Consider the following 57,671-nt stretch of genomic DNA (forward strand, 5'->3'; position numbering starts at 1 on the left):
TGCCTCGACAGCGGCTTGCAACACTTGCCATTGCTCAAGCAAAGTTCCAGGAACAACCACAGCAAGCACTTGACCTGATCCATAGCGGCGTCCTTGTCGGTACAATCGCGTTTCACTTTCATGGGTGAGTACGTGTTGCTTACCAACAATCTCGATCAATTTTTTAATCGTCTGTTGTGTATCTACATGAAGTTGCATCGTTCTAATCCTGTAAACGAAGCCTTATTTCCATCTCAGGCCACAAGGCATTCTTGGCGATAGCATGATTATCTTTGTCTTTATGCTTGTACATCCAAATCAGGTAAGCCTGATATTAAAGCGCTACGCCCACTCGGATGATCTGTGACTGAACTGCGGAATGCTTTCAGTCGAATTCAGGAAACTCCATGCATTGCGAAGGAGTCTCCTTAGCTTCTGTCTGCTTATTGAGCTAATTCACGATCTAAACGCACCAAACAATCCGATGAAATATCGGCAATGGTTTTCGCGCCAGTTAAGGTCATGGCAACACGCATTTCTTTATCAATTAATTCCAAGAGATTTGAAACGCCAGCACCGCCCGCAGCACCTAAGGCATAAACAAAGGCACGACCAAGCATACAAGTATCTGCACCCATCGCCAGCATACGTACTACATCCAGACCATTACGAATACCTGAATCCACTAAGATTTTCAGGTCGCCTTTGACTGCATCCGCAATTGGTGGCAAGGCACGTGCCGAAGATAAAACACCATCCAACTGACGACCACCGTGGTTCGACACCACAATTCCATCCGCACCAAAACGGACCGCATCTTTGGCATCTTCAGGATCTAAAATCCCTTTAATCACCATTGGCCCGTCCCAGAAATCACGGATCCACTCTAAATCTTTCCACGAGATCGATGGATCAAAGTTCGCACCTAACCAGCCAATATAGTCTTCTAGACCTGTAGGCTTGCCCAAGTATTTAGAAATATTACCCAAATCGTGCGGACGTCCCATCAAGCCCACATTCCATGCCCAATGGGGATGCATGCAAGACTGTAAATAACGGCGCATTGCCGCATTTGGACCACTCATGCCTGAATGTGCATCACGGTAACGTGCACCAGGCACAGGCATATCGACCGTGAACACCAAGGTTGAACAGCCCGCTGCTTTGGCACGCTCTAAAGCATTGCGCATAAAACCACGGTCACGCAGCACATATAACTGAAACCACATTGGGCGGCTAATGGCAGGCGTCACTTCTTCAATTGGACAAACAGATACGGTCGATAGTGTAAAAGGAATGCCTTTTTTATCCGCTGCGACAGCGGCCTGAACCTCACCACGACGTGCATACATCCCTGTTAAACCGACAGGAGATAAGGCCACTGGCATTGACAAGGTTTCATCAAACAGTTTGGTTTCCAAACTCAACTCTGACATATCGTTCAGAACACGTTGTCTTAACGCAATTTTAGAAAGGTCTTCTACATTTCGCTTCAGGGTATATTCTGCATATGCCCCACCATCAATGTAGTGGAAAAGAAATGGCGGTAAACGACGTCGCGCAGCTTCGCGATAATCATTTGCAGAAGAAATAATCATAGTTATATCCTGTTTAAACGGCTCGAACGTTGTCGACGAGCTTCTTCCTCATCAATCGAACGTACTTGCTGAACTACAAATTCTATATGTCCACACACAGCCTTTCGCGCTGCTTCAGGGTCTTTGCGTTCAATCGCATCAATTACTTGTGAATGCTGTTCATGCAATTGGTCAAAACGGTGGGCTTCTGAATAGACTTTGCGTCGTCCTAGCACCACGTTAAATTGCAATAAATCAAACAGTCCACGCATAACCTGAATCAGCACCAAATTATGAGAAGCTTCGGCAATTGCCAGATGGAAATTGGCATCGGCACGTGCCGCCTGCTCATCATCACCCAAAGACTGAAAGTGGGTAATTTGGTCATAACAATAACGGATGTACTGAATGTCTTCGGGAGTGGCGCGTAAAGCGGCATGCCATGCCGTGCCTCCCTCAAGAATCATTCGCGCTTCCTGCACATCAAAACGATACGCAGGATCTGCATCAATCAGCTCACTCAGTGGTTGCACAATCAAATTTTGCGACCATGAGCTGGGTAATTGCTGCAAATAAGTTCCCGCTCCAACTTTGCTGACCAGCATGCCCTGACTGGTCAATTGCTGAATCGCCTCACGCAAAGAGGAGCGAGATACACCGAGTTGTTCACACAACTTTCTTTCCGCAGGTAAACGGTCTCCGACTTTCATTTGTTGAATTTCAATCAAATGACGTAAACTTTGTAAAACTCTGTCAGAGACTTTCATACCGCGGTCCTTCAATCTACGGGTGTTATGGAATCATCCATGGGAACACATATGCTTGTAAGGTAATAATAATACCGATCATTACCGTAAAAGTGATACTGTGTTTCACTGTAAAACGGAACAAATCAGATTCTTTACCCACCAAGCCTACTGCCGCACAGGCAATCGCGATAGATTGAGGTGAAATCATTTTACCTGTCACACCACCACTGGTGTTTGCCGCAACCAACAGCACTTCTGGCACACCAATTTGCTGTGCAGTCGTCGCTTGCAAGGCACTGAACAAAGCATTTGCCGAGGTATCTGAACCGGTCAAGAACACTCCAATCCAGCCCAAGAATGGCGAGAAGAAGGTAAATGCGTGACCCGTATGCGCCAAAGCCAATGCTAAGGTTGCAGACATACCTGAGTAGTTCGCAATAAAGGCAAATGCCAACACCATACCAATCGAATAAATTGGCGTTTTTAACTCGTTCAGTGTTTCACCAAAAGTTGTCACGGCATCACGTGGCTTCATTTTTAAATAAACGATGGTGATCATCGCAGCAATGAAAATTGCTGTACCCGTTGCAGATAACCAATCGAATTTAAAAATTGCATCATAGTCTTTGATTTCAGGGACAACCGGTGGCATCTTCTGCACCATCTGATGCAAAAATGGCACTTTGATCGAAATCACAAGGTCATGTAATGCACCATCTTTGGCAAACAAGTCCTTAAATGGCTTGATACTCCAAATCGTCACCATCACGGTTAAGATCATGAATGGAGACCATGCTTTCGCAATTTGACCGATTGAATACTTCTTCTGTTGATCTGCATCCAAGCTTTTCGCATCGATATGCATATCTTCAGCTTTGAAACGGAAAATATGTTTCGGTTTCCAGTATTTCAATAAAATAGTCAAGCTGACTAAAGAGGCAATCGCAGCAGTAATGTCGGGTAACTCTGGACCCACATAGTTAGAGGTCAAGAATTGTGCAATCGCAAATGAACCACCACCCACAAGTACTGCTGGCCATGTTTCTTTCACACCGCGCCAACCATCCATAATGGCCATAATCCAGAACAACACGATTGGAACCATAAATGGTAACTGACGACCAACCATCTGGCTGATTTCATGCGTGTCTACACCCGACACCTGACCGGCCACAATAATTGGAATACCCATCGCACCAAAGGCAACAGGTGCAGTGTTCACAATCAAACACAATCCCGCAGCGTACAAAGGTTTAAAACCAAGCCCCACCAGCAAAGCGGCAGTAATGGCAACTGGTGCACCAAAGCCTGCGGCACCCTCAAGGAAGGTACCGAATGCAAAACCGACCAATAACATTTGCAAACGTTGATCTTCGGTAATTGACAAAATGGAAGAGCGGATAATGTCAAATTGACCTGTTTTCACTGAAATTTTATACAGGAAAACTGCACCGATAATGATCCATGCAATTGGCCATAAACCGTAAAAGAAACCATAAACCAAAGAAGCAAATGCCATTAACGTCGGCATGTCATAGGCAAAAAGAGAAACTAACAGCGCTAATACAACGGTAATTGTTCCCGCTACACTGCCCTTCATACGAAAGACGGCAAGTGCTAAAAAGAAAAAAATAATTGGAATTAATGCAATTAAGCTGGAAATCCAGATATTGCCCATTGGGTCATAAACTTGTTGCCAATGTTGAAGCATTGTCATCTCCTTGAAATGCTTGCTAGAACCTTAATTTGGTCGGATCAGTCGCTGATTAAAAAACCAAATTGGTCTGACCAATAAACCTAAAATGTAAAAAAATAGAGCAGATCGCACCAATATAGTAATTTCAAACCGAAAAGAGATCAATAAAAAAGCATAATAAATATATTGGTCAGACCAATTTAAACTATCCAGACCAATCGAACAGCCCATTGCTTAAAACCAATAAGTTTAATCAAGATATCTGTTTTTATTTGCTTTTTTGTTTTTTATAAAAATACAACGCTCATTTATTAGACTTTAGTCTGATAGATGCGTTTGTTGTCGTTTTAAGCAGGCTTTGCAGCAGCTTAATGATTTATATGTAAATTAAAGCCTTAAAAAAGACGGTTTGAGCAAATCAAATCACGTATAGCAAAAGCAGCATCGATCAGAAAATTTATGGTTTTTTTAATTTTGACTTTGTTTTGCGAAAACAAGCGTCTAGAAAAGTGCTACAATCGCAAAAATATGTATTCTTTCAGGCCACCCATTCTCGGTGCCTATATTTATATCGTTAGGATTAACAATGACTGATAATGCAACTATCTTGCAGAATGTCCCAGTTGGCAAAAAAGTTGGTATTGCCTTTTCTGGTGGTCTAGATACTTCAGCTGCTTTATTGTGGATGAAACAAAAAGGCGCAGAGCCTTATGCATATACGGCAAACTTAGGTCAGCCTGATGAAGATGACTACGATGCCATTCCGAAAAAAGCCGAAGCGTATGGTGCAGTTAAAGCACGTTTAGTGGACTGCCGTTTACAGCTTGCGCTTGAAGGTATTGCAGCGATTCAGTGTGGTGCATTCCATATCAGCACTGGCGGTATGCCATATTTCAACACGACGCCATTGGGTCGTGCAGTCACAGGTACCATGCTTGTAACTGCCATGAAAGAAGATGACGTAAACATCTGGGGTGATGGTTCAACGTATAAAGGAAACGACATTGAACGTTTCTACCGTTACGGTTTGTTAACCAACCCTGCACTTAAAATTTACAAACCATGGTTAGACCAAACTTTTATTGATGAATTAGGCGGCCGTGCAGAAATGTCACAGTTCCTCATCGACAATGGTTTTGACTACAAAATGTCGAAAGAGAAAGCTTACTCAACTGACTCAAACATGTTGGGTGCAACTCACGAAGCAAAAGATCTTGAATACCTCAATGCAGGTATCAAAATTGTAGATCCAATCATGGGCGTTGCATTCTGGAAAGATGACGTAAAAATTGATGCTGAAGAAGTTTCTATTACCTTTGAAGAAGGCTTCCCAGTTGCAATTAACGGTCAACGTTTTGAAAATCCAGTTGACTTCATTCTTGAAGCGAACCGTATCGGTGGTCGTCATGGTCTAGGGATGTCTGACCAGATCGAAAACCGTATTATCGAAGCGAAATCTCGTGGTATCTATGAAGCACCGGGTATGGCGTTACTACATATCGCTTACGAGCGTTTAGTAACAGGTATTCATAACGAAGACACGATTGAACAATACCGCATCAACGGTTTACGTTTAGGTCGTTTATTGTACCAAGGTCGTTGGTTCGATTCTCAAGCACTTATGCTCCGTGAAACTGCACAACGTTGGGTTGCTAAAGCGATTACTGGTACTGTGACTTTAGAATTACGTCGTGGTAATGACTACACCATCATGAACACTGAATCTCCAAACCTCACTTATGAAGCTGAGCGTTTAACCATGGAGAAAGGTGATTCAATGTTTACCCCAATGGATCGTATTGGTCAGTTAACGATGCGTAATCTCGACATTACTGATACTCGTGCAAAACTTGGCATTTATACAAATTCTGGTTTGTTGTCGATTGGTGCTGGTTCTGCCGTTCCACAATTAAAAGACAAAAACTAAGTTTTCAGCTCTTGAAAACTGAAAGAAAAAACCGCCACCTCTTGGCGGTTTTTTCTTTTATCCGCTTTAATTTTGTATCAGCATCATTCGTATACAAAATAAGCTAGACATTAAGATGTGTTATTTTTCCCGAGTCACTACTCACAGAAAAACAATAAAAATGCGGTCTATATTTACCTGAATTAAGCCATTTATCTGTAATTCGACTTAGCATTGCAAGCTGATATAGATTATCATCTGTTTTATTTTTTAGTCCGAAATCGCCTTGAATACGATTACTCTTTTGCAGCCAGATGATTGGCATGCCCACTTACGTGATGGCCTTGCACTGAAACGCACTGTTCCAGATTTAGCAAATCAATTTAAGCGTGCGATTTGTATGCCAAATCTTGTTCCACCCGTCAAAACCGTGGAAGAAGCGCTGGCGTACCGCGAGCGAATTATGGCGCATGTGCCTGAAGGCAATCCTTTCGATCCTCGTATGGTGTTGTACTTTACTGACACGACACCAGCCAGCGAAGTCAAAAAAATTAAAGATTCAGAATTCGTAAATGCCATCAAACTTTATCCGGCCGGTGCAACCACCAACTCGGATAACGGGGTTAGTGATATTCGTAAAGTCTACGCGGTCATTGAGCAACTTGAAGAACATCAAGTGCCATTATTACTGCACGGTGAAGTCACTCACAATCATGTCGACATTTTTGATCGTGAAAAACGCTTCATCGATGAAGTTTTATCTCCGCTTTTAAAGCAATTCCCGAAATTAAAACTAGTGCTTGAACACATTACCACCAGCGAAGCGGCACATTTTGTGTTGGAACAAGATCGCAATGTTGCGGCAACCATTACCCCACAACACTTATTGTTTAACCGCAATGACATGTTGGTCGGTGGTATTAAACCGCATTTTTATTGCTTGCCAATTCTGAAGCGTCAAACCCATCAACAAACTTTGTTGGAAGTGGCGACCAGTGGTAATCCTAAGTTCTTCTTGGGAACAGACAGTGCTCCGCACTCGAAAAATGCCAAAGAAAATGCGTGTGGTTGCGCAGGTTGCTATAGCGCACCTACTGCCATTGAATTGTATGCGCAAGCCTTTGACCAAGTCGGCAAAATTGAACGTCTTGAAGGCTTTGCGAGCCATTTTGGCGCAGATTTCTATGGTTTACCTCGTAATACTGAAACCATTACTTTGGTAAAAGAAGATCAGGTTATTCCTGAAAGTTTTGATTATTTAGATGGTGACAAGATTATCCCGCTCTATGCAGGAAAAACCATCCAATGGAGAAAAGTGTGACAGATGAAACTCTACCAGTAATTGGTCAGCGTTTCCGCGGATTTTTACCTGTCGTGGTCGATGTCGAAACTGCAGGTTTTAATTGCCAAACTGACGCGCTGCTAGAAATAGCAGCGATTCCAATTATTTATGATGCGGATGGTAAGTTTGTACCAGGCGTTGCTCATCATGCACACATCAACCCGTTTGAAGGTGCCAACCTAGACCGTCGCTCACTGGATTTTATTGGGATTGACCCATTTAACCCAATGCGCGTCGCAATGGCTGAAGATGAAAAATCTGCCCTGAAACGTATTTTTAAAGCGGTGAACGAGGTTCGTCGCCAGCAGAATTGTACTCATGCCATTTTGGTCGGACATAATGCCCATTTTGATTTAGGTTTTGTGCAAGCCGCCATTGCGCGCACAGGCACCAAAAATCAAAATCCATTTCATAGCTTTTCTGTCTTTGATACGGTGACTTTAAGTGCCATCACTTTTGGTCAAACCGTACTGGCAAAATCCTGTATTCAAGCAGGCATTGAGTTTGATGGTAAAGAAGCACATTCGGCTTTGTATGACACACAAAAGACCGCAGAGCTGTTTTGCTATATTTTGAACAAACTCACTCCACACCTACTTGACACTTTGATGGCGGATCAATAAGATACCGCCATCTTCTAAACGTCCCTATCGTCTAGAGGCCTAGGACATCGCCCTTTCACGGCGGTAACCGGGGTTCGAATCCCCGTAGGGACGCCATCTTCTTGCAATCGCAAAACTTTTCTTAAGCTATCCATTCTTCATTCTATTAGCTAGAATTGGTTATACTTAGACCTTTGTTTTTACCTGAATCGCCTCATGCTAAAGAAAATTTTACTGGTCTTACTTATTCTTTCCCCAACGGCCATTTATCTGTATATCGTCAGCAAGAATGATCAACCATCAACACCAGATGTTGCTCAACCCAAGGCCGCACACGATCCTTATCAAACCCCTGAACATTAAAATGCTGTCATTAGGATCTTTGATCATAACTTTAGCAATAAATGCCTTTTTAGCTCAGCAGCAATAAGATTTTCAGTCAGCATCCTTCTCTTTTAAATCCCGAATTTAGATGATCCCATGACCATCTTCTCAGCTGAATAAAATATATCCCCATGGCTTAAGCGCAATGATCTCCATCCTTAAAATTCAAACTGATCATTGTGCTGCATGTAAAGATTTCAGCGCTTTATTTCAAATATTGGCCTAATGCCAATCCACTGCTCCACTCTAGGCTTTAAACAGAACCTGTAAAAAGCCACGATCAAGATGGTTTTACGTAAAAAATTGCACCATTTTCACTAAATTAGACATTTTTTACACAAACAAACCAATTTTTCAGAAATATTGTAATATCATGTTTGACAGTCACAGGAAAAATCCTTAATATACGCATCACCTCGCAACGTCCCTATCGTCTAGAGGCCTAGGACATCGCCCTTTCACGGCGGTAACCGGGGTTCGAATCCCCGTAGGGACGCCATTTTCTCCAAAGCTCTGCATTTTTCATGTCGACTTCTTCCATGACTAAGCAGAGTGTTTGGTACTTATCAAACCCAACGATTTCAGCCATTTGCATGATCTGAATAACGTTGGGTTTTTTTCTGCCTGCTTTCCAATCTGAGATATTAGAGGGTGTAACCTCTAATGCCCAAGACAGTTTTTCATAAGTCCCTAGTCTTTCTTTGCAGCGTTCAATTAGCTCTTTTAGCATTTGTATACCTCTTGTTATTCCCGAAAAATGGAAGTACATTCTTTCCCAAATTATAGAAGTTTTTTTTGGCTGCAACTTCCCAAATTTGGGAAGTTTCAACAAAAAGATAACAAGGGGCTGCTATGTATAATCAAAATTTATTTAGGAATTTAAGAAAGTCATTTCTCATTTCTTCTTTTGAGGGTACATCGGGATATCTAGCAATTAATTGCTTCCCATCTGTACTAACACGTACAGATTTTGCTTCATTTGTTATTCGTATAAAAACTAATTCTTTTGGGGTTCCTCGTAGTTTGGTCAATTCTCTAATTACCACTTTGCCCTCTTTCTTAATTACTTCATATCCTAAAAATTCTTTTTTAGCTCGGTCAAACAACAAGTTTAGTTCTGATGCTCGTCCATTTTTATCTGAGATTAACTTTAGTTTTGGTTTATCAGGCTTTCTTAAACTCTTCGATATTAAAAATACGATTATTAAGACCAAGCTTATTGCTAATAGATTTTCCACTTTCTCATCTCAAGTTCGTTTTGGAGAATTTTAATGTCAAATCATCAATTAGTCTTCAAAACTAAAGCTGATTTTGTTCAGGCTGCTTTTGAACAGGTCGCTAAAATCGTCTCTGATCATGCTGAACCATGTCTAGAAGCATTATCCCCTGCTATCGCTGCTGAAAAATGTTTATCGCATTTAGCTCTTGTTGCTTATGACTGGTCTTATGACGCTTCGACTATTGATGCCTATGTAGATATTTATAAAAAAGCCAATCAAGAATTAATAGAAGCATTTGGGGAGCATTAATAATGAACTCTTATAACCACAAACCTTATGCTTTAAAACCATCTTTTATTTTCACTGATTCTTATTGGTTGTCTTTATCAACTTGTGACTGGTTTTGGTCAGATGATTTTCTTGGGGAATAACAATGAATAATTTATTAAACCTCATTCACAATTTTGATAATTCTTCTTTAAGTGTTGTTGAAGTATTTGAGCAACAAAAATCTATCTTTGAAGAAATCCATTGTTCAACTGCTTTCGGTGATTTATCACCAGTAGATGGTCAAACATTAAAAAACATGCTCGATGGCATTGTTAAAAACAAACTTGCTGCTTTTGAAGCCTTGGCAACTCAAAAAATCCAAAAACCTGCTGAAACTTCTATTCAAGAAATCTTTGTACAAAAAATAGGCTTTCCTGCGCAAAACACGGCAGTAAGCACCCCTTTTTATAATATAGGGGTAGCGGATACGCAAAAGGCATCTGAGTCATGTGGTTTTGGCGATATGTGGGAAGGATATGTAAGTGAGTTCACGAATGAACCAAAAACCCTTGCTAATCTAGAATCGGAAGCTTATGCATTTCCAAGACACTTGGACAATTACCAATTAATTTCTACTCCACAAGGTGTTGTCCCTGTTTTACGTGCTTTGCCAATTGAAAATCAGGTAGTCGGGATTGACTGGGTAACCTTTAGCTTCTGCCAATCGACTTTAGGTGATAAATATGTCGGTCTCAAACCTGAACAAGTCGAGGAAGCTGTAGGCGATGCTATTGAAACATGGCTGGATCAACTTCTTTTTGAAATCTTCGGTTTCGGCATTGCCAAGAAACGTGAAAAAGGCATGCACTTCAACAAATACGGTTACGATCTACAAGATAACCTCGGCATTATCCTTTATGGACATAATAACAAGCGTATAACGGTTCAAATCAACGGTACTGGCTGTGCTCTAGCTCGCAAGGGCTGGAATGAGGTCTTATTCAAATGGCTAAGTACAGAATCACGTAACCCTAAAATTAACCGTGTTGACCTTGCTCTAGATGATTTTGAATCTGAATGGGTATCTGTAGACAAAGCCAATGATTGGGATACACAAGACTTGTTTTGGTGTGGTGGTCGTCCTTCTGAAGTCAACCATTTAGGTGACTGGAAGCGTATCAATGGCAAAGGTCGAACTCTAACCATTGGCAAACGTGAAAGCTCTAAATTCCTTCGCTTTTATGAACGTGGAAAAAAGGAAGGCGATGCTTTAAGCCTTTGGACACGTGCTGAACTCGAATTAAAGTCTACAGACCGCTATTTGCCTTTAGATGTCTTGATCTCTCCAAGTACCTATTTTAAGGGTGCTTACCCTGCTTTAGAGATGCTTTGTAATCAACTTAATGATTTTACAATGCCTGAAAAATGCCAGCTCATTGAAAAACAGGCAAATATTAACGTAGACAAAGCTTTAGACATTCTTAAAGTCCAGTTTGGTAAATATATCCGCCAGTTCCGTAAATTTATCAATGATGACGTTTTACTTAATCTGATTTCATCTGATAAGGACGTTGTCCCTAAACGCCTTAATTTCTCACATGCTGCGGTCATGCAAGCATTGCGAATTGATCAACCGATCAAAAATAACACTCTAATTGAAACGCCTTTATTTGAAGGTGTTCCATTCCTTACATCTTCACAAGACTTTTATGAGGGATTAACTCATGCAATTTAAATCAGTAATGGTCGTTCTAGGTGCTAAATCTTCTAAGGGCGATTACAACGGTAAACCTTACGACTCTACAACTATTTTTTATAAAGCTGACCTCCAAGAGGGCGACAACTTTGTAGGCGAGGTTGGTGAATCAATCAAGTGGGGTACATCTGACAATTTTAAGAAAATTAAAGATTGCCAGTTCCCGCTTGTCGCTGACGTTCTTCTTGAGCAGGTTTCAAACGGTAATAACTCAACATTGTTGATTAAGGAATTAGTCCCTCAGCCTGCCGAACAAAAACCTTCACCTAACCAACCTGCAAAATCTGCTTAGGCTATTTAGATATGAAAATTTATTCGATGGGTAACAATGAAAAAATGTGTCCAACCTGCGGATCATATTTTCATTATCAATATTTACCGTTTCACCAATCACATTGTAACGGATAAGGATTTTTATATATGGCATATGTCTGTTCACAACTTCAAAACATAGATGGTGTTCAGACTTGTGTCCTATGGGTCGAACAAGTTGCTTTCACTGACATGTTCGCCATCACTGCGGCACAAGCTGCACAAATCGGAATGACTGCATCACTGGTGATAGTGGTTGCAGCCGTTTTCAACAAACTAGGTCAAATAGGGGAAAAATCTCATGACTGAACAACAAAAATTAGGCTTGGTTCTAGTACAAAAAAAACCTAATCGCCTTCAAACCTTCCTTAACCGTGGTGCTGTTGTTGCAACTGTAGCGACTGCAACTGGTATGGCTCGTGCTGACTATGACGTTACAGCCATCGTTACCAACTTGGGGCTTGCTGTTACTGCTGCTGCAACAATTGGCGTGACTTGGCTTGGTTTTACTGCTGGCATTGCAATTTGGCGCAACCTTCGAGCTGCTGCAAAGTAACAAAAAGGGGGTTCGCCCCCTTTCTAATTTTTTGGGGGTCTTATGGAAGAAGCATCGATTGTTAACTGGCTCATTGTCTTTGTTCTTATTCTTATGACTTCGAGGCTCACAAAATGATAAAAATTCTAACTATTTTACTTTGCTTCAATATTCTTCTTGCGCCTACTTATGCCTTCGCTTCTGCTGCTGAAAAATGGGATATCATTTCAAACACTTTTGACCCTGCTTCTCAGAAAGTTACGATTGAAGCTAGAAAAATCACTCAAGATGCTGCTAACTCAGGACGCTACAAAGTTAATGTAGCTGTAGCCAGTGAGACGTTGGGAGCAACTTTAAAGCGTATGCTTTGGATCGGTGCTGCCACTGCTGCTGTAACTTCTTTAATCGAGGGTGTTGGCTGGGTTATTGATGTAGGCTCACAAGTAATTAAAAAACCTGCTGAACCAACGAACAAAACTGCTCCTTATATATACCAAGTTGGTTCTGCTTCAATTGCTTACTCAATAGCTAACGCATGTAAAAATTACATGACTTACATGCAGACTCAAAGTAATAATTTTGGTTGGGGACGTACTTATCAGTCTTATACTCTTTCTGTTGGTTCGGGTAATGTTCCTTTTTATTGTGCTTTAACCTTTAAATATTCAGATGGTACTGTATATACAGATAATCCTATTGAGGGTTCTAAACGTGTAAACCCTGATTACAACCCAAGTGAACCAATCACCTACACACCTATTTCTGATTCTGATGTAGGTAATCTATTTTTAGGTACTAGCTCAGAATCAAATGCTCCAAAATCCCCAGTTTCTTCTGTTATTACCGATGCTTATGACCCTAATAATCCTGCATCTGATGCTCCTGCACCTAAACAATCTAATGATGCTTTAGATTCTGCAAATCCTGAACCTGAAACAGACCCAAAAGGCGATACATCAGAAAAACCTAATGTAGATACAGACGGTGATGGTGTTCCTGATGAATACTCAGCTTCTTCTCCATCTGCAGGACTAGAATTTACATTTCCAAAAGCTTGTGAATGGTTTCCTGCTGCATGTGATTTCTTTGGTGTTCAAAAGCAATTCAATAAAGACTTTAAAGAAAACCAAAATAAGCAGCTTGAACAAGATAAAACTTTCTTTGATAAGGCTTCTGAATTTTTTGATTCTTTTTCTTTTGATTCAGACTTACCTGAAAATGAATCACCTGAAATAGCTGATTTACCCATACCTGAACTAAAAGAAGATGCAGTTTCATGGCCTGCTCAATGCCCCAATGACGTTCAAGTACCAATCAACATGCAAGGCGTTTCTTCAACAATTACCTTCTCTTGGTCTCCTTGGTGTCAGCTCCTCTCCATCATTAAGCCTGCAATCGTTGCTTCTGCTTATATCGGTGCTGCATTCATTGTCTTGGGGTTAAGAACATGAAAGCACTCTTATTCGGTCTTACAAGTTGGCTTCTTTCCAACTTTGCAAAAAAGGTTTTATTGGGTGCAGGTGTAACCCTTATTACTGGTGCTGTTATCAATGTCATTTTGACGGCTTACATCAATAAGGCTCTTAACGCTACCAATCAAATAGATCAAACCTATTTAGGTCTTTTATCTATCTCAGGTCTTGATCATGCAATTTCTATCATCATTGGCGCTTTAGTCGCTAGAGCAACCTTACTTGCTGCAAATATATCTTTTACAAAATCTACATAGGGGCGCGCGCTACTGCGCACCGCGTGGCACCTCGCTACGTGTAGCGCGGGGCGCGCGCCAATAAGGTGAAAATATGCTTACTCTTATTACTGCGAAGCCTGGTTCTTTTAAATCCGCTAAAGCTGCAACTCTTGCAATTAAATATTTAAAAGAAGGTCGTCCTGTTTATACCAACATTGACCAATTTGAATACGAAGGTGCTATGCCATTGCCTGATAATTCAGATTGGAGAAATACCCCCGATGGTTCTGTTGTTATCTACGATGAAGCACAACAATTCGAATTCCTACAATATAAAGGTCGTGAAAAACTCTCTTCTGATGGTCGTGTAAAAGAATTAGAAACACACCGTCATACTGGTCATGACATTATTCTCGTCACTCAATCCCCATCATTCTTACATAACCATGTTCTAAGCCTTGTCGGCTCTCACTATCACTTACATCGTGCTTATGGTCGTGGCTTTGCTGATGTTTTCTTGTGGCGTTATGCCGTCACTATGCCAGACTCTACTGGTGCTAAAAATAAAGCTGAATCACATGAAAAATTCAAACCTGATACCAAAATTTTCGATCAATATAAATCCACAACTTTAGATACTCATAAGCTTAAAATTCCGCCTTTATATTTCAAACTGGGTGGTTTTGTTGCTGCTGTTGTTCTTCTTGTTGGCTATATGGTATTTGGTTCTGATAACCCTTATTTATCCGCTTCTAAAATTAAAGAAAATGCCGATACTGCATCAGGAAAAAAACCGCCTGAAACTACTTTGGTAGGCTCTCAAGCTGCCAGTGTAACCACTGCTTTTGATCCCAATATTGAATGCCGCAAAGGTGCTAATGTAGATCGCCCTGAATGTGTTGAATGGTTCAACAACCTCTCTAAGTCTGGAGGATCTGCTCAATCTGTTGGCTCTGTCCCTGAATCCACTCTAGTTGCTTACAATCCCAATGAGCCTTTCAAAACCGATGAAATACAAGATCAGATTCAATATGAAGTCACTTCAAAACCTGTTTTATCAGGATGCATGACCAATCGTGATGGTTCTTATACTGCATACACACAACAAGGTACAAAACTAAAAGTATCTCAATCTGATTGTAAAAAAATCATGGCTGGAGATAGACCTTTCAATTACTTCGCTGAACAGAAACAAGCTCCAGTAACCACGGTTCAAAATCTACAACAACAAAACCAAAACACTCAATTCTCTGACTCTATTACTACTGAACAACTCGCTAAATATGAACAGGCTAAAAAAGAGGGCTTAATCTAATGGCTACACTAACTTTACAAGATACTGCTGCACTTGAATCTTTGTTATTTACTGTTTTTGCTGTTGGTGTTTTTACTGGTGCTATCTGCACTGGTCTTTTAAAAAGACTCTCTACAATTTTTTTCAATGAAGTTGAACGACCTAAACGCATCAAAACTCAACAAGGCTTTTTATATCGTTATCAAGGCATCTATATCACTAAAGAAAGCCGTGATACTCAAGTCTTAGCTGCTCGTGAAAAACTCATGAATCAATACCGCATGAATCCTATTAAAAGACGCCAAACTTTACATTTGTTCTTTTGGTTTTTGGCTCTTTTTGCTTTCACTATTTTTCTGTTTATTTACACTGATTCTTTTACTCCGCTTCATTTACGGAAATAAATAGAGGGCACGGAGTGTGCCCGAACTGACGCAATAAGATTTTCAAACCTTCTTCTCCTTGATTACAAGCTCCCGTTTGACTACAAGCGGTATATACAGAGCGTCCCGAATGGGCGCGAACTGATCATATATAGTGAAAATTCACTTAAAAACCCGTAGGTGGATTTTATGGATGTACAAGAAATTTTGCATTTCTATATAAAAAATGGTCTTTATAATTCAAAGCATACATACGATGACAAGATGAAATATCTTGAATGGTTTTATTCACATCAACAAATCACAATCGATGTTATTACAGATTACTGTACACATCGCTCACTGCAGGGAGTGAAGAACTCAACCATCAACAGAGAAATTAATCTAATGAGGGCTGCTTTTAATTACTATCTTACTTACAACCATACAGCCAATTTTAAAAATCCATTTAACAGATTCAAGCTCTTTGAATCTGATTACATGCCTAGATTTTTAAACTCAACCGAATGCAGAAAATTACTTACAGCAACTCTAGATTTCGATAACACCATGCTTTATGACTTTGTCACACTCGCATTAAATACAGGTTGTCGCTCTTCTGAATTAACGACACTTACATGGAATAATGTAAGCCTAGATGATCGATACATTATTATCAGAAATTCATTATCAAAGAATAAAAAGACGGTTTATAAACCGATTAATACAGTCTGTGTGGCTGCATTAATCAGATTAAAATCTCATCGACATTATGTTTTTTATAATCCCAATACAGATAAAAATATCAGAAGTTTCAGAAGAGGATTTGAAAATGCAGTGAAAAGGGCTGACTTAGGTCATGTACGTATTCACGATCTCCGTCACACATTTGCCAGTTTCTTAGTTAAGAATGGTGTCCCCCTCTATCATGTGTCTACTTTGCTTGGTCATTCTGATATTCGCATTACACAACGTTACGCACATTTAGCTCCTGAACATTTGCACGATGTTCTAAAAAGGCTCCCTGTTTTACAATAAATTTACAAAACTTTACAATAATTTCCGCCATGAAATATGACAGTTGGGACATCGCCCTTTCACGGCGGTAACCGGGGTTCGAATCCCCGTAGGGACGCCATATATCGTTGCATACGATCATTCAAAACGCACAATTCACTATTATTCGATTGCAGATTTGTAGTTTTTCACTACAATAGCGCGCTTCTATATTCTATTTTTCTCTCTCATATGCAGTCATCTCACTCTCCGAATGATGCTATGCATCAGGGCAATTCTGCGCCTTTAAAACGCGCTATGAGTACTCGACATCTGGTTATGATTTCACTTGGCGGTGCAATCGGTACTGGTCTATTTTTAGGGTCGGGTGAAGTCATTGCACAAACGGGGCCTGTAGGTGCCATCATCGCTTATATTTTAGGTGGATTAATTGCCTATATGGTGATGTTATGCTTGGGAGAACTTGCGGTACACATGCCTGTATCGGGTTCTTTCGGCGCTTATGCACACAAATTTATAGGTCCAGGGACAGGCTATACAATTACATGGCTATATTGGCTCACATGGACCGCAACGCTGGGGACTGAATTTACCGCTGCTGCATTACTGATGCAGGAATGGTTCCCACATATTTCGGTCTGGATCTGGACACTGATCTTTGCAGCCATCATTTTTGGGCTAAATATGAGCTCGACCCGGATGTTTGCTGAATCTGAGTTCTGGCTTTCTCTGGTCAAGGTTGTCACTGTAATTACCTTTATTCTGCTGGGGCTGTTGGCAATTTTTGGCGTGTTGCCATTCCAAGGTTATAGCTCTGCCCCACTCTTTAGCAACCTGACCGCTGAAGGTTGGTTCCCGCAAGGTTTCTTCCCGATTTTTGCAACCATGCTAATTGTCAATTTTGCCTTTTCAGGTACTGAGTTGATTGGCGTTGCCGCGGGTGAAACCGAAGATCCTGCCAAAAATGTACCGAAAGCGATTAATGCGGCAATCTGGCGTTTGTTGATCTTCTTTGTCGGCACCATTGTGGTGATTAGTGCGCTATTGCCGCATGAAATGGCGGGCTTAGGCGGACATGGCGTCAGTAGCAGTCCATTTGTAACCGTATTTACCTATATTGGTATTCCACATGCCGAAGATATCATTCGCTTTGTGATTATTACGGCATTACTCTCAGCCGCAAACTCTGGTTTGTATGCAGCATCCCGTATGATGTGGGCTTTATCCGACAAGAAGCAATTACCTGCCGTATTTTCCAAGGTGAATCACAAAGGTATTCCAACCGTGGCAATTATTGTGACGATGTTTGGTGCCGTACCGGGCTTACTGTCAGAACAATTTGCGCCAGAAACCATCTTCAAGAACTTGCTGGGCGTTGCCGCATTTACGATGGTCGTGGTGTGGATGAGCATTTGTTTAAGTCAGTTTAACTTCCGCCGCCAATGGTACAAACAAGGACATACCGCAAAAGAATTAGGCTTTGCAGCACCGCTATTCCCTATTGTCCCTATTTTAGGCTTTATCTTCTGTTTTATTACCGGTATTAGTATGGCAGCAGACCCTGAAATGTGGGCTGGCTTTATTGGCTGTTTAATTTTTATTGCACTGTGCTATATCAGTTATTATGCGCTTTATCATAAAAAAGCACCGCTAGAATAAGTTTTTCAAAAAGAGCGACTACGGTTGCTCTTTTTTTTGCAAGTGGATTTCCAATACCGCATCATTTGACTGCATAAGGCCTTGTACTGGCATTTTTCACCCTAAAATGAATACTTTTTCAACACACTTTTATTTTTTGTTTTAATTTTAAACAGACACACTATTTTTTCAGTTTTATTGCAGAAAAACGTTTGACACTCCCCCGTATTCACCCTAATATACGCCCACCTCTGAAACGTCCCTATCGTCTAGAGGCCTAGGACATCGCCCTTTCACGGCGGTAACCGGGGTTCGAATCCCCGTAGGGACGCCATTTAATAGATGGTTTAGTTTTCAGAAGTACCTGCCTCATTAAGTCCCTATCGTCTAGAGGCCTAGGACATCGCCCTTTCACGGCGGTAACCGGGGTTCGAATCCCCGTAGGGACGCCATATTCAGAGATGTTTATCTCTTAAAAAAACCTGAGCAAAACGACTCAGGTTTTTTTATGCCTATATTTTGAGTTATGCTCGCTTTGAGCAAAATAAAAAACATATGCAATACAAGGCAATTGAAACAACAAAATGTAGATTCAGCTTTATCATACGCCCAATTCACGTTCGCAACGGATTGTCTGGCTTTTAGAAGAATTCGGTCTCGATTATGACATTTTGGTTTACCACACACTGGACGATGCCCATATCCGTCAATTACAACAAGCACATCCTTTTGCAAAATTTCCAACCGTCAAAATAACAAAACTTGAGCAATCTGTGTTCTTGTATGAAACCAGTGCTATTGCCGAATGGTTCAGTACTCACCAGCAACGTTTAGGTGCAATGAATTTAGACGGTTCTGCCTTAGTAGACTACTGCTATTGGAAAAACTTCGCTGAAGCCACATTTATGCCAAATTTGGCATTAAAGCAGATCTTTTCCCAATTGGCGATCCGAACCCCTTGGCTTATCCGTTTTATTCCACGAGCCATGCAATATGGATTTAATCAAGGCTATTTAAATCCCCTACTGCAACAACAAATGCAAATGATCAATCAGCATCTCAGCACACAACTGTGGGTGGCAGGCTCTCAATTGACGATTGCAGATATCTTGCTCTGGTTTCCATTACACGCTTGCACCTATCTCAATAAGCGTTATATGCACTACCCTGCTATCAATGCCTATTTACAACAGATTGAAGACAGACCCGCCTTTCAACGCGCTTTGTCAAAAGGTCAATGGTCTGCCTCAATCTTCAAACAGTATTGGGCCGAAGCCAACTAATATTATGCGCTTTTACGCGAGTTGATTTGCCCTTGAATCACGGCTTTTAAATTCCCCTTCACATACTGGAAGAATACTTTGAGTGGAGAAAGCTTCGGATTTGGCCGTTTACCTTGAGCAATCGATTTAAATTGTGCTGCATACCAAATAATTTCCATAATGGCCATTTTATCGACCATTGGAATGCCAGTTTTTATCTTATCCACGGCATAACGTACATCTTGCCCCACCAGTAAACGGTCTGCTAGATCGGTTTCCACCGCAAATGGTCGTGCGATGCCAATAAAATCACATGCACCACTGTCAAGTGCAGCATTCATGCCTTGAACCGTGCGGAATCCCCCAGTCACCATAAGATGGCAACTCACCTGCTGACGAATCTGCTCGGCAAAATCGAGGAAATAGGCTTCTCGCGCAATAGTACTGGCTTTACGCTTTTCTTGCTTTACCCCCGCCATGGCAGGTGCCTCATAGGTTCCCCCTGAAATTTCGATCAAGTCAATTCCAACAGCATCGATGGCTTTAAATACGGTAATCACATCTTCTTCACTAATTCCGCCACGTTGAAAATCGGCAGAATTGAGTTTGACGGAAATAATGAAATCCGCCGAAGTTGCCGCACGAACGGCTTGATAAATCTCCAAGAGAAAGCGCATGCGGTTTTCAATACTGCCGCCCCATTGATCCTGACGCTGATTGGTCAAAGGTGAAAGAAACTGACTAATTAAATAACCATGTGCACCATGCAACTGTACGCCTTCAAATCCAGCTTTTTCACAGATCTGAGCCGCACGCGCGAAGCGCTGAATAATCTCTAAAATTTCATCTTCACGCAGTTCCCGTGGGGTAGCAAACGTCGTTGCGAGCATAGGACTAAAGGGTACCGCCGAAGGGGCTACCGTTTCTTGATTTAATCCTTTCGGGCATTGGCGTCCAGGATGCGATAGCTGCACCAACTGCACCATGCCATATTGTTTACCCAGATTAGCCCATTGAGTCAGCGCGGCAAGATCACGTTCCGACTCTAACACCACAACACCGGGTTCATTTTTGGCACGGAAATCCACCATCACATTGCCCGTAATGGCACAGCCCAATCCCCCTTTAGCCCATGCTTCATATAAACCCAGATGTAAATGATTTGGTCGACCGGCATAATCTGCAAGAGCCTCGCTCATCGCGCCTTTGATAATACGGTTTTTAAAAGTGGTATTGCGAATCTTTAAAGGCTCTGCAAGTTGACTCATTCTGGCTTCCTCATTGTTTTATTTAGATGATTTACTCTAAATGGTTTCAACATCAGGTCAAGACCTTTTTGACAATTTATTATGTCAAGTTAATCCACTCACACCACCCGACTTGCCTGAATCAGTTCTCGAGTGTAATCGGTTTGTGGATGATTAAATAAATCATCTGTGGCTTGCAGCTCCACCACCTGCGCATCTTTAAGCACCAAGACTTTTTGACTGATGGCACGAATCACATGTAAGTCGTGACTGATAAATAAATAACTGAGTTGATAGTGTTGCTGTAAGCGCCGTAAGAGCTGCACAATCGCGCGTTGAGTGGTGCGATCTAAGGATGAAGTCGGTTCATCCAAAATCAGCAATTGTGGCTGTAACACTAAAGCACGTGCCAATGCGACCCGTTGTCGTTGCCCGCCAGATAACTCATGCGGGTAACGCTGTAAATAACTGTCGTCTAGTTCGACATCGAGCAAAGCCAGAGAGACTTTCTGCTGGATTATGCTGGCAGAAGCATTTGCTAAACTTAATCCTTCCGCAATAATCTGTTCCACATTTAAGCGCGGATTTAAACTGCTCCACGGATCTTGAAACACAATTTGGAAATGTGAACGTAAAGCGCGTAACTGTTTTTCACTCAAGGCATTTAAATTCTGCTGCTGAAACAGAATTTTTCCGTGACTCTGGATCAAACGTGCAATCGCCAAAGCCAGTGAACTTTTACCCGATCCACTTTCTCCCACAATGCCCAAACACTCGCCTTGTTGTAATTGTAGATGGGCAATTTCAACCGCAGTCTGTTGTCCAGTTACACGATTCAACCAGCCTTGCTTGATGGGATACTGTACCCGTAATTGTTCCAATTGCAGTACTGGAGTCGACATGACTGGCTGCAATGCTTGACCAAAATCATGATTGATTAATTCACGGGTATAGGGTGTTGCAGGGTGCTGAAAAACCTGCTCGGTCGTTCCTTGCTGCTCCACTCGCCCCTGATTCAGGACAATTACCTCATCGGCATAATGTCGCACCAGATTCAAATCATGGCTAATCAGTATCAGTGCCATATGCCGTTGTTGTTGTAGCCATTTCAACAAGTCTAGAATCTGTAATTGCAAAGTGACATCTAATGCCGTGGTGGGTTCATCGGCAATCAAAATCTCAGGGTCGAGGGCTAATGCAGCCGCAATCATGATGCGCTGTCTTTGCCCGCCCGACAGTTGATGTGGATAACGCTTTAAAAGTGCTTCAGCCTCGGTTAAACCAACATCTTGCAACAGTTGCAATACTTTGTTCCGAACTTCACCTTTACTGAGCCCCTGAAGGCCTAAGCTCTCTCCAACCAGATGTTCAACTTGATGCAAAGGATTCAGTGCCGTCATCGGGTCTTGGAAAATCATGGCGATTTTACGTCCACGAATCGGTTGTAACTGCTGATCTGTCAGTTGTAGTAGATCCGTTCCGATATAGCGTGCTGTTCCGCTGATCTGCAAATGCGCTGACAGCAAGCCCAAAAGTGCCAAACAGCTAATCGATTTACCCGAACCACTCTCTCCCACCAAAGCCAATGTCTGAGCTTGGCATAATTCAAACGACACATCTTGCAGCAGTAAATTTTGCTTATGTCGGATGTGCAGTTGTTCAACCTTTAAAATCACCCGTTGGGGCTGCTTATCGTCTTGGGTCAAATGCATCACGTGCCGCCTCCCCAATATAGATTAATAATGACAACACGATTGCCAAGGTAAAGAAACCCGATGAAGCCAACCACGGAGCATTCAAGTTATTTTTCCCCTGTAGCAGAATCTCCCCTAAAGATGCGGAGTCTGCGGTCAAACCCAAGCCGAGGAAATCTAAGGCTGCAAGTGCGGTAATATTGGCTGTTAAGATGAATGGCAATTGCGACAGACTGGAACTGATGACATTCGGCAAAATATGTCGAAATATAATGCGTGCGTCCGATACACCCAAAGCCCGCGCTGCCCGGACATAGTCTAAATGACGAGCGCGTAAAAATTCGGTCCGTACCAAATTTACCAAGGTCGGCCATGAAAAAAACAGCATGATCAACAATAGCCAATAAACATTAGGACTGAAAATACTCACCAGAATCATGACCATGAACAGCATGGGTAATCCACCCCACACTTCTAGAATGCGCTGTCCAATCAAGTCCACCCAGCCCCCATAATAGCCTTGGATGGCTCCGATCAGGATACCCAACACTGAAGACAGCAGGGTCAAAGCAAATCCAAACAATAAGGAAACCCGCAAGGCATACAGAATCCTCGCCAACACGTCTCGTCCTTGATCATCTGTGCCTAACCAGTTTTCTGCGCTTGGTGGTGAGGGTACAGGAACCGCCAAATCAAGATTTGGGGTTTGCGCAGCATAAGGAATGACAGGCCAAATCACCCAACCATGCGCACTGATTAACTGTTGTACCACTGGGTCTTTATAATCAGCTTCGGTTTCAAAGACCCCGCCAAAAGTCGTTTCAGGATAGGTTTTAAAAACAGGAAAATACAGTTCATGCTGATACTTCACCAACAATGGTTTTTCATTGGCAATCAAATTGGCTGCTAAAGCCACAGTAAAAATTAAACTAAATAAAATAAAACAGCAAAAGCCTAAACGGTTTTGTCGAAAACGTCGCAGACGTGCCTGAACCATCGGTGACATTAGGATTTCTCCCGAGATTCAAAGTCAATTCTAGGATCAATCCACTGATACAACACATCGCAAATCAAACGCAGAATCAATCCCAACAACGTAAAAATAAATAAGGTGCCAAAAATCACAGGATAATCGCGCTGGATAATCGCTTCAAAGCCCAACAATCCCAAGCCATCCAGATTAAACACAATTTCTATAAATAAATTACCGACAAAGAAAATACTCAGCAGAGCTTCTGGTAAACCCGCCACCACCACCAAAATGGCGTTGCGAAATATATGCCCATACTGCACACGAGATAGCGATAAACCTTTGGCACGTGCTGCTAGCACATAAGGCTTATGTAATTCCTCTAAAAATGAATATTTACTTAAATAAGTTAAACTGGCGAAACCACCCAAAACAATCGCCAGCAAGGGCAAACTCAAATGCCAGAAATAATCTTGAATTTGAGCCCAAAGACTGAGCTGCTGAAAATTTTCCGAAACCAAACCTTGCAAGGGAAACCACTGAAAATAGCTACCACCCGCAAAAAAAACAATCAATAAAATCGCAAAAACAAAGGCTGGAACAGCATAACCCACAGCCAAAAGTAGCGAGGTGGTTTTATCAAACAGCAAACCATGTTGCTTGGCTTTCTGCATCCCTAGGGGAATTGCAATGGCATAAATCAGCAACCCACTCCACAAGCCTAAAGACAAGGATACTGGCATTTTTTCCCACAGCAATTCGGTTACAGCCTTATCCTTAAAAAAGCTGTTGCCAAAATCCAGCTGCAGATAGTTTTTAATCATCAGCCAAAAGCGGACATAAGCCGGTTGATCAAAGCCATACTGTACTTGAATGCTGCGAATCATGTCTTCGCTGAGCCCTTTAGCCCCCTGATAATAAGCACTATTAGGCGCAATGCCCATCTTGAGCGCTTGTTGCTGTTGAAAAAATTCAGCTTGTTGAATGGCGCGTTCGACTGGTCCACCAGGAGCAATCTGTATCACCGCAAAATTAATCAGCAGAATCAGAAACAAGGTTGGAATAATCAGCAATAACCTTTTTAGAATATAAGCACCCAAGCTGTTTTCCTTATCTTGTTTTGACTGGATATGCATCCCAAATAACCGAGGACAACATCAATGACTTTAACTATTGGCGAAGATACTGACCGACTTTTTTGGCTTGCACCGGATCACTCCACCAATAATCCAGCCCCAAAGATAATTTGGGTTTCACGGCTGGTTGCTGGTACATATTCCAGTAGGCATACCAATTGTCATTTTTACCATAAGTTAGGATTTGATAATAACCTGCTCGCAGCAATCGATCCAACACCCGCGTACGCAGCACCAACTGCTCTCGATTGGGCGCTTGAATGACCTGTTGCACAGCAGCATCAATCGCAGCATTTTGAATACCCGAATAATTATAATTGCCCAGTTCACGTGCAGCACTACTACTCCACATTTGCGCCTGCTCACTGCCTGGCGAAAGTGATTGCGGCATTTCCATCGTGGTCACATCAAACTGATAACGGCGCATACGTTCCATATATTGCGATACGTCCACTTGGTGCAAGGTCACGTTCATGCCCAACTTTTTCAAGTTCCGTATCCACGGCATTAAGGTACGTTGCGCGCCTTCTTTATCCGTTAAAATTTCAAATTGAACTGGCTTGCCATTTCGAGCATATAACTGCCCTTGGTGATAAAAATAACCGGCTTTTAGCAAAATGTTGCGCGCTTGCAAAAGATTGGGACGATTAAATCCACCTGCATCGGATACAGGATATTGCCAGTTGGCCAAGACCCCTTGTCGCTGAAGCGGATGTAGCTGCGTTAAATAAGGCCGTAACAGCTTTAACTCGGCTACACTGGGTTGTCCTGTTGCAGCCAACTCACTATTTTGAAAATGACTTTGCAGACGCTGGTACTGCCCATAAAACAAAGCCTTATTTAACCATTCAAAATCATAGGCATAACTTAGTGCCTGACGAAAATAAATGTCATTTAAAGGGGCTTTACGCGTATTGAGAACCAAACTTTGCGTGACCACAGGCCGTGCTAAGCGATGCCTATATTTTTTAACTATGCCTGCCTGAACAGCAGGAAACTGATAGGCTGTAACCCAATTTTGGGTTTTCTTTTCTTCATGCAAGGTGTATTGCCCAGACTTAAATCCCTCAAATGCTATATCAGCATTGCGGTAATACACGTATTGAATCCGATCAAAATTATAACGGCCACGATTGATCATTAAATCTTTGGCCCAATATCGGGGATTACGCTTGTAAGTAATACTGCGCCCCGCATCAATACGTTCAATTAGATAGGGTCCAGAACCTAAAATCGGCTGCATGGTGATCCGCGTGAAATCTTTATTGCGCCAATCCTGTTGGGAATAAATGGGCAAACTGGCCACAATCAGCGGCATTTCTTTATTTTTTGCAGATTTAAAACTAAATTTGACCTGAAATTTGGACAGCACTTCCGTCTTAGCCAAATTAGAAAGATACATTTGGAGGCCCAAATTCGCTTTGTTCTGGTAAGCATCGAAACTGAATTTAACATCTTCTGCCGTGACAGCTGTGCCATTACTAAAGCGCGCTTTAGGGTTTAAATGAAAAATTATGAATTGCGGCTTGTTCGGATCAAAACTGACTTTATCTGCCAATAAAGGATACATCACCCCAGGTTCATCCAGAGAATTATCCATTAAAGTATCAAATAAATAATTCACACCATCGGTCGCACTGCCTTTACCATTCATAGTGTTGAGATTATCAAAAGTACCATTTGCCGCCATGCTGATATAGCCGCCTTTCGGGGCATGAGCATTGGCATACGGCATGACCTTTAACCCCGCATATTTGGGCTGGCTATGCACTGCAATATAAGGGGTGGTGTGTAAAGCCGACCACCCCTGCTGCATGACCATGCAACTGCCACTGTAGAGTAATAGCGTGGCAATTTTTTGGATGGTCGACTTTCCTAGATTCATACCAGAACCGTGACTTAAAGGTTCGGAACTTTAATCACATCTCCAATTTTTAACTGAGCCGTAGGTTTTAAATCATTCATCTCAGCCAATTCGCTGGCTTCGACGCCATAACGTGCAGCTAAACGAATCAGGTTATCTCCCGATCTCACCTTATATTCCTTCACTGTTTTGGGAATCAATAAGCTTTGACCCACCTGTAAGCCTGTGCGTGGGCTGATGTCATTTAAACTGGCCAACTCGCTGACAGAAATTCCGACACGGCTTGCGATCAGATTCAAAGACTCGCCTGATTTAACCGTATATTTTTCCGTGTCCTTGCTGCTGGCTGCCGTCTTTTTCGGGGTAGTATCCACCTTGGCACTTGCCTTGCTCGGTAAATCACCCTCGATTTTTAAACGTTGACCAACGCGTACACCAGCATTGCTAGAGAGCTCATTCAGTGCCGCCAAATAACTCAGTTGCAAATGGTACTTTTTAGCAATACTGCCTAGTGTTTCGCCTGATTTCACCACATGAATATCTTTGGCTGGCTCAGAACTTGCCGACTCTTTTTCAACGTCAGCCACATCACCGGTTAATTTTAGACGTTGCCCAATACGTACGTTGGCATTTCTGCCCAAACCATTCAGATTGGCCAAATTGTCTTGGCTTAAATTGTATTTGCTGGCAATCGCTGACAGGCTGTCGCCCGATTGCACCACATAGGTTTCTGGAACCGTTGAACCTGCGGGTACTTTAATGGTCTGACCGACATAAACACCACTGTTGCTCGAGATTTGATTCAACTCAGCCAAATCACTCAGCGAAATTTTGGATTGCGCGGCAATACTGTACAGTGTGTCGCCACGCTGAACTTTATAACTTTCGGTTTTAATGCTTGGTGTAGATTTTACTGCATCCACTTTCACCGCTGCTTTTTCTGAAGCAGCAGCATCACTCACAGTATTCAATGGAACATTAATTTTCTGTCCAACCAGTAAATTACTGCCAGCACTTAAGCCTGGGGTTAACTCCGCCAACTCCTGATTAGACAAGGCATAACGATCGGCAATTAGTTTTAAATACTCGCCACGTTTCACCACATAGGATTTGGTTTTAATACTGCTTTTAGCCGAAGTTTTTTCAGCAGATTTTTTCGTAGTCGCGCTAGTGCTTTCTTTTAACGTTAACTTTTGACCGACGTATAGTCCACTGGTTACTGTTAAATCGTTATAGTCTGCCAATTGTTTCACTGAAAGTCCAAACTGACTCGCCACACTGGTCAAGTTATCATTAGCTTGCACCACATAACTCTCAGGTTTGCTATTTGCCGTATTGGAAGAACGATCTTGTACTGGTTTCGCATCGTATAAATAAATGCTGGCACCAACATACAAAGTTGCATTTGGATCTATCTGGTTCCATTTCGCAATATCACGCCAGTTCACCCCATTTTTCAACGCAATCGTTGCCAGAGTATCTCCTGGCAATACGGTATATGTTGAACGCTTCCCTTTTGGTGGTACGACAACAACTTCAGATGCCGTACTGACATAATTTTTGCCTTTATTTAACTGCGCTTCATCCGAATCCGACTTGGTATTGTCAGTCACCGATTTTGGATAAGAGAAGCCTTTGGTTAACTCTTTACCTTGCTGTTCGGCAACCGATTGGCTGGTCTGAATGGCTGTTAGCTTAATCTTGCCATCATAAGGATCCACAATTTCTGTGCCTTGAGGTGCAATCGCTTTTAATTCAGCCACAACCTGCTCTTGTTCCGCTTTGGTTGCGACAGGCTGTAACACCTGATCGACAGTTTTGGTCGCATCTTCCGCTTTCACCGTTGCGAGAATTTGCTCACGCTCAGCCGCAGAAATTGGTGGCTCAACACTCACAGGTTTGACATTTTTTGCAGGGGTGACTGCAACTGGAATACGCGGTGCACTCGGTACAACCGTACTAGAAGCAAAAGCTGCTAGCGCATCCGAACCACGCGGGGTTACAGATAATGGACGGCTGGTCGTGCTACTCACTGTCGCCGAGTTTTTGGTTTCTGTGGTTTTACTGCTGTTACTTGCCACCAATGCTGGCGGAGTCGCTTTACTTGGTGTAATGGTTGTTGTAGTCGATGGTGTGCTGATCGGTGCTGTACTTGCCCATAAACCACCTGAGGTTTGTAGTTTCGACAACTGGGCATCAATCGATGGGCTTAAATCCGCAGGAATCAAAATCCGCATTGGACTACTGTTGTCAATACGATCACCACGATGTCCAGGGTTCAAGGCATACAATTCGGCACGGCTCAATCCTGTAATCGATGCAATATCATTCAGGCTGGCGGCTCCAACACTAATTTCTCTAAAGTGTGGTCGGTTGGCAATTGGGGGTAAAGACACACCATAAGCATTTGGATTTTTAATAATTTGCGCCACGGCCAAGAATCGTGGCACATAGTTCATAGTTTCCTGAGGTAAACGCAACGACCAGTAATCGGTTGGCAAACCTGCATCACGGTTACGGTTGATTGCCTGCTGAATACGACCAGGGCCTGCATTATAGGCAGCCAAAGCCAATTCCCAAGAACCAAACTGGTTATATAAACTTCCTAGAAACTCATAGGCAGCACGCGTCGATTCCACCACATCACGACGACCATCGTACATGCCTGTTTGTTTTAGACCATAAATACGACCTGTACTTGGAATGAACTGCCAAAGCCCCGCTGCTGCTGCACTACTGGTAGCTGCCGGATCATAAGAACTTTCAATAATTGGCAGCAGTGCTAACTCAGTCGGTAAGCCACGGCGCTCTGCCTCTTTCACCGTGTGATAAAGATAACGCGAAGCACGCGCACTTAAACGCTCAATATACGGTTGACGAGAGACAAACCAACTCCGCTGCGCTTCAATACGTGGATCCCAATGGTTTAAATCCATTTTGAAGCCCACCGTCATGCGCTTCCACACATCACCGTGTTTTAAAATTAACAGACGATCCCCTTCTACAGCACGCATATCCGTAGCAGACAAGAGATCTTCTAAAGAATCTAAACTGTTTGCATCTAAATAATTAGAGCCAACCTGTTTCGATGCAGCAGCCTTGGTCGCACTTTGGCTCGATGCACAACCCGTCGTTAATCCTAATGCAGCGAGTGCAGAACCCATTACAGTAATTTTAAAAAATGTCGGAACCGAGGGCTGCCACATGAACGTGGTTGGTTTATACATAAAAAAATCCAAACAACTCGTATAAAATTTATTTTTTCGCAATGCCATTGTAGTGAAGCTCGGCAGAGACTCAAGGCAATAATTTAGCGCGATTCGATGATAAATGTTACAAGAAATTAAAAAATAACCATGTAATGCACTTCCCGAGCACAAATGCGTTATACAATATAAAATTGAATTCTCTTCTGTATCACTTTCTTTGCTGTCTGGATTAACTTTTATGTCGGAAACAATCACGCTTTATGTCGATGGCGCTTGTCGTGGAAATGGTAAAGAGAGCGCGCTCGGTGGTTGGGGAGCATACATCGTTACAGCAACCGAAGAACGTAAAATCTTTGGTGGCGAAACGCAAACCACCAATAACCGCATGGAGCTGACAGCTGCAATTGAAGGTGTTCTAGCCTGCCCGCAACAAGCCAAACTCATTATCTGGACCGACTCTAACTATGTCAAACAAGGAATTACCGAGTGGATTCACGGTTGGAAAAAGAAAAACTGGAAAGATGTGAAAAATCCAGATTTATGGCAAAAACTCGATGCCGTGTGTCAAGGCCGAGACATCGAATGGAACTGGATTAAAGGACATGCGGGACATCCTGGTAATGAAATGGCCGATCAGCTGGCGAATTTAGGTGCAGATCAAGTAGCTAAAGGCTTAACTACCGCAGCAGAAACAAATCTTGCAGATAAAAAAAAAGCGGAATCTGACTGGCTGTTCGATGACCCCTTCGGACTCGATGTGGTCGCAGACGAAACTGATTTAGAAGAAGCTGAAAGCCTGCTCGAAGACACCGTCATGATCGCTGCCACAGTACAAACACCAGATGCTGAAGATGTAGGACAAAATGCCCTTCCTGCGCATCCACATATTGTGATTACACCTGCAACGGTTGAAGCCTATGGCCCTCGCCAACTGATTCTCGATACCGAAACCACTGGTTTTTACTTTCAGGACAGTGACCGCATTATTGAAGTTGGTGCGATTGAGATGATCAATCGTAAACTGACAGGGAGTTCCATCCATATTTATATCAACCCCGAAAAGGAAGTAGGCGATTCTGTCAATGTCCACGGCATTACCGATGAATTTTTAGCAGATAAACCCAAATATGCTGAAATTGCGGATGTATTGTTTGAGTATCTAAAAGGCGCAGAAATCATTGCCCATAATGCAACCTTCGATATGAACTTCTTGGATATGGAGTTCAAGCGTACTGGGCATGGTCCGCTGTCTGAGGTCTGTGAAGTCACAGATACTTTAGCCATGGCGAAAAGCAAACATCCAGGGCAAAAGAATTCCTTGGATGCTTTGGTGCGCCGTTATGAAATTGTGCAACGTGATCGTACCTTCCATGGTGCCTTACTCGATGCCGAGATTCTGGCTGATGTCTATTTAGCCATGACCGGTGGACAGGTGTCTTTTGATATGGATGCCCTGTCACAATCAGAACAAGAACTAGGCTCGAGTGGACGCCGTCACATTGATGAGACAGGCTTAGCAGTAATTCTACCTTCAGAGGAAGAATTGGCTGCACATGAGACTTGGGTCAAACAAATTGAGGAAAAACAGGGCAAAGCATGCTTTTTTTCAAAATAAAATCTAGAGATTCCATTATTTTTTGTATTTAAACTTTGGGGACATCAGTTATAGTTAAATGCAACAAATAACGCTCTAACTCAGCCAAACATAAACAGATAAAACTTTAGGAAAGGTGCAGATAAATGTCTTACCAAACCTCTATTCATTTTGATCCGACAGCCTTACTGATAATAAAAAATGAGGTTGATAACTCGATCAAATTAGTCGAATCCGCGGTCAGTACTTTAGCTGAGGATCATACGCTACCGTTTGGCATTGATGATGCACTGAATCAATTTGAACAATGCGCACAGGTCTTGGTTTTAATTGATATGCCGAATTTAGGGCAAATTGCGCAGTACTCTGCTGAGCTGATGCGTAAAATTATGGCAAATCCTGAACAAATTAATACACAGGATGTCATCGCGCTGAGTGAAGGCACCACCATGCTCAAGCGCTATATCGAATTTATCTGTCTTCGTGAAGTAAAGATTCCGCAGTTCTTACTCGATACCCTGAATCGTTTAGAGCTGGCGCTGGGCAAACCAATGACCCATGAAGGTCAGCACCTCGAATCGCTCCTAGAATGTATAGAGCCAAATTTCCAGTTACCAACAGTTCCTTCTCTGGAAAAATCTGAATATGTGCATCATCTTTACAAACTGGCGCTGAATAAACTACTGAAACAACAAGAAACTGAACTCGACTTACAAGCCATTCGTTTAGTCGGGACTTATTTAGCTGGCTTAGCCAACCAATTGCCAAGTCAGCAATATTGGGGTTTAGTCCACGTCGCTTTCAATCAGATTGATAGTTTATTGTTGAATGAAGCTCGATTACGCAGCTTTATCGATATTGAACGCAATATCGCGGAATTTTTCCAAGCCCCTGAAAGCTTCAATGCTAACTTAAAAGATTTATCTAATATTCTTAGTCTGTGTATCAGTCAGGAAGATGATTCTGCACAGCAGATTCGTGACCAACTCAACATTGGTGACGATGCCTTAACAGATACGCAATTGCAGGTTTTCAGTCGTCATCTGTATGGTCCGGACTTCAATACCATGCACACTATCAGTGAACTTGTGACTGTGGAAATGACACAAATTCGCAATGAGATTGAATACAACTACCAAACCATGCCGGCAGAAAAGATCCAAGAGCTTCAAACTAAAATTAAAGACCTAGCCAACATCTTTAAAGTTCTCAACTTGAATGAAGCCTATCAGGATTTATCGCGTCAAGCAGAAACGTTAAACCAAACCGATGTGCTTAAAGACGAAAATTTTGCGCAACAATTGATGAAGGTAATTTTATCTGCCATGAACTCAATTGGCGTTTTGGAACGTCATCACACGTCAAATCGCTTACAGCTTCGTGTGAATAACATGCATATTTCGCTCGACCGCCTAGACGAAGCGCATGAAGCCTTACTCAACGAAACAAAATCCTTAGTCGATAAAGCTGCGAGCAGCTTAGTACAATACCTGCAAGATGAATTTCTGGCGGCTTTGGGCAACTTACCAACGCAACTTCATGAAATTAGTGGCGCATTATTGTTCCTGAACGCTGCAGATGGCCAGCAAGCATTGAAAAATGCCGCAAATTTTGTCCAGCAGAAAATTGAAACTTCAGGCAGTATTTCTCAACAAGAAGTGAATTACATTTTAGACACCCTAGCCAGTGCCGAGATGATGATTGACCATTTGAAAAATAAACAACCTGTTTTGCACTCCATGTTTGATGTAGCATTAAACAGCAGTCAAAAACTCCATGCCGAAGTAGTCGCCTAATGTCAGAATTATCACTTGCCTATATCTTTCAGCAACAGCAACTTTTAGTAGATGAAAATCTACAGCTTCCAAAAGTCGAACGATTAGCAGGTGATCTGCATTTACACACGGGTAATGCTGTCATTGCCCGTGACTTACAAATGCATGAGCAAATTCCCAATGGTTTACAATTGGTTCCCATCCGCCAACTGTTAACACAATGGACCACTAAGCAATTTGAACAAGCCAGTCGGGCCTTACAACTCCTCGAATGGCGTCGTAATCATAAATTCTGTAGTCATTGCGGACACGAAACCCATGTGCATAGCTCTGAATATGCCATGATTTGTCCCGCTTGCCATTATCACCAATACCCACGTGTCCAGCCTTGTGTCATTACCGTGATTACGCGTGGTGAAGACGAAATCCTTTTAGCCAAGAATGCCAAAAACACCAACAACATGTATGGTTTGATTGCAGGATTTGTTGAAGTGGGTGAAACTTTAGAAGATGCCGTACGACGTGAAACCGAAGAAGAAGTCGGTTTAAAACTGAAAAATATTCAATATTTGGCAAGCCAGCCATGGCCTTTCCCAAGCAATCTAATGCTGGCCTTCCGCGCTGAATATGCTGGTGGGGCTATTCGTTTACAAGAAGAAGAAATCAGTGACGCGCAATTCTTCAAATTTAATCAACTCCCTCAGATTCCACTCAAAGGGAGTATTGCACATGCCATGATTATGCATGTGACTGAAGGTCATCCTGTGGCGGATGACACGCACTTATGGCTTTAAAGCCTCTTCAATTGAGACCAAGATTTGTTCTTTAGTTTCAAAGTAACGACTGAATAAACTCGACACAGATCCCATCACGGTAATATGACCAGTGCGTGGGATCACAATCATTTTGCTATGATTGCCTTTTTCTTTCAGTACACGATCAAAGTCTTCGGTATTATTATGTCCAACCACTTGGTCATTTTCAGCCATGACTAAATAATGCTTGATGCTGTTTGATGCAACAAAATAGTACGGCATGACGTGTTGGAAAGGCACACTTTGATCAAATGCTTCTGCACAAAGAGGGTCACCCTTATAATCGAAATGATAAGGACCCGCCACACCAATAATCGCGCGGATTTGTGCACGACATTGTAACTCGTATTGCTGCGGATGATATACAGCTGACATCACATTAAATGCCCCTGCAGAATGCCCCATCAACACGACATTGTCGGTGCGGATCACCAGTTTTTCTCGATGCAAGGTTAAGAAATTTAACGCCAGCGTTAAATCATCGACATAACTGGGGAAGATATATTGCGGTGCCAAGTGATAATTGATCACCGCCACATCATAACCTTCCCGTGCAAAAGCTTCGCCAACAAAACGATACGAGCTTTTATCTCCATGTGTCCAAGCACCACCATGGACAAAGACAATCAGGGGTTGATTCAGTTGCGGTTTATGCGTTTTAAATAAGTCAAGACGATGACGTGCTTTTAAGCCATAAGCAATGTTTTCATGCAATGTATATCCCTCACGTGGGGTGAGCTGATTCAATGCATAGCTACCAACATCGTAGATGCGAAAATCTCGGATAAAGTCTTTCGCAGTGCCTACGGTGTCATTTAACTGTTTAATCCAATATTCGGATTTATTGAGCATTCGTCGGTTCTACCTGATCTGGGTCAATAGCAACAGGCGTTTGAACTTCAGGCTGTGCATTGCTTGCAACTGGACTTACAAAGCTAGAACTAATCGACTTCTGTCCTTGATCAACATTATCCACCAATGTCACGATTTTGGTAACGTTGCCCACTTGCTGTAACACGTTGTTCAAATCATTGATTTCAGCATTATTCAAACGGCCCATGACATACAACACACCATCTTCGGTATGTACACGTACTTTACTATCTGCCACCACTGGCGCTTTCATGATTAATCCACGCGTATTTGCCGTAGCAGAGGCATCCTGCATGATGGTGTTATAACCAATTTTATCACCTACTGTAATAAAATTATGCACATTTTTTACATCACTCATCGCACGAACATTGTCTTCCGCAAGCTGTTTCAAATGCTGATCGGGAACTTGCCCTGTCAGCAAGACATTGCCATAAAAGCTTTCAATGTTAATGCGCGACTGTTTAAAACGAGAATCTAATTTATATAAATTAATATTGGCTGTACGTTCAATAGAGGAATCAATAAAGACCTGCCCAAGCGAACGTACTCCGCTATCTGTTCCAACGGGTGCAGTCCCTGTACCACCCGAAATAAAACTTGCACAGCCTGATAAACTTGCGACACAAAGCACTGTCATTGCAATACGATTCAACACTCAGCAAGACTCCTCACTTATTCATTCATTTTATATTTAGCATTAATGCTTCCTGTTCCTTCAAAGATTAATGAACTCTGAATTAAAAGTAAAAGCATTTTCTATCCATTGCAGATCATAAGTGAAACTGGAAAAGTCATACTGTACTGTTTTTGCAAAGTGTTGATAAAAATCAAAACAAATCACATCAAATCGGCAATAGAATTGCTGAAATTCAGGATATTCATGTAAAAAACACACGGCTGTTTTCATTAATTTTCGCTGCTTGCTCGCAGAGACCACTTCATTGGCCTGAGCATACTGGGTTAATGCGCGTGCTTTCACCTCTACAAAAATCAACTCTTCGCCTCGGCTCACCACCAAGTCAATCTCACCCAAACGGCTATGATAATTACGCTGAACCAACTGAAAGCCCTGTTGCTGTAACACAATTAATGCGTGTTGTTCGGCCCAATCCCCTAATGCTTGTGCTGTCGTTTTTGCTCCCAAATCCTGCTCCTTAACCCTTTTAAAAGGGCGATTGTTCTTCTGATGTTCTGCAACTGTTCTTTGTGATGTTTAAGCATAATTTTAGCCGATGAACCATTCATCGCACAGTACCTGACATCTGATTGCAGGTTTAAAGTAAGCCAAGCACAGTACTGACACAAACTTGAGCAGATTAAGCTCAAATTCAAGGTCATCCCTTAATTTACAAGATCCTAAGAAACACATTCGCGTCTTAACGCTAGATTCGGGTAGAATGCAAGTATTCTCACGCGTTTCGGGCACATTTTTCCCGTTTTACTCCCATCGCGTCATTCTTTTTCATTTTATTCTTAGCATTGGAGAAATCACATGAGTGCTCAGTTATTTGTTGTAGCCACCCCGATCGGGCACTTAGATGACATGACTTTTCGTGCTATTGAGACCTTAAAATCAGTCAGCATTATTGCCGCAGAAGACACTCGAACTTCTGCACAATTACTCAAACATTTTAATATTTCGACCCCGCTTACGGCCTGTCACGACCACAATGAAAGCAACAAAATTGATTTGTTGGTACAACGCTTACTGAAGGGCGAAAACATGGCATTGATCAGTGATGCGGGCACCCCCCTGATTAGTGACCCAGGATTTAAACTGGTTCGCGCTGCACAAGAGCACGGCATTCGCGTTATTCCTGTACCTGGCGCCTGTGCCGCGATTGCAGCGTTAAGTAGCGTTGGGCTACCGAGTGACCGCTTTAGTTTTGAAGGTTTTTTATCTGCCAAAGCCACCCAACGACTCAGCCAACTGGAAAAGCTCAAAGATGAAACCCAGACCCTGATTTTTTATGAAGCACCCCACCGTATTTTAGAATGCGTGAAAAATATGGCTGAGGTGTTTGGTGCGGATCGTCCTGTCGGTTTTGCCCGCGAGATTACCAAAACCTTTGAAACCATTCGTAAAATGACTTTGGGTGAACTGGTTCAATTTATTGAGTCTGATCATCATCAGCAGAAAGGTGAAATTGTGTTGGTGGTGGGTGGTGCAACCCAAGAAAAAGATCTGGAACAAGAAAAGTTAGATCAGCTGCTCAAGCGTCTGCTACAAGATCTATCGGTGAAAGCAGCGTCACAACTGGCTGCAGATTTGACTGGCATCAAGAAAAAAATTGCCTACCAACGTGCCTTGGAATTAACCCAACAAGCCGCAGAATAATTTTAGCATGATAAAAAAACCACTCTCACGAGTGGTTTTTTTCTGCCAGTTTAGTCATGCGCAGATTCATCTGGTGGGACTTCGGTAATCCGTCCACCACGTGCTAAAAATGCAGCGACTTCATCTTCCAATGCCTGACGTTGCTTTTGTTTCGCTGTCACAGTTAATGTTTCTGCCTCAGCCAGATCACCATCAGAAGCACCTTCGGCTTCATCAGATGCACCTTTTTCAGCAGCCTTCGCTTCATCCTCATCCACAGCTGAGTCTTCTACGTCGTCATAATCATTCATATCCGTCATCTTTCTCTCCCCACAATGACTTCTATTTACATCGTTTCGAATTGGTTTCGAATTGGTTTCGAATTACGATGAAATTTATCAATCTAAATCGATTTCGCCTAGTAGTTAATGCAAAAAAATCGTATCTTTTTTAATCATATTGGTAATCAGATTTACTTAAATGTCTAAAAACTATCTATTTAAATCTAATTTGCATAACGAGTATTTTTCAGTGCCTGTAAACCATTGGCTTGCATCATAAAGGCATCTTTCAATACGGCTTGCTGCTCAACCTGTTTTAAGCCTGCATTACGCGCCCAAATTACTGGAAAGAATTCTGTGGTTTCTAACCAGCCAATGGCCGACATACTATGCATCATGGCGTCATTCTGCCCTTTGCGGCTGTGCTCATAGCGTTGCAAGGTTTGATCATGTGCCCAGACCCCACGCGATAAATCATGCAATAAAGCATCACAGAGTACCGCAGCATCTAGACAGCCTATATTGACCCCTTGCCCCGCCAGAGGATGGATCACGTGTGCAGCATCGCCAATTAAAGCCAGACCTGAAGTCATATATTGCTGCGCAGCACGCGCTTTTAACGGGAACATGGCACGTGGTGTTGCTTCCAGCACTTCACCCAACATATGCTGACTTTCACGCGTCAACAGTTGTAAAAAGGCATCATCATCTAACGCGGTATATTCTTCAGCATAGTCATCGGGCAAAGTCCAAACGATTGACTGCCAATAGCCATCTTGTTCGGGTTTTAAACTCGCCATCGGTAAAAATGCCAACGGACCTGTTTCCAAGAAAATTTGACGTGCGACATGCTGATGCGGCTGCGCAGTACGAATCGCACAGGTCACACCTGCTTGACGGTAATCCAATACGTCCAGATCAATAAAGGCTTGTTCACGAACAAAAGAATTGGCACCATCCGCACCAATCACCAGTTTGGTCGTTAATTGCGTACCATCAGCTAAATGGATATGCCAAACCCCTACGCCCCGCTCTACTCGCGTAACTTTGACTTGGGTACGGTAGTCTTTCACTTCGCTGAGCATACGCTGCTGAATCGCCAAATTTAAAATACTCGGCTCTACCATTGAACCGAGCGCTTGCTCGATAGAGGGGGTTTGCTCACAGGCATGACCAAAATTGATTTCGCCATAGCCATTCTTATTCCAGACCTGCATTCCGCTATAGGGCATCTGGCGTGCTAGCAAGTCCCACACCTTGACTGTTTTGAGTAAATGAATGGTGGCTTGACTCAGCGCCAGCACACGCGGATTGGCAACGGCCAATACCTTACTTTCATCGAGAATGGGCGCAGCATCCAAAACCGTTGCCTGTACACCACCTTGCGCCAGTAATAAAGCCGTGAGTCCACCGACCAGACCACCACCGACTATTACCACATCGAGAACTTGGCTCATGCTTTTAACCCCATTGCATAGGTTGCGACGAGCGGTTTAATACCTGGAATCAAATCAAAAGCGATGAGTCCGGTATTGCGTAACAATTTCAGCATTGGATTTTGGTTACTAAAGCCACGCACCACACTGTCACAGAACTTAATCACACGTTGCTGGTCTTTTAAGCGAGCTTGTTCATATTCTAACAACATGCTTGGCTCGCCTAAGTCTGCCCCTGCTGCCATTTGTGCTTCCAAATAGCGCAGTAATACATAAGCATCACGCATACATAAGTTAAAGCCTTGTCCTGCTACAGGGTGAATGGTATGTGCTGCATTTCCCATGAGCACTACACGACCGACTGCCTGCTTTTCTGCCAGCACTTGAGATAATGGATAACTGAATCGCTTACCGGTTTTTTGGAATTTACCGGCACGGTCACCATAGGTTTGCTGCAAGGCATCTAAGAAATGTTGATCATTTTCTTCGCCCAGCCATTCTTGCTCTGTGCCCTTTTTCACTGGCCAAACCACCGAACGGCGGTATTCACCCGGTAAAGGCAGTAATGCCAAAGGTCCTAATGGACTAAAGCGCTCAAAACCAATATGTTGATGCGGTTTTGAAGTCTGTACCGTGGTGACAATTGCAACTTGGTCATAATCATGTTCAGACACAGCAATGCCCAAAGCCTGACGACAGAAGGAATCACGTCCATCGGCTGCAATGACCAATTTGGCTTGTAGTTGAAGCTGTTCTTCACCACGTAATGCTTCAATATAAGCATGCTCAGCATCTTGTGTCAGGGCTGTCACTTGCACGCCATCAATCAGTTTAATTAAGGGCTGCTGGCGCACTTGAGTGAGTAAAACCCGTCCCAACCATGCATTTTCGATCACCTGACCAAAGCTTTCGACTTTTTCTTGTTCGGCGAGTAAACGTGCCTTACCAAAGCTGCCTTGCTCGGTAATATGCACTTGAAGGATCGGTGTGGCATGTTGTTGCAAGGCATCCCATAAGCCCAGTTCTTGATAAATTTGCACGCTGCGGCGAGATAAAGCACTATTTCGTGCATCGAAACTGGAATGGTAAGGTGCAAGGTTAATATCATCATAATTTGGGTATTTGATGGCTTCGAGCAGTTTGACTGCAATATTCGCTTTCGCCAACATAAGTGCCAGACTTAGTCCGACCATTCCACCACCGACAATGATGACTTCTTGCTGCATGCTTGTATCCTTTGTTATGGCGTATTTAAAGTCAAAAACTTCAAAATGCCTATAAGTTTTAATGGATTTTATATTACATGAAAGCGTTTCATTTTTATAATGAAATGGATGTTTTTACGTACTATCAAGGTAAAGTGTTCTGTGGTGATTTGAACAATGAGCATCTTGTCATTTACTTCAAAACTCATAGCGGGTAATGTTGAATATGACTCATAAAAAACGTGGAACCTCGATCTAAGGATGATCGTGGAATGCGCTAAATTGATAAAAAGCCCAATCCAGATGAATTGGGCTGTTTAAAACAACTTAAGCAATTAAATTTAAACAATAAAACTTAAGCATTTCGTATAAGGTATAAGATATTAATTTTAGGAAATCTTAATTAGTTAATTCGAAATTTCTTACTTTTTCAGCCAATATATATCTGAAAATAATATTGCCGAATAAGCCCTAATGGACTGGTTTATGTAACAAATCCGTTATCAAGTAAAACCTACAATCCGTTCAATCACCCAAAATGCACTAATAGTTCCGATGGCATAGGGCGGAACTTTCTGTAACCACACTGGCCAATCCCTTTTTAAATGCAGTAAATAAATCACACAGAGCATAAGCCCGACAAATGCCAGCTGCCCAAGTTCTACACCAATATTGAAACAAGCTAATGCCAGAGGAATTTCACTTTGAGGTAAGCCAATTTCTGCCAAAGCACCCGCAAATCCAAAGCCATGTAATAATCCAAAAGTGAAGGCAACCAACCAAGGTTTACTTGCTGTTAGGGTCACTTGCCCATTCAACCCCCTCAAGATTTCGAGTGCCAAAAACATAATGCTCAAGGCAATCACAGCTTCTACAGGTGGACCTGGCACATGCACATAACCCAATGAGGCCATGCCCAAAGTAATACTATGTGCTAGGGTAAAGGCCGTAATAGTTTTTACGATCCGCATTGCCCCTTTCGTCAGGATAATCAGGGCGAGTACAAAAAGTAGATGATCGAATCCCAGCAGAATATGCTCAATCCCTAATAGCGTATAGGTTTTAGCCACATTCCATTTGGTCGGTCTTTCTGGAATCTCGATTTGACTTTGACTAGGCTGTATTAAAAACGTGTATTTTTGTCCATCTAGCAGATGGATATTCACCAACACATCTATCGTGGTCAGTGGTAGATTGCGAATGTTGAGTGCTGTGCCCTGTAGTAGCTGGTTTCCGGTTAACTGATATCGGAAAATCACAAAACCCTCGAGTACCGTTTCATTTGCACTGCGACTTAAATGAAACTTGGGGGAAAATTCAGGCTGAATATCTAAAACCGTCTCCCCTTTACTCGGTACTTTCCACAATATATCGTATTGATTCTGCGCTGTTTGATTGATTTGTAAATAGGCAGGGCGAATTTCATGTGCCCATACCTGAACCAGACAACTCAACCACAACAAAATTAAAAGTCGTATCAATTTATTTATCATTTCTGCGCATATATCGATGAAATATCAGAAGGAATGTCTTTGGCAGTAATACTTACTTGGTATTTCGCCAACAACTCTTTATAAATACGCTCTTGAGTTTCAAGTTCAGTTTGATATTTATACTCTTGTTCTACTTGTGGTTTGATATCCTCAAATGGCGGAAGCTGGGTACTTTCTTTCTTTTCAATATAGACCAGATGCTGACCAAATCCAGATGAAACGGGTCCTACCCATTGTTGTACAGGCAGTTTATCTAAAGCCTGTGCAAATCCCCCACCAAAGGCATTTTCTAGATCATTCATGGACGTCGTGGACCACTGAGAAGGAACACCCAAACGATCCAATTGACTGTCTGAAATACTTCCCCCTTGTTGCAACCGCTTTAAGGTAGCAGACATTTTTTGCGAAGCCCCTTCTTCACCCACGGGGAATACAATTTGTCGGAAGGTATAGGCTGTAGGCTGTTTAAATAATTCAGGATGCTCAGCATAATATTTTTTGAGCTGTGGCTCAGTCGGTGGCTGTGTTAGAGCCCCCAAATCTGAAGCAACTGCTTCCATTTTCTGCGACAGTCGTTTTTTTACAATTTCATCATTTTGATCTAGCTTTAAAGCCAAAGCTTCTCGATAGAAAACCTCCTGACGAATATAGCGATCAACCAGTGCCTGTATATCGGATTTATCGGGTTCCTTTTTCCACTGCATTGACCATAGGTTTTTCAAATGTTCATATTCAGGTTGATCAATCACAATATGATTTTCATCCACCTGATTGCGGTTTATCCAAAAATAAACCGCAAAAATGAGAGACCCGAGTACTAAAAAATGGACAAATGGTTCTTTTATCAGTTGTTTAATCATATTTTCTTTAATTTACTTCATGCCAAATTGGTGAACCCCATGCCCGTTCAACGATTTGTTTTTTCACATCGTCTGGATATTTGACGTTCGCACGTAACTCATCATACAACGTCCAACGTGCGGTTGGTAATTGTAGAACTCGAACGTAATAATATGCCTGTTGTTTGGCATCATAATCAGGATCTGTCCAGACCCCCATCAGTTCGGCACTGCCTTTTTGAGTATTAAATTTTCCTGTTTTCAAATCAATTGGCGCATTAATGGGTTCAACTGAACCATCTTTACGTAACCGATTCCCTGATGCCACGACGTTATAAATTTTGTCTTTCATCTGACCATTTTCGACCCAACCCTTCACAATTTGAATTCGGTCTAAGTTTGGTCCAATTGGGTCTTTAACTGCCCAGACTAAAAGCTGTGGAGCAGTTTTGCCTTTATAGTCGCCTCCCATCGGAACGCCTTTTTTATAACCATCTTGAACCAGTGCCTGATAAGATGAATACGATTTTGCAAAACCTTGACCTGCAAATGCACGCACCTTCATGCGTGGACCGCTTGTCGCAAAAGTTTCTTTGGCATACATTGAATCCCAAATGGCTGCACGTGTATTCGAAGTCGCCCAAACCCCAGTTAATGCACCAGGATTCATATCTGCAATCCGCATTTCACCTTCTAAATCATTTTTAGATCGTGCATCTGCGTTACGATCTGTTAAACCATGACTACCCAAGGCATAATTATCTTCTTCAACATTGCTTGGAGTACCGTTGTGGTTGTCCGTTCCGCCTACAAATCCATATTTAAATGGGTTGGTGCCTAGATCTTGCTTATACTTCAAGCCTCGGGTTAGACCATAACGGACATAGTTTTCTTTTTTAAAGATCCGTCCATTATATTTTTGAATGGAATTGGCATTTTCAAAATCTGCAAACTCATCATTAGGCCAGAACTGCGGAATCACTTCCGAGTTTCCCTTAATTTGCATCATCTCAATTAAAGGTTCCATACTCGCCCGTGTCTGCACGTACTGCTGAGTAATCGGCTTACCTTCTAAAGTGGCTTCGGTAAATAATAAGCCTTTACTTTCATTTGAATTATGTGGAATAGCGAAAACTTTCTTGCCCTGAGCGCGCTGTGTTCCCATCCATTGCCATAGTTTTTCAGGATCGGGACTTTCGTTCGACGAAAAAGGTAAATCAGGCACATTTTTATCACGGAAGAAAATATTCCGGTGTAAATTCCCGCCATCAGGTGCAGACGTCCATTCATAAGCATGAATAGTGGTAAATTTCCCAGGTTGATAATATTTTTCTGTCGCTTCGAAATTCTTTTTCCAGGTCGATTTTGTCGCCTCAGGTCCTTGATAGAAAGAAGGGTGCGGATCTCCTCCACCACTTAAAGGGTCTAAGACATATTTTTTGTATAAGGCTAAGGCCTCATTTAAATCGGTAGTCTCTCGAAAGGCTTTGGCAATTGGGTCATTATACCCCGGTGCACCGGGTGTCATTAAGCTATATGCTTCACCCATAAATTCAGAATGATCCGAGACTGCACAAAAATCGAGTGGTCGCTTAATTTTATGCATTTGCCCATTAATATTAACTGCTTCGCCTCGGGCAAAACGATAGGCATCTTCTGGGGTTAAGCGGTTTCCCCCAATAAAGGCATCCATTGAAACGCCTGTATGCACATGAGTTTCACCAAAATACGCATCTTTATACGGATTCTGTTTGACTTGAGCTTCGGCCTTTTGGTTTTGGCTCATTTTTGATTGCGTTTGAGATGATCCCGCAGTTGTTGTCACTGCAAATACATTGCTATAAAGCAGGGCTGAAATTGAAGCGACTGAAATTGCACACAGGATTGAGTAACGTAAAATAGGTAAATTTAATTTTGTCATAGCCTATTTTCCTTATTTTAATCATTCTTTTCTGGATGTTTAAAAGAGCCATCATAAATATGACATGCTCACTTATTAACCACACTTTACTCTCTAAGAAACCTGATTACAAGTTGTAGAACAACCAAAGCTGCTAGGACTTTTTATTGAGTTACTTCGTCTTGCTGCTCAAGCCATTCATGAAACAGATCCGTCGTGATGACTGTCCACATATCACAACAAAAATATAGATAATGATGTATATCTTGTCGCGAACTTAGTTTGTTTTCAAATGGCAATAAAAAAGCCCAACATCCTGTCGGGCTTTTTCGTATTGGTTCGCTTGGTATAACTCCTGTCGTACCTGCCAATCCTTGTGCGATTTTCTTTATTCTTATTGTTTGGAACATCCTGTTCTCTATGTCCCCATCATATAAAAAATCCCCACAGTGGCCTAGACGCAATGTTCCTTAATTGATGTCAGCCTGAGCTTACAAGATTGTTTAAAACTTACCCCAAGGTTTATCCGCAGAAATTGCGGATAGTTTCGGGACGGGATGTATTGAGTTATCAGGGAAAAGTTTAAATTTGAATATTTTTTGAGCATTTTTATTGACTGAAAGTGACAAATCTGTTCAATAACAAGCCGATTTGTTTCAAAATCGGCTTTTTGGGGTTTGTGTTAAATTTCTAAGTATTTAATATTTATATACAAGCTTGCTTCGTATAACGGCCATTATGTTAATTTTAGAAATACTTAAATTAAAATTTCAATTTTAGGATCTTCTACCTGCTTTAGGATTTGTTTATAAATTTCAAGATTAAGCTCATCCTTACAAACAAAAAATACGTGTTCAATTTCGGAATAGTAAGGTAATTCAGAAAGAACAGTCCCTATCGCAATTTCTGCTGCCATTTTCCTCGGAAAAGAATATACGCCTGTAGCAATATTAGGGAATGAAACGGTTTTAGCTTTAATTTCTTCAGCTCGTTTTAAAGCATTGCTATATGTATCACAAAGTAGTTGTGGTTCTCCTTTTTCACCGTTTAGCCATCTTGGTCCGACTGCATGAATTAGATACTTTGCTGGTAAAGCTCCAGCAATCGTTATTTCTGCATTTCCAGTTCGACAACCACCTTTAGTCTTATTTAATTTGATACAAGCTTCTTTCAATAAAGGACCTGCTTTTTTGTGAATGATGTAATCTAAACCACCTCCACCTAACAAAGATTTATTTGCAGAATTAACAAGAGCATCAACAGAAATTTCTGTGATATCACCATGAATTAAAGTAACTTTTTTCATTTGACTATCTTGGTCTACAAAATATTTTTTTCTTTTTTAAATCTCGTAATAATTGGTTCTAACTCAGTTTTACAAAATTCAATATACTCGTTTGTTAGACCATGACTTCCAGAGGGGTGGGGTAAACCAACCACAATACATTTCTCAAAACTATTAATATAGGCTAACGGTTTTCCTTCATACCCTTTCATTCTCACCGCCCTAATACCTTCGATTTCTTCTCCCATAATTGGAGTAAATCTATCCAATGCTTTTTGAGAACGAAGAATTTTGGTTAATAATTGATTTCCCATAAATAAAATAATTTTAGGTCTCAATTTATCAAGATGGTTAATAAAGTTATCAAGATTTTCATCTTTTAAATAATGATGTACATCTCTACTTTCACTATTTGATCCCAAAGCCCAATTTGTTTGAATAATACATTTATCAAAGTCATTCCCTAAACCATCTTCATTTAGAGGATGCCCCCAAATACAAAACCATGTTCTGATTTTTTTGTCATATTTAACCCATGTTTTGGCTACTTCTCCATAACGCAATGATTTATTCGAAAAAGTACAATCTTTTGACATATCAGGTTCATGAATAGAGGTGTCATCTTTATTAGCTTCTTCTCCCCATTCATAACCACAAATCATCACCCCTTCTTTATCGTTAAACCCTTCAAATAATGCATTCCCTAAATTCAATTCATTCATTTTTTTCTCCTAGCAAGATTATTAAAATACCACAAAAAGCTAAAACAATATTATTTATTTATATTTATCAATGCTTTAAATAAATAAAATTATATAAACGGCTTTAGGAAAGCTCACCGGACCAATTTTTACAAAAATTTTCATTTAACATAATGGCCGTTATACGAAATGCCTGTAATTCAGGCATTTCCAGTATTCATTTAACATAAAATCTCTTCTACCAAATGTAAATATAAAAAAGCCGATCAAACGATCGGCTTTTTTATTATCTAAATCACACTTACTGAGCCATCAAGGCTTCAATATCTTCAACCGATTTCACCACATTTTTGGTTAAAACCAGTGGACCATTGACAGTTGCAACCACATCATCTTCAATACGAATACCAATACCACGCCATTTTGCATCCACTGTTTCATCATCAGGTGCAATATAAAGCCCCGGCTCAATGGTCACCACCATACCAGCGTCATATGGACGCCAATCCCCTGCTTGCTTATAGGCACCAACATCATGCACATCCATCCCTAACCAATGTCCTGTGCCATGCATATAGAACTGACGGTATGCTTCGGTTTGAATAATCTGTTCAAGATCACCCTGCATAATGCCAAGAGACAACAAACCTTCCACCAAAATACGCACTGCAACATTGTGCGGCTCTTTATAAGAGTTGCCAATTTGCACCGCATCAATTGCGGCAAGCTGGGCGTTCAACACAATCTCATAAAGCGCTTTTTGCTCAGGGCTAAACTTACCGTTTACAGGGAAAGTACGGGTAATATCAGATGCATACAGCTCATATTCACAGGCTGCATCAATCAATACCAAATCACCGTCTTTTAATACTTGGTTATTTTCGACATAGTGCAAAATGCAGGCATTCGCCCCACCACCCACAATACTGTTATAGGCTGGTACACAACCATTTTGTCCGAACACATAATTCAATTCGGCTTCCAATGCATATTCCATCATGCCAACGCGCACTGCTTTCATGGCACGAGTATGTGCTTCTGCACTAATGTTTGATGCAATCTGCATCAATTCAATTTCTTGTTCGGTTTTAAATAAGCGAATTTCATCTAAAAGACGATCTAACTGAATCACTTGTGCAGGTGATTCATTGCCACGGCGTTGCTGCGCATCTGCCTGCTGAATCCACTTACTCACTCGCACATCAAACTCTGAGCTATGCCCAATACGGTAAAATAGTTTTTGTTTGTTCAGTAATTTTTCAATGATTTCTTCATCTAACAAATCAATGGCATAAGCTTCATCGGCTTCATAATCATCAATGGCGCCATCAATTCCAGCACGATAACCATTCCAGATTTCCATCTCACGGTTACGTTCACGACAGAACAAGCTATAGGTATAGCCTTCATCTAACGATTCATAGGTTTCAATCACAGCAACCGCTTCTGGTTCGGCAAAACCCGTCAAATAGAAAAAACTGCTGTCCGCTCGAAATTTATAGTCAGCATCACGGTTACGTATCGCCACGGGGCTTGTTGCAATAATCGCGATGCTATGTGGTCCCAATTCCTCTGCGAGGCGGTCACGACGTTCCTTAAAATCTACTTGAGTCAGTTTTTTCATTAAATGTTCTTCAGTTTTGTTGAATACAGAATAGGGTTGCTGTGCTTGTGATCTTAAAGCAAAAAATCGACCAAATTAGCTTGGTCGATGTGGGGTGAACATTTCTACAACATTGTTTTCAGCGCTAGTTTTATGCTTCTGCATTTTGGCCTGAAAGTTTTGTAATAATGAACTTTCATCTACAGCTACTTTTGTACGACCTAAAGCCAAGCTCACAGGAATCAGGCGGACAAACTCATACAGCTCTTGATAGCTGTCTTCGCCTTCTTCGTCATTATCCGATTCTTCGAACTCAACGGCTGCAACATCTTGTAAATGTTCAATCAGCTCCATTTCATCCTGACGAATATGGCCAGATGCTAAACCAAAGCCCAGTACGACGCCTGCACACCAGTCTGCCAAGGCTTGTACCCGATCTGCCAATACGTGTTCATCATCTGGAAGTAAAGGTAAGTAGTCCAGCTCATCTTCCGACAAGGCATGTGATACATCTTCGGCCTCATCTGTGAGTACAGTCAAAGCTAAATCGCTCAATTCTGGGACATTCAGCGTGGATAAAATTTGTTGCCACTCTTCACGCGTTGGTGATTGAGTCACACAAACAATACCTGTGAGTAACCCATGTAACTCACTTGGGCTTGAAATCTCTTCAATTTGGGAAAAATGTTGGTGCCATTCTGACCAACCTGAAATATCGTCTTGCATTCGTTAATCCAATCTCTATACTTCTTATATATTACCTTTGTTTGCAACACTGTGCGACTACGTTATGTTAGAAGAATTACAGCGTCTACAGGCGCATATTGGCGTTTTAAAAACCCGACTCGCGCATTATGAAACTGAAAATAATGCACTGACCGAAGCCAGCGCAACTGCAGCTGAGCAGCATCATGCCCAAGTTCTGCATAAAAATGGCATCATTACCAAAAAACAAGAAGAAATTGATACCTTATCTGAACAATTAACTGAATTACAGTCTCAGTTTAAACAGCTGAATACCGATGCCACAGCTTTGGCAGACCGTTACAGCCGTTTGGAAAAAAGCTGTACCGATTTAAAGAATCGTTTTCAGGATATTCTGAGTGAGCGGAATGAATTACGTGTCATTAAAGAAAAAATGCAGAATGAACAACGTCATGCGCAGCAAGAAATTCAGGGTTTGCAGCAAGAACGTGAAAGATTGTTACAAAAAAATGAGTTAGCACGCGCTAAAGTCGAAACCATCATTCAACGTTTATCTATTTTGGGTACGGAACAAGATCAGCATGCTCAAGAAATTCAGCAACTGGCGCATCCAACGGAAGTCACTGAGGACATGCAATCATGAGTGAACAAATTCCTGTAGAACTACGTGTTTTGGGGCATAGCTTTCGTTTAGCCACCACTGAAGATAAAAAACCCGATTTAGAACGTGCTGCACAATTGCTGAATGACAAATATGATGAGTTTCGTCGTCAGGCTCCACGTGTTGAACCAAGCAAGCTGATTATTATGGTCGCACTGGAGTTAATGCAAGAAGTCCTCGCCATGAATAAGTCCTTACAAGAATATGCCCATTGTGAGCGTTTATTAAGCACAATTCTTGATGAAGTGAAGACACTTACCTAGTTTCACGTTTGATTGCATAATCTCTCGACAAACAGCACCAAACTTTACAGTTCTTCGCCCAGTATGATTTGCCTGTATTTCATTATCCGTTATACTAGGCTTAACTCTGAGATGCTCGCCAGCGGGTCTATTCCCCTGCCGATACTTAAACTTATGGATTGCGTTCTGTATATTTAGAGTGTATGCCCACCTTCGAGTGGGAAACCCAGCAAGTATACGTCGCGTCCACCTTGAACTCATCGGGTTCAGGGTAACGACACATGCAGCGGCATCATCGGAGTGCTTTAGTTTATTGATTAATATAATAAAAATTTAATTTCCGTACCTTTCATTTTCCAAGCTATACAAACTTTCACTACTGAACTTATGCATACTGTTGCAGCATTCATACTTGAATGATTGGCTACAAAATTCAATATTCAAATTTCTGTCATGCTGCTGCAACAAGCAGGTAAATAAGTGCAAAAACCATCATCATTTTTTAGTAGGCAGCTTATGCTAAATGCTGATCTTGCTTAAATGCTAGATTCTGTCGCACAGCAGGCCACTCATTTTTTAAAATGCTGTACACATAGGTATCTCTTAAAATATCCCCTTTAACAATTTGATGGCTTCTTAATATGCCATCCAATTTTGCCCCTAAGCGTTCAATCGCAGCTCGGCTTTTAAAATTAAATGATGATGTTCGAAACTCAACCGCAATACAGTTCATGACCTCAAAGGCATGCGTGAGCAGTAATTTCTTCGATTCCGTGTTGACTGCACTTTGTTGTACTGACTGTCGATACCAAGTTGAGCCAATTTCTAGCCGACGATGAGCCGCGTCAATATTCATAAAACTGGTCATGCCCAATACTTTCGCACTATGACGGTCAAACACAGTAAAAGGCAACATCAGACCTTGCTGCTGTAAATCTAAACGTCTTTGAATTTCGGCCAACATCTGCTCTGGTATTGGAATAGAGGTGTACCATAGTTTCCATAACTCCCCATCTTGTACGGCCTCACTCAATGCTTGATGATGTGAAAGATCCAATGGTTGTAGAATGACATTGTGCCCCACCAAAGTTACTGACTCGATCCATTGCATACGATGCTCCTCAACCTATCTTTATTGTATGGATTGTGTTGTTTTTGACGCAGCAACCTGATGCATGGCATCGGCAATGGCATGCTGCCCCGTTGCTGTTAGGGCATTGGCAACCCCCAGAACATCTCGGTACTCTTTGTTCTGGCCTAGTTTTGCTTTGCCTTGTAATTGAGTAATTTCAATTTCGATCCCAACAATCGCTTTCAGCATCGGTTCTAAATAATCTTTCGGTGCATCGGACATCTTCCATGGCTCAGCTTGGGTCGCTTCATGGGTGCGAGTTAAACGTGCCACTACCCCTCGGACATATTTCTCATCATCCCGAATTTTCACAGTGCCATAGGCATGTACCGCCCTATAGTTCCATGTAGGCACTTGTTGATGATGTTCATGCTTACTCGGATACCACTGTGGGGAAATATAAGCATCGCCTGCACGAAAGACGATAAGAACCTCATCACCATCTTTAATGTCTTGCCAAATCGGGTTATTTCTGGACACATGGTTATGTAAAGTCCCCAATTCAGATTGTTCGGTCATTAATTCAAATGGCAGATGATTGGCATCTAAACCGCTTTTGCCATGGCTAAACAAGACTCCCAAGGCATGCTGCTGAATCAGTTCATGCATGATTTCTATTTCAGTAATTTTAAAATCTTCGGGGATGTACATGCTCTAACCTCATTTCAGTAGGATTTAAATCAAAGTGACTTGATGGTTGTAAATTTCTCCTATTCACTGGATTATTGAAAGAACCAGTTTATTTTAATTTGAGTAGACCAGAATTATGGCGAGAATCGCAAAAGTGGTCGACCTTCCTGCGTTGGTGAAACTAAATAAAGCAGATGGACAGGTCAGATCACAGCTCATTCAAATTTTGAGGGATGCTGTACAACAAGGTGATTTACACGCTGGCGATTCTTTACCGTCTTCTCGTGACTTGGCTCAAACCTTGGGTTTAGCCCGAGGCACCATTATTGAAGCCTATGATCAACTGATTGCAGAAGGGGTGTTTGAAGCTCGAGCACGTCAGGGAACTTTTGTCTCTCATGCCCTATTTAGCTCCAAAATAAAAAAGCAAAGTGAAGACGCTTTGCATAAAGCGGATGCCAATCCGCTTACTTCTGCCGCTCAAGCGTATGCCAATATACTGAAAGAATTTAAACCTTTACCGCATCGTCCATTTGCCATTTCTGTTCCCACTGGACGTACCCAACCGAATGATGTTTGGCGCAAATTTGGCAATCGTTTTCGCGCTCGCGGGGTCGCTGCACCTTCAGGTTATGACGATCCACAAGGGGTCTATACGCTACGTTCAGCGATTGCCGATTATGTCAGACGCTCGCGTTCGGTACAGTGTGAGCCTGAGCAAATTGTCATTACCAATGGTATTCAGCAAGCCCTGTATATTTGCAGCCAGATTTTATTTGAAACTCAGGATCGTGTTTGGGTAGAAGATCCCGCCTATCGTGGCACAACTGCCATTCTTGAGAACTCCTTACATCAGCTAAAAATTGTACGTGTTCCCGTCGATGAAGAAGGGCTTCAAATAGACACAGGGATTCGACTGGCTAAGCATGCGCGCGCAGCCTTTATTACCCCTTCGCATCAATATCCGCTCGGTATGCCCATGAGTTTAGCAAGAAGAACGGCGCTGATCACTTGGGCAACACAGCAACAGGCTTGGATTATTGAGGATGATTATGACAGTGAACTACGTTATACAGGGCAGCCTTTTCCTGCGCTGCAAGGGATGGCACCTGATCAGGTCATTTATTTAGGCACATTTAGCAAGGTCCTTTTCCCCTCACTAAGACTGGGTTATGCGGTATTACCCAAAATATGGGTAGCCGCTTTTTGTGGACTGCGCGCACTGATTGACCGACACACACCCTCTGCTGATCAACATGTTTTGGCGGCATTTATTCAGGAAGGTTATTTAGAACGGCATATTCGGCGCATCCGCAATGTCTATGCTGAGAATCGACAACAGATCATCCGTCTGATTGAGCAGTATATTCCCAAACAACATGCGTTTATTGAAGCAGGCGATCAGGGCATGCACATGGTGTTATGGTTAACCGAAACCTTCGATGACCTGAAAATTGCGCAAATCGCACTTGAAGCGGGTGTTTCCGTCAAAGCGGTATCCCCAACGTTTTCAAAACCAGCTAAACGATCGGGGCTGATTCTTGGGCTGGGGGACTTTGATACCCTTGAGATTGAACATGCCATCAAAATCTTAGCCAAGATTATTCAACAGCAGGCAGAGCTTGGTATGAGTCAGTAAATCCCCAAATTCATGATTTTTTTATAAAACTTTGTCTCTGCAATAATCGAAATATGCTATGAAAAATCGAATCCATCTTTAATATTAGTGCGATGATCTGCAATCATTTATTTAAAAATTAACTCTTTGGAATACCACTGAGGAGTTGTTAGACAAAACTCCTCAGCTAGCGAATTTATATCCTTTAAAAGGAAAAAAGCCAAATGTCTGGAGAACTAATTGGCTTGCGGAAAACAACTTATAATTCACTTGTGATCATAGATATCTGGCCCACTTAATTTTAGCCCGATCACTTACAGTGGCTTCACCACTATCCTCCTCATCATCACCGCCCGGCAAAATAATTGTAGTGTCATCCGAAGTTGTCCCATCAAAGTCAATATCAGTTGAACCGCCTAAGGCAGAATTACTGGAACTGCCATGTGCTGCTGCTAAAATTGAGCCTTTAATACTGGTTGAACCACTCGTAATAATCTTATTTCCAGCAATAATATTTCCTTCCACCGAAGCTGAACCATTAAATGTAATATCCCCACCTGCATAAGTACTTTCACAGAGCTCCAATGATGAAGAATTCGAGCAAGAACCTGCTAATAGACCGATATTTGCAATACTGGCTGGAATTAATGATGAAGAAGAGCTACACAAATTACTCGGCGTATTAAACGTTGCACTATTACAGGTTATGCTTGCGCTGGCATAATTGGGTGCAATTAATTCGACATTACCGTTTCCATAGTGAATACTTTGGGTACTTATAATCGTGTTGACATAGTATCCATGTGAAACATCAACTGATCCTTTAAATAAAAGTACACCTGGTGCAAGTGATGGCTCTTTACTCTGCGTATCTTTTAAAGTCCATTTGCCATTTTCGTATTTGATTATTTCAGGGCCATTATCAACACGACGCCCCAAATTCGCGACAATATTAGATGTACAGAAATTATTTGAATCGACAGTTTTACACAAATATCCCCATGAAGTCTGGTAGTTTTGTGTCCGCTTACCAATTCGGTATTCACCTTCAGGTACACTATTTACATTGCGCACATAAACGATAATTTGATTGCTACTATTAACACTAAAGATATAGTTCGCTTGTTCTTCAAATACAAGTGCGTTGACGATTGGTTTACTGGACAGGGTTACAGTGACTAATGCTCCTTGTGGAGAAGCCACTTTAGTCCCTGCCGGTATGGTCTGCATTTTGGCTGGAATATCTGGACAGTTTGAGAATGAAACTGCTTTTAATAAGGTAAAATCTTTCCAATTTTTCTGGACACAAGTTAAAACATCACCACTGGTGGCATAGTCTAAATTTCTGCCATTACTTGAATGGTTTATTTTTGCATTAGCCAAAGCCTTTTGCATCGAAGCATTTGTGATATTTATATTTACGCCAGCGATTGCTGAATTAATTGAAGAGTTTCCTCCTGCAAAAATAGAGGCTTTGGTATCAATACTATTGAATGCACCACTACTATCAATTTTAACATCCTGATCTGCGTAAATATTTCCTGCCGCCCATGAACCATTAGTGGTCACGGTGCCTTTAGCAGAAATTAAATTCACTGAGCCACTGCCCGATAAATTGACATTGCCATTGGTATAGATATTTTCCAATCCCTGAATGCCTGCTCCAGAAATATTGACATTACCAATCACATTCAAGGTTTTAATGCCTTTAATTGAATTCGCAGTGAAATTTCCTGCAACATTAATTACTGCACGATCATTATCACCGTTCGATAACTGGATTCCACCTCTAGCATCCAAATCTCCATAAAAGTTCATTGCTGCTGGGAAATTAGAAGATCCATTCGAATTATTATCATCTGGCGTTGAAGCAGAATCTAAGGAAACCTCATACACAATCTGAATGGTTGATGAGGCCTCAGAGCGATCACTAATATTTTGAATATTGGCTAAAACTTCATATTTTTCAGGGTTTGTACTGGTTTGAGTACTCACAATGGAGTTTACTTTCAACTGTCTTCCATCTTGAATGTTTAATGTTAAATCCTGTCCATTCAAGGCATTAACCCCTGCTGCGTCTAGGGTATTTAAATATTTCCTAAAAATTTCAACACCGGTCCAGGCTCCAGACTGCGCATTGGTTAAAGCATGACTAGAAACCAGACTTTTTTGAGACGTATTTAAATAATATGCTGTACCTAAAGCAGATCCAGCTATAGCCAGTCCAATTAACAAGACCATAAGAATGGTTGCAAAACCACGCTGAGATGTAGGTAAACCTCTATTGTTTGACATTTTATTTACCCTATTACAAAGATATATTGACAATACAAACAGGAATTTGGGCTGTACCTAGACCTGCAAGATGCTGCGTACTGGTTTGAGCTAGAATAGTGATTAATGGATGTTGAGTGCTTGCATCAACTTTTCCTGCGCCATAGGGAGTACATGCGGATGTGGTTTGAGTAAAAGTAATTTGTGCAGGATTGGATTGATCTACCGAAAAATCTTCGAGATTTGCTAACGTGCTTTGTACTTTCCAAATAAACGTCCCCAAACCAGCTGTAGCATCACAATCCGCACCACTGGTATCTTTAAAGCCTTGGGCTAAAACCAATTGTCTATTTTTATTATCAGCAGTACTCATATCAAACAATCCTTGACAGACTGTCTTAGAGCCCTCTTTATAGCGCCACAATAAAGCAGAATACGTTTTTGTATTTATTAAAATATCTGATGTTAATAAGTGATTTGAACCCGTTAATCCGAAACCAGCATTTTGCAAAAACATTTGTGCTGTAGTTAATCCGCGTTGTAATTGAGTATCATGACTCGCTGCTATACGTGATTCAACACCGGTCTTCACCACCACACGATAAGCACTGAGTAAGGCGATAATACATAACATGGCTATTAACAAGCCGATCAATAAGCTAATTAAAGTTACCCCAGACTGATGTTTCATTTCAGTTCTTCTCCTACAGTCAGCTTACCGCCGAGTAAAGCATTATCGACTTCAAATTTAACTAACTGAGTTTCTGAGATGGTTTTGTTATAACTAGAATTACTTGCATTATTAACGGTTACGTCCATAGATTTACAGGTTACTGTTACATCTATGGCAGATGTTTCCTTAGGCAAAGTGATTGTTGGGTGTGATGTTCCGCTGCACCATTCCGCTTTTTCAGTCGAGGTCGCATTCTGTAGTTTTGCTCGTAATTCATTGATTACAATATATTGCACATTGGTTTGCTTCTGACTCACAAACATACGCCCCATACTATAAAGTGCACCTAAAATAACAAAACTAGATAGTGCAACTGCGATGAGTGCCTCCAATAAACCAACCCCGTGTTGGTTTGATTTAATTGAATGTAAGGCTTTCATTTAAGTTCCCATTACTTAGAGTAAGCGTTAAATTGGTTTTACAATTACCTGTGATCTCAGTCGAAACTTGCCCAAAATGATTAAAAGCAAAACATTTGAAGTTTGTTGCATCAACTTTCTTAATTTCTATGCTCTGACTGAGGGGATAACTAAATACAACTGTATTGCTACAACTTGCAGGCTGAGTTGCGCTCGCTTTATGAACTTCAAGTACTTTGGTATTGGCATCAAAGCATATTTGACTTGCTGAAGAGTCCGCTGTTTGTGCAAATTCATTTCGAATAGCTGTCGCTTTGGCTAATCCCATTGCGCTGTTTAAAGCCATAGAGGCTTTATCTAATTCTGTTTGTCTCGACCATTGACCAGTTAATGCTGTTCCACTGACCACTAAAATAGCCAAAATAGTAATGGTGATCATCAGTTCGATTAAGCTTAAACCAGCCTCTCTGATATTTCTGATTACCACGAGGTCTTTCCTTCACAACTTGTTGTGGCCGTTCTTGTATTTGTATTGGTAATTTTTAGAATACAACCATTCAACTTAGTTGTAGTTTTTGCAGTTGCGATTATTTCATAACCTTTGCCGTTATTTACTTTTGAACTAGAAAATTCAAAAATATCTTTTTTACTTGGTGACCATTGTGGAAATGCGGTTGAGGCAGTTAATGCACTGGTATCAGAATAATCAACACTTGGATAAGATAGATTACGCTGATAATAATTTTCAAAGACTAAACTTAATGCGACTAAATCGTTTTGAGCAGCCCGAAGCTGTGATTTCTTGATGTAACTTTGATACGAAGGTAGTGCAATTGCAGCTAAGATTGCTGCAATTACAACTGTTACCATTAGTTCAATCAAAGTGAACCCAGAAACATTATTTTTTACAGTTAGATATGATTTACTTTTTTTCTGCATTTTTAGTCAAAATAAATATAACATTTGGTGAAAACTATCACACTTATAATTTAATTTTCAATTATTAAAATAAATAAAAAATTAAAGTTTAATTTTCTATTTTAAAATTCATACAAAATACATTTTATTCTTTTTAAGAAAGCGACAAAAAAACTAACATACAGACATTATATGTCACAAAAAATACCAAGAAATCATTTTCATGAATTTGTAAAACTCTATTTGTGACTCTGTAGTAAATATTTAAAAATAGCAATAATATCAATAGATTAATAAAATTTAAACCTTTAAAAATCATATACCGACATAATAATTTTATATGTATAATAAAAAATATAGTGAGGGTGAGTATTTAATCGGGCGATTAACACCTCAACCAATAAATACATATATATGCATATTCAAATATAAAACCCATTAACAATTAGCACAAATTAAAACATCGCTTTACTAGCAGAATTTTATTCAATCTCTAAATTATTTTATATATCTTAAATACATTTAATATAATAAATAAACCTCAAACAAGCTTATGCCCTGATAAACT

At 41.5% G+C, this 57,671-nt stretch carries 54 protein-coding genes, 4 tRNA genes, 1 other RNA gene and 1 pseudogene (1 of these 60 running past the window's edge); 28 read left to right on the forward strand and 32 right to left on the reverse strand.

Features of this window, described 5'->3' with window-relative positions:
* The 4 genes from dld to lldP form a co-directional block, all read right to left on the reverse strand.
* Nucleotides 1-198: the 5' end (the start) of a D-lactate dehydrogenase gene (gene dld, locus ACX17N_RS01580; protein ID WP_458890833.1), read on the reverse strand. The gene continues 1,500 nt to the left of window position 1, outside the view; only the first 198 of its 1,698 coding nucleotides appear in the window; it begins with the start codon at nt 196-198; its stop codon lies off the left edge, out of view.
* 224 nt (nt 199-422) lie between these two features.
* Nucleotides 423-1,577 (reverse strand): FMN-dependent L-lactate dehydrogenase LldD, encoded by a 1,155-nt coding sequence (gene lldD, locus ACX17N_RS01585; RefSeq protein WP_458890834.1) that lies wholly within the window; start codon nt 1,575-1,577, stop codon nt 423-425.
* Between the two features lie 2 nt (nt 1,578-1,579).
* The gene (gene lldR / locus ACX17N_RS01590) at nt 1,580-2,323 is read right to left on the reverse strand and encodes a transcriptional regulator LldR (protein WP_458890835.1); all 744 of its coding nucleotides are present in this window, start codon (nt 2,321-2,323) and stop codon (nt 1,580-1,582) included.
* Between the two features lie 25 nt (nt 2,324-2,348).
* A complete protein-coding gene (lldP, locus tag ACX17N_RS01595; RefSeq protein WP_458890836.1) occupies nt 2,349-4,022 on the reverse strand; it encodes an L-lactate permease in 1,674 nt (557 codons plus the stop codon).
* A gap of 565 nt (nt 4,023-4,587) precedes the next feature.
* On the opposite strand from lldP, the gene argG reads away from it, so the two are divergent.
* From argG to ACX17N_RS01625, 6 genes are all read left to right on the forward strand, one after another.
* The gene (gene argG, locus ACX17N_RS01600) at nt 4,588-5,928 is read left to right on the forward strand and encodes an argininosuccinate synthase (RefSeq protein WP_142768091.1); all 1,341 of its coding nucleotides are present in this window, start codon (nt 4,588-4,590) and stop codon (nt 5,926-5,928) included.
* Between the two features lie 265 nt (nt 5,929-6,193).
* Nucleotides 6,194-7,228, forward strand: coding sequence for a dihydroorotase (gene pyrC, locus ACX17N_RS01605; protein ID WP_458890837.1), 1,035 nt, complete (start codon nt 6,194-6,196; stop codon nt 7,226-7,228).
* A complete protein-coding gene (gene rnt / locus ACX17N_RS01610; RefSeq protein ID WP_458890839.1) occupies nt 7,213-7,872 on the forward strand; it encodes a ribonuclease T in 660 nt (219 codons plus the stop codon). Before pyrC ends, rnt begins: the two co-directional genes overlap by 16 nt.
* 20 nt (nt 7,873-7,892) lie before the next feature.
* Nucleotides 7,893-7,968 (forward strand) — tRNA-Glu (locus tag ACX17N_RS01615).
* A gap of 99 nt (nt 7,969-8,067) precedes the next feature.
* Nucleotides 8,068-8,214, forward strand: a complete 147-nt coding sequence (locus ACX17N_RS01620) for a hypothetical protein (RefSeq protein ID WP_458890840.1) — start codon at nt 8,068-8,070, stop codon at nt 8,212-8,214.
* Nucleotides 8,215-8,658: 444 nt separating this feature from the next.
* A tRNA-Glu gene (locus tag ACX17N_RS01625) sits at nt 8,659-8,734 on the forward strand.
* Nucleotides 8,735-9,095: 361 nt separating this feature from the next.
* Here the strand turns inward: ACX17N_RS01625 and ACX17N_RS01630 are convergent.
* Nucleotides 9,096-9,473 carry a hypothetical protein gene (locus ACX17N_RS01630; protein WP_458890841.1) on the reverse strand — a complete coding sequence of 126 codons (378 nt, stop codon included), beginning with the start codon at nt 9,471-9,473 and terminating at the stop codon, nt 9,096-9,098.
* 33 nt (nt 9,474-9,506) lie between these two features.
* Here ACX17N_RS01630 and ACX17N_RS01635 point away from each other — a divergent pair, with 33 nt between their 5' ends.
* The 14 genes from ACX17N_RS01635 (at nt 9,507) to ACX17N_RS01700 (ending at nt 19,612) form a co-directional block, all read left to right on the forward strand.
* Nucleotides 9,507-9,764 carry a hypothetical protein gene (locus ACX17N_RS01635; protein WP_458890842.1) on the forward strand — a complete coding sequence of 86 codons (258 nt, stop codon included), beginning with the start codon at nt 9,507-9,509 and terminating at the stop codon, nt 9,762-9,764.
* Between the two features lie 124 nt (nt 9,765-9,888).
* Nucleotides 9,889-11,460 (forward strand): replication initiation factor domain-containing protein, encoded by a 1,572-nt coding sequence (locus ACX17N_RS01640; RefSeq protein ID WP_458890843.1) that lies wholly within the window; start codon nt 9,889-9,891, stop codon nt 11,458-11,460.
* A complete protein-coding gene (locus tag ACX17N_RS01645) occupies nt 11,450-11,773 on the forward strand; it encodes a hypothetical protein (protein ID WP_458890844.1) in 324 nt (107 codons plus the stop codon). Before ACX17N_RS01640 ends, ACX17N_RS01645 begins: the two co-directional genes overlap by 11 nt.
* 128 nt (nt 11,774-11,901) lie before the next feature.
* Nucleotides 11,902-12,102 carry a hypothetical protein gene (locus tag ACX17N_RS01650; RefSeq protein WP_458890845.1) on the forward strand — a complete coding sequence of 67 codons (201 nt, stop codon included), beginning with the start codon at nt 11,902-11,904 and terminating at the stop codon, nt 12,100-12,102.
* Nucleotides 12,095-12,349, forward strand: a complete 255-nt coding sequence (locus ACX17N_RS01655) for a major capsid protein (protein WP_458890846.1) — start codon at nt 12,095-12,097, stop codon at nt 12,347-12,349. Before ACX17N_RS01650 ends, ACX17N_RS01655 begins: the two co-directional genes overlap by 8 nt.
* Before the next feature lie 113 nt (nt 12,350-12,462).
* Nucleotides 12,463-13,779 (forward strand): virulence factor TspB C-terminal domain-related protein, encoded by a 1,317-nt coding sequence (locus ACX17N_RS01660; RefSeq protein ID WP_458890847.1) that lies wholly within the window; start codon nt 12,463-12,465, stop codon nt 13,777-13,779.
* Nucleotides 13,776-14,057 carry a DUF2523 family protein gene (locus ACX17N_RS01665; protein WP_458890848.1) on the forward strand — a complete coding sequence of 94 codons (282 nt, stop codon included), beginning with the start codon at nt 13,776-13,778 and terminating at the stop codon, nt 14,055-14,057. Before ACX17N_RS01660 ends, ACX17N_RS01665 begins: the two co-directional genes overlap by 4 nt.
* A 73-nt stretch (nt 14,058-14,130) precedes the next feature.
* Entirely contained in the window at nt 14,131-15,333 is a 1,203-nt protein-coding gene (locus tag ACX17N_RS01670; protein ID WP_458890849.1) for a zonular occludens toxin domain-containing protein, read from the forward strand.
* Nucleotides 15,333-15,716: a hypothetical protein gene (locus ACX17N_RS01675; RefSeq protein ID WP_458890850.1), complete on the forward strand. Its 384-nt coding sequence runs from the start codon at nt 15,333-15,335 to the stop codon at nt 15,714-15,716. The genes ACX17N_RS01670 and ACX17N_RS01675 overlap by 1 nt, the downstream gene beginning before the upstream one ends.
* Before the next feature lie 168 nt (nt 15,717-15,884).
* Nucleotides 15,885-16,712, forward strand: coding sequence for a tyrosine-type recombinase/integrase (locus ACX17N_RS01680; protein ID WP_458890851.1), 828 nt, complete (start codon nt 15,885-15,887; stop codon nt 16,710-16,712).
* Nucleotides 16,713-16,922: 210 nt separating this feature from the next.
* The gene (locus tag ACX17N_RS01685) at nt 16,923-18,350 is read left to right on the forward strand and encodes an amino acid permease (protein WP_458890852.1); all 1,428 of its coding nucleotides are present in this window, start codon (nt 16,923-16,925) and stop codon (nt 18,348-18,350) included.
* 237 nt (nt 18,351-18,587) lie between these two features.
* Nucleotides 18,588-18,663 (forward strand) — tRNA-Glu (locus ACX17N_RS01690).
* Nucleotides 18,664-18,705: 42 nt separating this feature from the next.
* A tRNA-Glu gene (locus tag ACX17N_RS01695) sits at nt 18,706-18,781 on the forward strand.
* A 138-nt stretch (nt 18,782-18,919) separates the two neighbouring features.
* The gene (locus ACX17N_RS01700) at nt 18,920-19,612 is read left to right on the forward strand and encodes a glutathione S-transferase N-terminal domain-containing protein (RefSeq protein WP_458891116.1); all 693 of its coding nucleotides are present in this window, start codon (nt 18,920-18,922) and stop codon (nt 19,610-19,612) included.
* A gap of 2 nt (nt 19,613-19,614) precedes the next feature.
* Here the strand turns inward: ACX17N_RS01700 and ACX17N_RS01705 are convergent, their stop codons facing one another.
* The 6 genes from ACX17N_RS01705 to ACX17N_RS01730 form a co-directional block, all read right to left on the reverse strand.
* Nucleotides 19,615-20,859 (reverse strand): NADH:flavin oxidoreductase/NADH oxidase family protein, encoded by a 1,245-nt coding sequence (locus ACX17N_RS01705; protein WP_458890853.1) that lies wholly within the window; start codon nt 20,857-20,859, stop codon nt 19,615-19,617.
* Between the two features lie 98 nt (nt 20,860-20,957).
* Nucleotides 20,958-22,550 (reverse strand): dipeptide ABC transporter ATP-binding protein, encoded by a 1,593-nt coding sequence (locus ACX17N_RS01710; RefSeq protein ID WP_458891117.1) that lies wholly within the window; start codon nt 22,548-22,550, stop codon nt 20,958-20,960.
* Nucleotides 22,528-23,538: an ABC transporter permease gene (locus tag ACX17N_RS01715; protein WP_458890854.1), complete on the reverse strand. Its 1,011-nt coding sequence runs from the start codon at nt 23,536-23,538 to the stop codon at nt 22,528-22,530. The genes ACX17N_RS01710 and ACX17N_RS01715 overlap by 23 nt, the downstream gene beginning before the upstream one ends.
* Nucleotides 23,538-24,602 (reverse strand): ABC transporter permease subunit, encoded by a 1,065-nt coding sequence (locus ACX17N_RS01720; protein WP_458891118.1) that lies wholly within the window; start codon nt 24,600-24,602, stop codon nt 23,538-23,540. The genes ACX17N_RS01715 and ACX17N_RS01720 overlap by 1 nt, the downstream gene beginning before the upstream one ends.
* A gap of 70 nt (nt 24,603-24,672) precedes the next feature.
* Complete coding sequence (locus ACX17N_RS01725; protein WP_458891119.1) at nt 24,673-26,460, reverse strand: extracellular solute-binding protein; 1,788 nt, start codon at nt 26,458-26,460, stop codon at nt 24,673-24,675.
* Between the two features lie 77 nt (nt 26,461-26,537).
* Nucleotides 26,538-29,729: a LysM peptidoglycan-binding domain-containing protein gene (locus ACX17N_RS01730; protein WP_458890855.1), complete on the reverse strand. Its 3,192-nt coding sequence runs from the start codon at nt 29,727-29,729 to the stop codon at nt 26,538-26,540.
* Nucleotides 29,730-29,949: 220 nt separating this feature from the next.
* On the opposite strand from ACX17N_RS01730, the gene dnaQ reads away from it, so the two are divergent.
* The 3 genes from dnaQ to nudC all read left to right on the forward strand — a co-directional run bounded on the left by dnaQ (nt 29,950) and on the right by nudC (nt 33,874).
* The gene (dnaQ, locus tag ACX17N_RS01735; protein ID WP_458890857.1) at nt 29,950-31,326 is read left to right on the forward strand and encodes a DNA polymerase III subunit epsilon; all 1,377 of its coding nucleotides are present in this window, start codon (nt 29,950-29,952) and stop codon (nt 31,324-31,326) included.
* 125 nt (nt 31,327-31,451) lie between these two features.
* Nucleotides 31,452-33,101, forward strand: coding sequence for a chemotaxis protein (locus ACX17N_RS01740; protein WP_458890858.1), 1,650 nt, complete (start codon nt 31,452-31,454; stop codon nt 33,099-33,101).
* Nucleotides 33,101-33,874, forward strand: coding sequence for an NAD(+) diphosphatase (nudC, locus tag ACX17N_RS01745; RefSeq protein ID WP_458890859.1), 774 nt, complete (start codon nt 33,101-33,103; stop codon nt 33,872-33,874). Before ACX17N_RS01740 ends, nudC begins: the two co-directional genes overlap by 1 nt.
* Here the strand turns inward: nudC and ACX17N_RS01750 are convergent.
* Genes ACX17N_RS01750 through ACX17N_RS01760 form a run of 3 tightly spaced genes read right to left on the reverse strand, consistent with a single transcriptional unit; the run spans nt 33,863 to nt 35,915 of the window.
* A complete protein-coding gene (locus ACX17N_RS01750; RefSeq protein WP_458890860.1) occupies nt 33,863-34,747 on the reverse strand; it encodes an alpha/beta hydrolase in 885 nt (294 codons plus the stop codon). The two genes, nudC and ACX17N_RS01750, sit on opposite strands and share 12 nt — an antisense overlap.
* The gene (locus tag ACX17N_RS01755) at nt 34,737-35,426 is read right to left on the reverse strand and encodes a BON domain-containing protein (protein ID WP_458890861.1); all 690 of its coding nucleotides are present in this window, start codon (nt 35,424-35,426) and stop codon (nt 34,737-34,739) included. The genes ACX17N_RS01750 and ACX17N_RS01755 overlap by 11 nt, the downstream gene beginning before the upstream one ends.
* 60 nt (nt 35,427-35,486) lie before the next feature.
* Nucleotides 35,487-35,915: a YraN family protein gene (locus tag ACX17N_RS01760; protein ID WP_458890862.1), complete on the reverse strand. Its 429-nt coding sequence runs from the start codon at nt 35,913-35,915 to the stop codon at nt 35,487-35,489.
* A gap of 348 nt (nt 35,916-36,263) precedes the next feature.
* On the opposite strand from ACX17N_RS01760, the gene rsmI reads away from it, so the two are divergent.
* On the forward strand, nt 36,264-37,109 hold the full coding sequence (gene rsmI / locus ACX17N_RS01765) for a 16S rRNA (cytidine(1402)-2'-O)-methyltransferase (RefSeq protein WP_458890863.1): 846 nt from the start codon (nt 36,264-36,266) through the stop codon (nt 37,107-37,109).
* 50 nt (nt 37,110-37,159) lie between these two features.
* Here the strand turns inward: rsmI and ACX17N_RS01770 are convergent, their stop codons facing one another.
* From ACX17N_RS01770 to ACX17N_RS01820, 11 genes and pseudogenes are all read right to left on the reverse strand, one after another.
* Nucleotides 37,160-37,408, reverse strand: coding sequence for a hypothetical protein (locus ACX17N_RS01770; RefSeq protein WP_016167002.1), 249 nt, complete (start codon nt 37,406-37,408; stop codon nt 37,160-37,162).
* A 185-nt stretch (nt 37,409-37,593) separates the two neighbouring features.
* A complete protein-coding gene (locus ACX17N_RS01775; protein ID WP_458890864.1) occupies nt 37,594-38,826 on the reverse strand; it encodes an FAD-dependent monooxygenase in 1,233 nt (410 codons plus the stop codon).
* The gene (gene ubiH / locus ACX17N_RS01780; RefSeq protein WP_458890865.1) at nt 38,823-40,031 is read right to left on the reverse strand and encodes a 2-octaprenyl-6-methoxyphenyl hydroxylase; all 1,209 of its coding nucleotides are present in this window, start codon (nt 40,029-40,031) and stop codon (nt 38,823-38,825) included. The genes ACX17N_RS01775 and ubiH overlap by 4 nt, the downstream gene beginning before the upstream one ends.
* A 482-nt stretch (nt 40,032-40,513) precedes the next feature.
* Nucleotides 40,514-41,503: a HupE/UreJ family protein gene (locus tag ACX17N_RS01785; protein WP_458890866.1), complete on the reverse strand. Its 990-nt coding sequence runs from the start codon at nt 41,501-41,503 to the stop codon at nt 40,514-40,516.
* Nucleotides 41,500-42,270 (reverse strand): peptidyl-prolyl cis-trans isomerase, encoded by a 771-nt coding sequence (locus ACX17N_RS01790; protein WP_458890867.1) that lies wholly within the window; start codon nt 42,268-42,270, stop codon nt 41,500-41,502. The genes ACX17N_RS01785 and ACX17N_RS01790 overlap by 4 nt, the downstream gene beginning before the upstream one ends.
* Before the next feature lie 100 nt (nt 42,271-42,370).
* Nucleotides 42,371-44,263, reverse strand: a complete 1,893-nt coding sequence (locus ACX17N_RS01795; protein ID WP_458890868.1) for a DUF3604 domain-containing protein — start codon at nt 44,261-44,263, stop codon at nt 42,371-42,373.
* Between the two features lie 146 nt (nt 44,264-44,409).
* A pseudogene (locus tag ACX17N_RS01800) lies at nt 44,410-44,475 on the reverse strand (type II toxin-antitoxin system RelE/ParE family toxin); the annotation flags it as partial.
* A gap of 524 nt (nt 44,476-44,999) precedes the next feature.
* Nucleotides 45,000-45,548, reverse strand: coding sequence for a macro domain-containing protein (locus ACX17N_RS01805; protein WP_458890869.1), 549 nt, complete (start codon nt 45,546-45,548; stop codon nt 45,000-45,002).
* A gap of 14 nt (nt 45,549-45,562) precedes the next feature.
* Complete coding sequence (locus ACX17N_RS01810; protein ID WP_458890871.1) at nt 45,563-46,249, reverse strand: hypothetical protein; 687 nt, start codon at nt 46,247-46,249, stop codon at nt 45,563-45,565.
* Nucleotides 46,250-46,529: 280 nt separating this feature from the next.
* Nucleotides 46,530-47,852, reverse strand: a complete 1,323-nt coding sequence (locus tag ACX17N_RS01815; RefSeq protein ID WP_458890872.1) for an aminopeptidase P N-terminal domain-containing protein — start codon at nt 47,850-47,852, stop codon at nt 46,530-46,532.
* 75 nt (nt 47,853-47,927) lie between these two features.
* Complete coding sequence (locus ACX17N_RS01820; protein ID WP_458890873.1) at nt 47,928-48,557, reverse strand: UPF0149 family protein; 630 nt, start codon at nt 48,555-48,557, stop codon at nt 47,928-47,930.
* Nucleotides 48,558-48,621: 64 nt separating this feature from the next.
* On the opposite strand from ACX17N_RS01820, the gene ACX17N_RS01825 reads away from it, so the two are divergent.
* From ACX17N_RS01825 to ssrS, 3 genes are all read left to right on the forward strand, one after another.
* Complete coding sequence (locus ACX17N_RS01825; RefSeq protein WP_458890874.1) at nt 48,622-49,179, forward strand: hypothetical protein; 558 nt, start codon at nt 48,622-48,624, stop codon at nt 49,177-49,179.
* Nucleotides 49,176-49,460, forward strand: a complete 285-nt coding sequence (locus ACX17N_RS01830; RefSeq protein WP_458890875.1) for a cell division protein ZapA — start codon at nt 49,176-49,178, stop codon at nt 49,458-49,460. Before ACX17N_RS01825 ends, ACX17N_RS01830 begins: the two co-directional genes overlap by 4 nt.
* Nucleotides 49,461-49,560: 100 nt before the next feature.
* Nucleotides 49,561-49,745, forward strand: a non-coding RNA gene (gene ssrS, locus ACX17N_RS01835) — 6S RNA.
* Between the two features lie 208 nt (nt 49,746-49,953).
* Here ssrS and ACX17N_RS01840 read toward each other — a convergent pair.
* Together ACX17N_RS01840 and ACX17N_RS01845 are read right to left on the reverse strand one after the other, a co-directional pair.
* The gene (locus ACX17N_RS01840) at nt 49,954-50,550 is read right to left on the reverse strand and encodes a GNAT family N-acetyltransferase (protein WP_458890876.1); all 597 of its coding nucleotides are present in this window, start codon (nt 50,548-50,550) and stop codon (nt 49,954-49,956) included.
* Nucleotides 50,551-50,571: 21 nt separating this feature from the next.
* Nucleotides 50,572-51,222: an FMN-binding negative transcriptional regulator gene (locus ACX17N_RS01845; protein ID WP_458890877.1), complete on the reverse strand. Its 651-nt coding sequence runs from the start codon at nt 51,220-51,222 to the stop codon at nt 50,572-50,574.
* A gap of 115 nt (nt 51,223-51,337) precedes the next feature.
* On the opposite strand from ACX17N_RS01845, the gene pdxR reads away from it, so the two are divergent.
* On the forward strand, nt 51,338-52,840 hold the full coding sequence (pdxR, locus tag ACX17N_RS01850; RefSeq protein WP_458890878.1) for a MocR-like pyridoxine biosynthesis transcription factor PdxR: 1,503 nt from the start codon (nt 51,338-51,340) through the stop codon (nt 52,838-52,840).
* Nucleotides 52,841-53,095: 255 nt separating this feature from the next.
* Here the strand turns inward: pdxR and ACX17N_RS01855 are convergent, their stop codons facing one another.
* Genes ACX17N_RS01855 through ACX17N_RS01875 form a run of 5 tightly spaced genes read right to left on the reverse strand, consistent with a single transcriptional unit; the run spans nt 53,096 to nt 57,124 of the window.
* Nucleotides 53,096-55,114 (reverse strand): hypothetical protein, encoded by a 2,019-nt coding sequence (locus tag ACX17N_RS01855; protein WP_458890879.1) that lies wholly within the window; start codon nt 55,112-55,114, stop codon nt 53,096-53,098.
* Between the two features lie 13 nt (nt 55,115-55,127).
* The gene (locus tag ACX17N_RS01860; RefSeq protein ID WP_458890880.1) at nt 55,128-55,784 is read right to left on the reverse strand and encodes a hypothetical protein; all 657 of its coding nucleotides are present in this window, start codon (nt 55,782-55,784) and stop codon (nt 55,128-55,130) included.
* The gene (locus ACX17N_RS01865) at nt 55,781-56,206 is read right to left on the reverse strand and encodes a type IV pilus modification PilV family protein (RefSeq protein WP_458890881.1); all 426 of its coding nucleotides are present in this window, start codon (nt 56,204-56,206) and stop codon (nt 55,781-55,783) included. The genes ACX17N_RS01860 and ACX17N_RS01865 overlap by 4 nt, the downstream gene beginning before the upstream one ends.
* Entirely contained in the window at nt 56,184-56,672 is a 489-nt protein-coding gene (locus ACX17N_RS01870; RefSeq protein ID WP_458890882.1) for a pilus assembly FimT family protein, read from the reverse strand. Before ACX17N_RS01870 ends, ACX17N_RS01865 begins: the two co-directional genes overlap by 23 nt.
* Entirely contained in the window at nt 56,666-57,124 is a 459-nt protein-coding gene (locus ACX17N_RS01875) for a type IV pilin protein (RefSeq protein ID WP_458890883.1), read from the reverse strand. Before ACX17N_RS01875 ends, ACX17N_RS01870 begins: the two co-directional genes overlap by 7 nt.
* Nucleotides 57,125-57,671: the final 547 nt, after the last annotated feature.

The organism is Acinetobacter sp. GXMZU3951 (genome assembly GCF_054457875.1).

Excerpts from the sequence above, each read along its gene's own strand:
- ACX17N_RS01750 (WP_458890860.1), bottom strand. The coding sequence starts at position 34,747 with ATGCTCAATAAATCCGAATATTGGATTAAACAGTTAAATGACACCGTA.
- ACX17N_RS01810 (WP_458890871.1), bottom strand. The coding sequence starts at position 46,249 with ATGAATGAATTGAATTTAGGGAATGCATTATTTGAAGGGTTTAACGAT.
- ACX17N_RS01770 (WP_016167002.1), bottom strand. The coding sequence starts at position 37,408 with ATGACGGATATGAATGATTATGACGACGTAGAAGACTCAGCTGTGGAT.
- ACX17N_RS01840 (WP_458890876.1), bottom strand. The coding sequence starts at position 50,550 with ATGCAATGGATCGAGTCAGTAACTTTGGTGGGGCACAATGTCATTCTA.
- ACX17N_RS01730 (WP_458890855.1), bottom strand. The coding sequence starts at position 29,729 with ATGTATAAACCAACCACGTTCATGTGGCAGCCCTCGGTTCCGACATTT.
- lldP (WP_458890836.1), bottom strand. The coding sequence starts at position 4,022 with ATGACAATGCTTCAACATTGGCAACAAGTTTATGACCCAATGGGCAAT.
- lldD (WP_458890834.1), bottom strand. The coding sequence starts at position 1,577 with ATGATTATTTCTTCTGCAAATGATTATCGCGAAGCTGCGCGACGTCGT.
- ACX17N_RS01680 (WP_458890851.1), top strand. The coding sequence starts at position 15,885 with ATGGATGTACAAGAAATTTTGCATTTCTATATAAAAAATGGTCTTTAT.
- ACX17N_RS01845 (WP_458890877.1), bottom strand. The coding sequence starts at position 51,222 with ATGTACATCCCCGAAGATTTTAAAATTACTGAAATAGAAATCATGCAT.
- rnt (WP_458890839.1), top strand. The coding sequence starts at position 7,213 with ATGGAGAAAAGTGTGACAGATGAAACTCTACCAGTAATTGGTCAGCGT.
- ACX17N_RS01825 (WP_458890874.1), top strand. The coding sequence starts at position 48,622 with ATGTTAGAAGAATTACAGCGTCTACAGGCGCATATTGGCGTTTTAAAA.
- ACX17N_RS01660 (WP_458890847.1), top strand. The coding sequence starts at position 12,463 with ATGATAAAAATTCTAACTATTTTACTTTGCTTCAATATTCTTCTTGCG.
- ACX17N_RS01705 (WP_458890853.1), bottom strand. The coding sequence starts at position 20,859 with ATGAGTCAACTTGCAGAGCCTTTAAAGATTCGCAATACCACTTTTAAA.
- ACX17N_RS01725 (WP_458891119.1), bottom strand. The coding sequence starts at position 26,460 with ATGGTCATGCAGCAGGGGTGGTCGGCTTTACACACCACCCCTTATATT.
- nudC (WP_458890859.1), top strand. The coding sequence starts at position 33,101 with ATGTCAGAATTATCACTTGCCTATATCTTTCAGCAACAGCAACTTTTA.
- ACX17N_RS01620 (WP_458890840.1), top strand. The coding sequence starts at position 8,068 with ATGCTAAAGAAAATTTTACTGGTCTTACTTATTCTTTCCCCAACGGCC.
- ACX17N_RS01675 (WP_458890850.1), top strand. The coding sequence starts at position 15,333 with ATGGCTACACTAACTTTACAAGATACTGCTGCACTTGAATCTTTGTTA.
- dnaQ (WP_458890857.1), top strand. The coding sequence starts at position 29,950 with ATGTCGGAAACAATCACGCTTTATGTCGATGGCGCTTGTCGTGGAAAT.
- pdxR (WP_458890878.1), top strand. The coding sequence starts at position 51,338 with ATGGCGAGAATCGCAAAAGTGGTCGACCTTCCTGCGTTGGTGAAACTA.
- ACX17N_RS01855 (WP_458890879.1), bottom strand. The coding sequence starts at position 55,114 with ATGTCAAACAATAGAGGTTTACCTACATCTCAGCGTGGTTTTGCAACC.
- ACX17N_RS01635 (WP_458890842.1), top strand. The coding sequence starts at position 9,507 with ATGTCAAATCATCAATTAGTCTTCAAAACTAAAGCTGATTTTGTTCAG.
- rsmI (WP_458890863.1), top strand. The coding sequence starts at position 36,264 with ATGAGTGCTCAGTTATTTGTTGTAGCCACCCCGATCGGGCACTTAGAT.
- ACX17N_RS01685 (WP_458890852.1), top strand. The coding sequence starts at position 16,923 with ATGCAGTCATCTCACTCTCCGAATGATGCTATGCATCAGGGCAATTCT.
- ACX17N_RS01820 (WP_458890873.1), bottom strand. The coding sequence starts at position 48,557 with ATGCAAGACGATATTTCAGGTTGGTCAGAATGGCACCAACATTTTTCC.
- ACX17N_RS01805 (WP_458890869.1), bottom strand. The coding sequence starts at position 45,548 with ATGAAAAAAGTTACTTTAATTCATGGTGATATCACAGAAATTTCTGTT.
- ACX17N_RS01670 (WP_458890849.1), top strand. The coding sequence starts at position 14,131 with ATGCTTACTCTTATTACTGCGAAGCCTGGTTCTTTTAAATCCGCTAAA.
- lldR (WP_458890835.1), bottom strand. The coding sequence starts at position 2,323 with ATGAAAGTCTCTGACAGAGTTTTACAAAGTTTACGTCATTTGATTGAA.
- ACX17N_RS01715 (WP_458890854.1), bottom strand. The coding sequence starts at position 23,538 with ATGTCACCGATGGTTCAGGCACGTCTGCGACGTTTTCGACAAAACCGT.
- ACX17N_RS01875 (WP_458890883.1), bottom strand. The coding sequence starts at position 57,124 with ATGCAGAAAAAAAGTAAATCATATCTAACTGTAAAAAATAATGTTTCT.
- ACX17N_RS01830 (WP_458890875.1), top strand. The coding sequence starts at position 49,176 with ATGAGTGAACAAATTCCTGTAGAACTACGTGTTTTGGGGCATAGCTTT.
- ACX17N_RS01775 (WP_458890864.1), bottom strand. The coding sequence starts at position 38,826 with ATGAGCCAAGTTCTCGATGTGGTAATAGTCGGTGGTGGTCTGGTCGGT.
- ACX17N_RS01710 (WP_458891117.1), bottom strand. The coding sequence starts at position 22,550 with ATGCATTTGACCCAAGACGATAAGCAGCCCCAACGGGTGATTTTAAAG.
- ACX17N_RS01655 (WP_458890846.1), top strand. The coding sequence starts at position 12,095 with ATGACTGAACAACAAAAATTAGGCTTGGTTCTAGTACAAAAAAAACCT.
- ACX17N_RS01740 (WP_458890858.1), top strand. The coding sequence starts at position 31,452 with ATGTCTTACCAAACCTCTATTCATTTTGATCCGACAGCCTTACTGATA.
- ACX17N_RS01815 (WP_458890872.1), bottom strand. The coding sequence starts at position 47,852 with ATGAAAAAACTGACTCAAGTAGATTTTAAGGAACGTCGTGACCGCCTC.
- ACX17N_RS01640 (WP_458890843.1), top strand. The coding sequence starts at position 9,889 with ATGAATAATTTATTAAACCTCATTCACAATTTTGATAATTCTTCTTTA.
- ubiH (WP_458890865.1), bottom strand. The coding sequence starts at position 40,031 with ATGCAGCAAGAAGTCATCATTGTCGGTGGTGGAATGGTCGGACTAAGT.
- ACX17N_RS01645 (WP_458890844.1), top strand. The coding sequence starts at position 11,450 with ATGCAATTTAAATCAGTAATGGTCGTTCTAGGTGCTAAATCTTCTAAG.
- ACX17N_RS01795 (WP_458890868.1), bottom strand. The coding sequence starts at position 44,263 with ATGACAAAATTAAATTTACCTATTTTACGTTACTCAATCCTGTGTGCA.
- ACX17N_RS01865 (WP_458890881.1), bottom strand. The coding sequence starts at position 56,206 with ATGAAAGCCTTACATTCAATTAAATCAAACCAACACGGGGTTGGTTTA.
- ACX17N_RS01860 (WP_458890880.1), bottom strand. The coding sequence starts at position 55,784 with ATGAAACATCAGTCTGGGGTAACTTTAATTAGCTTATTGATCGGCTTG.
- argG (WP_142768091.1), top strand. The coding sequence starts at position 4,588 with ATGACTGATAATGCAACTATCTTGCAGAATGTCCCAGTTGGCAAAAAA.
- ACX17N_RS01650 (WP_458890845.1), top strand. The coding sequence starts at position 11,902 with ATGGCATATGTCTGTTCACAACTTCAAAACATAGATGGTGTTCAGACT.
- ACX17N_RS01665 (WP_458890848.1), top strand. The coding sequence starts at position 13,776 with ATGAAAGCACTCTTATTCGGTCTTACAAGTTGGCTTCTTTCCAACTTT.
- ACX17N_RS01785 (WP_458890866.1), bottom strand. The coding sequence starts at position 41,503 with ATGATAAATAAATTGATACGACTTTTAATTTTGTTGTGGTTGAGTTGT.